The 57,671-nt window shown below is 52.3% G+C and carries 44 protein-coding genes, 2 tRNA genes, 1 other RNA gene and 3 pseudogenes (1 of these 50 cut by a window edge); 30 read left to right on the forward strand and 20 right to left on the reverse strand.

The annotated features are described in order from the left end of the window. Positions 1-245 precede the first annotated feature (245 nt). The gene (locus RDY34_RS00535) at positions 246-590 is read left to right on the forward strand and encodes an Ag473 family lipoprotein (protein WP_003714486.1); all 345 of its coding nucleotides are present in this window, start codon (positions 246-248) and stop codon (positions 588-590) included. Between the two features lie 208 nt (positions 591-798). Here the strand turns inward: RDY34_RS00535 and ppx are convergent, their stop codons facing one another. The 3 genes from ppx to RDY34_RS00550 all read right to left on the reverse strand — a co-directional run bounded on the left by ppx (position 799) and on the right by RDY34_RS00550 (position 5,479). After that, complete coding sequence (gene ppx / locus RDY34_RS00540) at positions 799-2,307, reverse strand: exopolyphosphatase (protein WP_308074193.1); 1,509 nt, start codon at positions 2,305-2,307, stop codon at positions 799-801. A gap of 644 nt (positions 2,308-2,951) precedes the next feature. Further along, positions 2,952-4,619, reverse strand: coding sequence for a surface lipoprotein assembly modifier (locus RDY34_RS00545; protein WP_308074194.1), 1,668 nt, complete (start codon positions 4,617-4,619; stop codon positions 2,952-2,954). Positions 4,620-4,732: 113 nt separating this feature from the next. Continuing rightward, entirely contained in the window at positions 4,733-5,479 is a 747-nt protein-coding gene (locus tag RDY34_RS00550; RefSeq protein WP_308074195.1) for a factor H binding protein domain-containing protein, read from the reverse strand. 271 nt (positions 5,480-5,750) lie between these two features. Between RDY34_RS00550 and RDY34_RS00555 the strand changes: the two genes are divergently transcribed. The 5 genes and pseudogenes from RDY34_RS00555 (at position 5,751) to RDY34_RS00575 (ending at position 10,167) form a co-directional block, all read left to right on the forward strand. After that, positions 5,751-6,119 carry a transcriptional regulator gene (locus RDY34_RS00555; RefSeq protein ID WP_025457002.1) on the forward strand — a complete coding sequence of 123 codons (369 nt, stop codon included), beginning with the start codon at positions 5,751-5,753 and terminating at the stop codon, positions 6,117-6,119. Between the two features lie 206 nt (positions 6,120-6,325). Next, positions 6,326-6,949, forward strand: a complete 624-nt coding sequence (locus RDY34_RS00560; protein ID WP_308075219.1) for a lytic transglycosylase domain-containing protein — start codon at positions 6,326-6,328, stop codon at positions 6,947-6,949. Between the two features lie 109 nt (positions 6,950-7,058). After that, positions 7,059-8,441: an MFS transporter gene (locus RDY34_RS00565; protein ID WP_308075230.1), complete on the forward strand. Its 1,383-nt coding sequence runs from the start codon at positions 7,059-7,061 to the stop codon at positions 8,439-8,441. Positions 8,442-8,444: 3 nt separating this feature from the next. Further along, positions 8,445-8,969, forward strand: a complete 525-nt coding sequence (locus RDY34_RS00570; RefSeq protein WP_115437522.1) for a single-stranded DNA-binding protein — start codon at positions 8,445-8,447, stop codon at positions 8,967-8,969. A gap of 524 nt (positions 8,970-9,493) precedes the next feature. Further along, positions 9,494-10,167 (forward strand): annotated as a pseudogene (locus RDY34_RS00575) (DMT family transporter). Between the two features lie 64 nt (positions 10,168-10,231). Here the strand turns inward: RDY34_RS00575 and fumC are convergent. Both fumC and tkt read right to left on the reverse strand, forming a co-directional pair. Continuing rightward, positions 10,232-11,620 (reverse strand): class II fumarate hydratase, encoded by a 1,389-nt coding sequence (fumC, locus tag RDY34_RS00580; RefSeq protein WP_308074197.1) that lies wholly within the window; start codon positions 11,618-11,620, stop codon positions 10,232-10,234. A gap of 148 nt (positions 11,621-11,768) precedes the next feature. Next, positions 11,769-13,748 carry a transketolase gene (gene tkt / locus RDY34_RS00585; protein ID WP_308074198.1) on the reverse strand — a complete coding sequence of 660 codons (1,980 nt, stop codon included), beginning with the start codon at positions 13,746-13,748 and terminating at the stop codon, positions 11,769-11,771. Between the two features lie 554 nt (positions 13,749-14,302). Here tkt and ccoG point away from each other — a divergent pair. Together ccoG and RDY34_RS00595 are read left to right on the forward strand one after the other, a co-directional pair. Continuing rightward, entirely contained in the window at positions 14,303-15,799 is a 1,497-nt protein-coding gene (gene ccoG, locus RDY34_RS00590; protein WP_308074199.1) for a cytochrome c oxidase accessory protein CcoG, read from the forward strand. Positions 15,800-15,801: 2 nt separating this feature from the next. Next, on the forward strand, positions 15,802-16,350 hold the full coding sequence (locus tag RDY34_RS00595) for a FixH family protein (protein ID WP_036469685.1): 549 nt from the start codon (positions 15,802-15,804) through the stop codon (positions 16,348-16,350). A gap of 472 nt (positions 16,351-16,822) precedes the next feature. On the opposite strand, the gene RDY34_RS00600 is transcribed toward RDY34_RS00595, so the two are convergent. Continuing rightward, complete coding sequence (locus RDY34_RS00600) at positions 16,823-17,998, reverse strand: NAD(P)H-dependent flavin oxidoreductase (RefSeq protein WP_308074200.1); 1,176 nt, start codon at positions 17,996-17,998, stop codon at positions 16,823-16,825. A 129-nt stretch (positions 17,999-18,127) separates the two neighbouring features. Here RDY34_RS00600 and RDY34_RS00605 point away from each other — a divergent pair. Together RDY34_RS00605 and RDY34_RS00610 are read left to right on the forward strand one after the other, a co-directional pair. Then, a pseudogene (locus tag RDY34_RS00605) lies at positions 18,128-18,274 on the forward strand (IS5/IS1182 family transposase); the annotation flags it as partial. A gap of 222 nt (positions 18,275-18,496) precedes the next feature. Then, positions 18,497-18,835: a hypothetical protein gene (locus RDY34_RS00610; RefSeq protein ID WP_238137437.1), complete on the forward strand. Its 339-nt coding sequence runs from the start codon at positions 18,497-18,499 to the stop codon at positions 18,833-18,835. 174 nt (positions 18,836-19,009) lie between these two features. Here RDY34_RS00610 and RDY34_RS00615 read toward each other — a convergent pair. Next, positions 19,010-19,084 (reverse strand) — tRNA-Glu (locus tag RDY34_RS00615). A gap of 17 nt (positions 19,085-19,101) precedes the next feature. Further along, a tRNA-Arg gene (locus tag RDY34_RS00620) sits at positions 19,102-19,178 on the reverse strand. A gap of 117 nt (positions 19,179-19,295) precedes the next feature. Here RDY34_RS00620 and RDY34_RS00625 point away from each other — a divergent pair. Further along, positions 19,296-20,681, forward strand: a complete 1,386-nt coding sequence (locus RDY34_RS00625) for a 3'-5' exonuclease (RefSeq protein ID WP_301002870.1) — start codon at positions 19,296-19,298, stop codon at positions 20,679-20,681. A 210-nt stretch (positions 20,682-20,891) separates the two neighbouring features. Here the strand turns inward: RDY34_RS00625 and RDY34_RS00630 are convergent, their stop codons facing one another. Both RDY34_RS00630 and RDY34_RS00635 read right to left on the reverse strand, forming a co-directional pair. Continuing rightward, a complete protein-coding gene (locus RDY34_RS00630; protein ID WP_308073153.1) occupies positions 20,892-21,671 on the reverse strand; it encodes a ferredoxin--NADP reductase in 780 nt (259 codons plus the stop codon). 172 nt (positions 21,672-21,843) lie between these two features. Further along, on the reverse strand, positions 21,844-22,260 hold the full coding sequence (locus RDY34_RS00635; protein WP_003751819.1) for a hypothetical protein: 417 nt from the start codon (positions 22,258-22,260) through the stop codon (positions 21,844-21,846). 312 nt (positions 22,261-22,572) lie between these two features. Here RDY34_RS00635 and dinB point away from each other — a divergent pair, with 312 nt between their 5' ends. Then, positions 22,573-23,631 (forward strand): DNA polymerase IV, encoded by a 1,059-nt coding sequence (dinB, locus tag RDY34_RS00640; RefSeq protein ID WP_003751813.1) that lies wholly within the window; start codon positions 22,573-22,575, stop codon positions 23,629-23,631. Positions 23,632-23,698: 67 nt separating this feature from the next. Here dinB and rep read toward each other — a convergent pair whose 3' ends face one another. Further along, a complete protein-coding gene (rep, locus tag RDY34_RS00645) occupies positions 23,699-25,714 on the reverse strand; it encodes a DNA helicase Rep (protein ID WP_308074201.1) in 2,016 nt (671 codons plus the stop codon). A gap of 19 nt (positions 25,715-25,733) precedes the next feature. Beyond that, positions 25,734-26,498 (reverse strand): type I 3-dehydroquinate dehydratase, encoded by a 765-nt coding sequence (gene aroD, locus RDY34_RS00650; RefSeq protein WP_308074202.1) that lies wholly within the window; start codon positions 26,496-26,498, stop codon positions 25,734-25,736. Positions 26,499-26,759: 261 nt separating this feature from the next. Here aroD and RDY34_RS00655 point away from each other — a divergent pair, with 261 nt between their 5' ends. The 3 genes from RDY34_RS00655 to recA are packed head-to-tail and all read left to right on the forward strand — an operon-like array spanning position 26,760 to position 29,883. Then, a complete protein-coding gene (locus RDY34_RS00655) occupies positions 26,760-28,670 on the forward strand; it encodes an alpha-amylase family protein (RefSeq protein ID WP_308074203.1) in 1,911 nt (636 codons plus the stop codon). A gap of 14 nt (positions 28,671-28,684) precedes the next feature. Continuing rightward, entirely contained in the window at positions 28,685-28,831 is a 147-nt protein-coding gene (locus RDY34_RS00660; protein WP_155811404.1) for a hypothetical protein, read from the forward strand. A 5-nt stretch (positions 28,832-28,836) separates the two neighbouring features. After that, a complete protein-coding gene (recA, locus tag RDY34_RS00665; RefSeq protein WP_002213013.1) occupies positions 28,837-29,883 on the forward strand; it encodes a recombinase RecA in 1,047 nt (348 codons plus the stop codon). A gap of 131 nt (positions 29,884-30,014) precedes the next feature. Here the strand turns inward: recA and yddG are convergent, their stop codons facing one another. From yddG to mutL, 4 genes are all read right to left on the reverse strand, one after another. Further along, positions 30,015-30,929 carry an aromatic amino acid DMT transporter YddG gene (gene yddG, locus RDY34_RS00670; RefSeq protein ID WP_003751780.1) on the reverse strand — a complete coding sequence of 305 codons (915 nt, stop codon included), beginning with the start codon at positions 30,927-30,929 and terminating at the stop codon, positions 30,015-30,017. A gap of 124 nt (positions 30,930-31,053) precedes the next feature. Next, a complete protein-coding gene (locus RDY34_RS00675; RefSeq protein WP_025456757.1) occupies positions 31,054-31,389 on the reverse strand; it encodes a YbaB/EbfC family nucleoid-associated protein in 336 nt (111 codons plus the stop codon). Positions 31,390-31,470: 81 nt separating this feature from the next. After that, complete coding sequence (dnaX, locus tag RDY34_RS00680; protein ID WP_308074204.1) at positions 31,471-33,654, reverse strand: DNA polymerase III subunit gamma/tau; 2,184 nt, start codon at positions 33,652-33,654, stop codon at positions 31,471-31,473. Between the two features lie 87 nt (positions 33,655-33,741). After that, positions 33,742-35,718 carry a DNA mismatch repair endonuclease MutL gene (mutL, locus tag RDY34_RS00685; RefSeq protein WP_308074206.1) on the reverse strand — a complete coding sequence of 659 codons (1,977 nt, stop codon included), beginning with the start codon at positions 35,716-35,718 and terminating at the stop codon, positions 33,742-33,744. 143 nt (positions 35,719-35,861) lie between these two features. Between mutL and RDY34_RS00690 the strand changes: the two genes are divergently transcribed. From RDY34_RS00690 to purE, 4 genes are read left to right on the forward strand one after another with little or no spacing between them, the layout of a single operon-like run. Then, a complete protein-coding gene (locus RDY34_RS00690; protein ID WP_002213027.1) occupies positions 35,862-36,047 on the forward strand; it encodes a DUF3460 family protein in 186 nt (61 codons plus the stop codon). A 10-nt stretch (positions 36,048-36,057) separates the two neighbouring features. Then, positions 36,058-36,726 (forward strand): class I SAM-dependent methyltransferase, encoded by a 669-nt coding sequence (locus RDY34_RS00695; protein ID WP_003751772.1) that lies wholly within the window; start codon positions 36,058-36,060, stop codon positions 36,724-36,726. Next, a complete protein-coding gene (locus tag RDY34_RS00700; RefSeq protein WP_003751770.1) occupies positions 36,726-37,439 on the forward strand; it encodes a tetratricopeptide repeat protein in 714 nt (237 codons plus the stop codon). Before RDY34_RS00695 ends, RDY34_RS00700 begins: the two co-directional genes overlap by 1 nt. A gap of 47 nt (positions 37,440-37,486) precedes the next feature. Further along, positions 37,487-37,972, forward strand: a complete 486-nt coding sequence (purE, locus tag RDY34_RS00705; protein WP_003751768.1) for a 5-(carboxyamino)imidazole ribonucleotide mutase — start codon at positions 37,487-37,489, stop codon at positions 37,970-37,972. Positions 37,973-38,043: 71 nt separating this feature from the next. Here purE and aroA read toward each other — a convergent pair whose 3' ends face one another. After that, positions 38,044-39,345 (reverse strand): 3-phosphoshikimate 1-carboxyvinyltransferase, encoded by a 1,302-nt coding sequence (gene aroA / locus RDY34_RS00710; RefSeq protein WP_025456756.1) that lies wholly within the window; start codon positions 39,343-39,345, stop codon positions 38,044-38,046. 391 nt (positions 39,346-39,736) lie between these two features. On the opposite strand from aroA, the gene greA reads away from it, so the two are divergent. The 3 genes from greA (at position 39,737) to RDY34_RS00725 (ending at position 40,842) form a co-directional block, all read left to right on the forward strand. After that, positions 39,737-40,213 carry a transcription elongation factor GreA gene (gene greA, locus RDY34_RS00715; RefSeq protein WP_002216944.1) on the forward strand — a complete coding sequence of 159 codons (477 nt, stop codon included), beginning with the start codon at positions 39,737-39,739 and terminating at the stop codon, positions 40,211-40,213. Positions 40,214-40,350: 137 nt separating this feature from the next. Then, positions 40,351-40,494, forward strand: a complete 144-nt coding sequence (locus tag RDY34_RS00720; protein WP_042742377.1) for a hypothetical protein — start codon at positions 40,351-40,353, stop codon at positions 40,492-40,494. A 171-nt stretch (positions 40,495-40,665) separates the two neighbouring features. Then, positions 40,666-40,842 (forward strand): hypothetical protein, encoded by a 177-nt coding sequence (locus RDY34_RS00725; protein ID WP_030002191.1) that lies wholly within the window; start codon positions 40,666-40,668, stop codon positions 40,840-40,842. A gap of 66 nt (positions 40,843-40,908) precedes the next feature. On the opposite strand, the gene RDY34_RS00730 is transcribed toward RDY34_RS00725, so the two are convergent. The 3 genes from RDY34_RS00730 to RDY34_RS00740 all read right to left on the reverse strand — a co-directional run bounded on the left by RDY34_RS00730 (position 40,909) and on the right by RDY34_RS00740 (position 46,366). Continuing rightward, on the reverse strand, positions 40,909-41,910 hold the full coding sequence (locus tag RDY34_RS00730) for a tRNA dihydrouridine synthase (protein ID WP_308184442.1): 1,002 nt from the start codon (positions 41,908-41,910) through the stop codon (positions 40,909-40,911). 99 nt (positions 41,911-42,009) lie between these two features. Beyond that, complete coding sequence (locus RDY34_RS00735) at positions 42,010-42,444, reverse strand: hypothetical protein (protein ID WP_308184443.1); 435 nt, start codon at positions 42,442-42,444, stop codon at positions 42,010-42,012. A gap of 88 nt (positions 42,445-42,532) precedes the next feature. Then, positions 42,533-46,366, reverse strand: coding sequence for a DUF3683 domain-containing protein (locus tag RDY34_RS00740; protein WP_308184445.1), 3,834 nt, complete (start codon positions 46,364-46,366; stop codon positions 42,533-42,535). 262 nt (positions 46,367-46,628) lie between these two features. Here RDY34_RS00740 and ffs point away from each other — a divergent pair. The 8 genes and pseudogenes from ffs to RDY34_RS00780 form a co-directional block, all read left to right on the forward strand. Beyond that, positions 46,629-46,725: signal recognition particle sRNA small type (gene ffs, locus RDY34_RS00745), an RNA gene on the forward strand. Positions 46,726-46,946: 221 nt separating this feature from the next. Then, positions 46,947-47,366 carry a hypothetical protein gene (locus RDY34_RS00750; RefSeq protein WP_003712333.1) on the forward strand — a complete coding sequence of 140 codons (420 nt, stop codon included), beginning with the start codon at positions 46,947-46,949 and terminating at the stop codon, positions 47,364-47,366. A gap of 96 nt (positions 47,367-47,462) precedes the next feature. Continuing rightward, entirely contained in the window at positions 47,463-49,154 is a 1,692-nt protein-coding gene (dld, locus tag RDY34_RS00755) for a D-lactate dehydrogenase (protein WP_308074288.1), read from the forward strand. Between the two features lie 190 nt (positions 49,155-49,344). Further along, positions 49,345-49,716: a DUF2628 domain-containing protein gene (locus RDY34_RS00760; RefSeq protein WP_308075217.1), complete on the forward strand. Its 372-nt coding sequence runs from the start codon at positions 49,345-49,347 to the stop codon at positions 49,714-49,716. A gap of 149 nt (positions 49,717-49,865) precedes the next feature. Beyond that, complete coding sequence (locus tag RDY34_RS00765; RefSeq protein WP_304671699.1) at positions 49,866-50,414, forward strand: carboxymuconolactone decarboxylase family protein; 549 nt, start codon at positions 49,866-49,868, stop codon at positions 50,412-50,414. Between the two features lie 134 nt (positions 50,415-50,548). Further along, on the forward strand, positions 50,549-51,640 hold the full coding sequence (locus tag RDY34_RS00770; protein ID WP_308021222.1) for an acyl-CoA dehydrogenase family protein: 1,092 nt from the start codon (positions 50,549-50,551) through the stop codon (positions 51,638-51,640). A 459-nt stretch (positions 51,641-52,099) separates the two neighbouring features. Next, positions 52,100-52,270, forward strand: coding sequence for a rubredoxin (locus RDY34_RS00775; protein WP_002217326.1), 171 nt, complete (start codon positions 52,100-52,102; stop codon positions 52,268-52,270). Positions 52,271-52,629: 359 nt separating this feature from the next. Next, positions 52,630-57,671: pseudogene (locus RDY34_RS00780) on the forward strand (ESPR-type extended signal peptide-containing protein); its annotated part runs 3,109 nt beyond the window's last position; the annotation flags it as partial.

Here is a 57,671-nt window from a genome sequence, read left to right on the forward strand (position 1 = left end):
CAAAAGGAGGGGGATATGTGTTACAATTTTCCGAACTGTTTTCATAAAATAGTTTTCGGACGTGTTTCAATATGGCATTGATGCCGCCTTATTGTTCGAGAAAAAAACCTTTATATTTAATATAATGGGTTTTAACTAAACGGGAAACCGTTTTCTCTCCGGCCGATGGGCAAAATCAGCCGATTGATGGAACACGGTCCGGTTTTTAAGCAAAACCTTAATCAACAACTCAAGAAGGATAAGACATGAAAAAATTATTGATTGCCGCAATGATGGCGGCTGCCTTGGCAGCTTGTTCGCAAGAGGCCAAACAGGAGACTAAAGAAGCGGCCCAAGCCGTTGAATCCGATGTTAAAGATGCTGCGGCTTCTGCCTCCGAATCTGCCGCTTCTGCCGTCGAAGAAGCGAAAGACCAAGTCAAAGATGCTGCGGCTGATGCAAAGGCAAGTGCCGGGGAAGCTGTAACTGAAGCCAAAGACGCGGCAGCCGAAACCAAAGAAGCGGTAAGCGAAGCGGCTAAAGACACTTTGAACAAAGCTGCCGATGCGACTCAGGAAGCGGCAGACAAAATGAAAGACGCCGCCAAATAATTTGTTGCTTTGGCAAAAATGACGAGATGCCGCCTGCCGGCAACCCAAATGAAACCGCCTGAAGATTTTCAGGCGGTTTTTGAGTTATATGCCCCTTGTTTTTTACGCCTGCATGACCGTGCAGGGAGGATGTGCCGCGCATATCGGGATGTTGCGGACAGGCAAATGCCGTCTGAACATCATTCAGACGGCATTTGCCCCGCAAGGTTCAGACGGCTTCAACTTTAAACGGCATATTGACTTTTTGCCATTGGACGCTTTCATATTCCAATGCGTCGGCAATCAGGGGGTGGCGTTCCAGCCATTCCCTGTCAATACGCAGGATGAAGCCGCAGCTTTCCGTATCCGTACGCAACTGCATATTTTTCGGGAAAGACAGGTCTTGGCGCGAACGGCAGAACAGGGCGGCAAGGCGCAGGGACAAAACGGCATACCACAACATTTCGTTGGTGCCGATAATGCCGCCCATTTTTTTCATATCGCCGCGATGACCGATGACCAGTTGGGCAAGTATGGTCTGTTCTTTGCGTGAAAAGCCCGGCATATCGGCGTTTTCGAGGATGTAGGCGGAATGCTTGTGATAGCCGGTGTGGGCGATGTCCAAACCGATTTCATGCAGCGCAGCGGCGCGTCCGAGATACTGTTGCCACAAGGCAAGTTCTTGAACCGTAACGTTTTTGGCGTGGCAGAGGCTGTCCATAAAGGTTTGCGCGGTTTCGGCGGTGCGTTTCGCCTGATTGAGGCTGACGTGGTAGCGGTGTTGGAACTCGGCAACCGTCTGCCCGCGCATATCTTCATTTAAACCGCGCCCGATCAAATCGTAAAACACGCCGTCGCGCAGGGCGGCTTCGGTTACGGTCATCCTGTCGAGTTTCATTTCCTCAAACGCCGCCATCATCACGGCAAGTCCGCCGGCAAAAACTTCGATGCGTTCCGGTTTCAGGTTTTCAAATTTGGCTTTTTTGACCGAACCGGCTTCGATGATGCGTTCGGCGAGGGCGCGCATTCCTTTGTAGGTAATGTCCGCCTCTTGGGGCATTTCGGCGGCAAGCACGTCGCGGATGGATTTTGCCGAACCCGATGTGCCGACGGCGAAATCCCAACCTTCGCGCCTCATATTTTTGCTGATGCGCTGGATTTCGTTGCGGGCGGCGGAAATGGCGGCTTGGAAGTCTTTGGCGGTAATTTTGTTTTGGAAGAAGCGCAGGCTGTAGGTTACGCAGCCCAAGGGCAGGCTTTCGGTAATGTCGGGATTCAGCGTCGAACCGATGACAAATTCTGTCGAACCGCCCCCGATGTCGATAACCAGCATTTTGCCGCCGCCGGGGGGGAGGGTGTGGATCACGCCGGTATAAATCAGTCGCGCCTCTTCGCGCCCGGCGATGATTTCGATGGGGAAACCCAATGCCGCTTCGGCCTTGGGAAGGAAATCTGCGATGTTTTTGGCGACGCGGAAGGTGTTGGTTGCCACGGCGCGCACCTGTTCGGGGCGGAAGCCGCGCAGGCGTTCGCCGAATTTTGCCAGACAGTCCAAAGCCTGTTCTTGGGAGGCGGCACTCAGGTTTTTCTGTTCGTCCAGTCCGGCGGCGAAGCGCACCATCTGTTTGAAGGAATCGATAACTTTTAATTGTCCGTTGTTGTTTTCGCAAATCTGGAGGCGGAAACTGTTAGAACCCAAATCGACGGAGGCAAGGACGTTTGCGGGATTGGTGGTCATGGCGGATACCGGTGGGGGAAAAACGCAATGTTACCCTGACGGCGCAGGCGTTGACAATATATGAGCGATTCAATTGAAAATGCACTTAAGCTTCTCAATGAACTTGAGAAATTAAAGAGAGGCTCAATATGGAAAATAACAAAGTCAGATCTGATGATAATTCAGTTTCTATTGAATTTATACAAGATTTTATAACTGCAAGTAAAGAATAATATTGGAAATATTGTATGAACAAAAAATTAAACTATATTTTTATGTTGGACTGTTTAGGGTTGGTGATATTGTTTACTTGTATAATAGCTACTTTTGAAAGAGATTATGGATTTAAAATTTTTACTAATTCTAAGAGGCCTGAATTTTATTATTGGATTGGAATGTTTTATTATGGAATTATTTCTTGCTGGTTTGATTATCAATTAATTTTAACAAAGGCCAATTCGTATAAAAGAAAAGTTAAACAATATAAAATATTTTCAGTAATATTTTCAGTTTTGATATTTATTTCTACTATAGTAAAACTTTAAATTTTGGAGCAAAAATTAATGATGCGGCTGTTTTTGATTCTGCTCACGGATGTTGCCGACGGTATGTTTCCGACAGCAAAAAATGCCGTCTGAAAAACGTTCAGACGGCATTTTTTGCACTTATTTGAAATCCTTTTCCACGCTCATGAAAATCTGCATGTTTTTGCGTGTGTAAAAACTTTTCATATTGCTGTCGATTTTCAGATAGCGGAAATTGAGTTGCGGCGTAAATCCCTTCCAAGAAATCTTGTCGTGCCACAACGACAGGTTTGCCTGATATTCGTGGTCTTTGCGCGGGAAGCGGTACACAATTGTTCCGGGTGCGTCAAACGTCCTGCGTGTATAGCGCAGGTTTGCCCGCAGACCCAGGCCGCCGTCGAACGTTTTGACCGCGCCGACACGCAAACCCTTGCGGATGGAAGCCTGTTCCGCCTCTTTCGTCAAGTCGTGCGACCAGTCCGCACCGCCGTAAAGCAGCCAGTCTTTCGGCGCGGAATACATCAGCGTCGCGCCCGCCAGCGGCATATGGCTGTCGTATCGGGCGGCGGTGCGGTCTTCCTGATAACGCTTCCACATATTGCCCGCGTTCAGCGTCAGCCGCCAGCGTTCGCCCAAGCGTTGGGAGAAATCGGCATTGAAGCCGCCGACGAAATTGTATCGGCTGCCGCCTAAGAGGTTTTGCTCGATAAACGGCACGATGCCGAACGAGCGCGTTACCGAACGGTTTTTATAGCCGAACGACAGGCGCAGGCTCTGTTCACTGAAATCTTTGTTATCCCAATAATGCACGCCGCCGCCGCTGATGCCGCCGTAGAGGAAATGATGCCCGCCCGCATTGATTTCGCGCGACACGCCCAAGCCGTAGCGCAAACCGTGTGCCTTTTGCGGCAGGCTGTCGGCGGTTTTCGTCCAGCTTTTTCCTGCAAATTCAATCGTTTTTTCGGACGAAGCGTTGTTCACATTGTCTGTCTGCTCGTATTGCAGCGACACATCGGGCTTCCAGCCTTGAGCCTTGTCTATGGCGGCAAGATAGCGGTCGGCAAGCTGCTGCATCGACGGCTGCAAATCGGGTTTCGCACGCTCCAATTCCGCCTTCGCCTCGCGGTACTGTTTGTTTTCAAACAGCATCACGCCCAAATCGAAACGCGGATACGCCAAATCGGGCTGTTGCGCCAAAATGCCGCGATACAAAGCCACCGCCTCGTCATGGCGCAACTGGCTGCGGCGCAAACCGCCCAGTGCGTAATCGTGTAGAATCGGATTGAAATCCGGCAGGGCGCGATAGCTTTCCAACAGCGTTTGCAGCGTGTCCCAATCTCGGGCGACGACGGCGCGGTTGATCTGCTCTTCCAAACCCGCAAGAGAGGCATTGCCGTCTGAAACGGCTTCGGCGGCTTCTCCGGCTGCAACGGTTTCAGACGGCACGGGCGCATCCGTACCGAAAGCCGCCTCGTTGGAAAATTTCTTATGCGTCGCCACAGGCTTGATTTCGGTCTCTTCTGCCTTGCCGACAGACGCAATAACAGGCGCGGCAGCCCGCTTCGGTGCGGCACGCTGCAACAGGCGGAAGGCATTGTCGATTTGTTCGTCAAAAGATGGGGCATAGGAAGCAAGCGGCAGAACCGGAATTTCCGTTTCGTCAGCCCTTTCAAGCCTTTCGACAGGCACTATCCTATCGTCGAATTTGCCGTCCACGAACACCTGTTTCGACACGGGTATAGGTAAGACGGGCGTTTCGGAAACGGCCGCCGTCGGCACGGACAAAAGAAGCAAAGCAAATTTTTTCATAAGTCAAACAGTTTCAGGGCAAGGGACCGGACGGGCAAACCGCGCAGTCAAATGGTCGAAATGCCGTCTGAAAGACCGTTTTCGGTTTCAGACGGCATTTGTATCAGGCGGGATTAATGCGGACGGGAGCCGGCAAAGCCGATGCTATTTGTACCCTCAGTAACCGCACCGACGATTTCTTCTGCGTTAGGACCGAAGAAGCCGAGTTTGTAATTAGAACCTTCGATGCCCTGTCCCTTAATTACTGTGTTATCGAATTCGTTGGTATGGCTGAATTCTTTGATAGGCGCTTCACTCAGAGTGATGCTGTTTTCGCCGATTCCGGTAATTTCGCCTTTGCCGTTTTTTTCCTTGAAATCAACTGTATAAGACAAAGCACCTTGTTTTTCGCCATTGGTTGCAATACCGGTATAGTTGAATTTGCCCGCAGCCGGCAGGATTTTGGTAGTAGAACCTTTCACAACGAAATCAACGCTGTCATCATCGACACCCAAGTTTCTCTCGATACCGGACGGGTCTTTTTCGATTCTTTCCCGTTCGGAAAGACCGGCAATCAAAGAATAATTTTGACGGTAGATATGTGCCCGACCTTTTGAAATCAGCTCGTAATTGTCCCCGCCGGCTTTAATACGTGCTGTGGTTACAGTATCCACTTTTTGAACCTTGTTTTGTGCCGGTACGACATCAAACAAATTGATATTGCTGCCCTTGGAGGAAACGCTGCCAACCTGCAGGGTAACTGATGCCAACTCAACCTCTGTAGGTTTGAACCCCTTTTGGGTTGCCCAACTGTTGACATCTTTCCTTACATCCTCTTTTACGCTGTAAAAAGAAGTAACAACCGCGCCTTGTGTTGCCACGCCCGGACCGGAAACTAAAGAGTTGTTGCCGTTGTTGGCAGTACCGTTGCTGCTGCAAGCCGCCAAACCCAAGGCAATTATGCTCAATGCGAAAACTTTGTTCAAAGTCATCATAAATCCCCAAAATTTCAGAAATTAAGTAAATAAGTTTATGGTTGTGTAAACCGCTTCCCATTATGCCCATATTCACTTTTGCTGGCAACTAAATTGTTAATACTATCAATTATTCTGTTTAAAGAAAGCAACAGTCGGCTATTCATAATCCGCCATTATGCATACCGAACAAGATAAAACCGATTTCAGCGAACGTTTGAAAACAGCAATACGCCTCGCGGGTTTGGATGAGCTGTCCAATGCCAGCCTCGCCAACCGCTTCAACCTGCGCCATCCCAATCAGCCTGTCAGTACGCAGGCGTTCCACCATTGGCTGGTCGGCAGGTCGATTCCGACTCCGGATAAAATCGAGACGCTGGCAAAATGGCTGGATACCAGCGCGGAATGGCTGCGCCACGGCAGGCTCTCCGGCACGGAAGGTGCGGTTTCGCCGCAGGAAGCACTGCTGTTGAAATATTTCCGCCTGCTGCCGCCCGAAAAGCGTGATGCGCTGATGGTGCTGCTGCACAATCCGGACGACAGATAGCCGGTGAAAACGGGAAATGCCTGGGCGGTGTTGTCTGTTCCTGTTTGGACAAGCGTTCTTGAGAGCGGTAAAATCGAGATTTGCCTGAAAAGGGCAGGGCGATATGCCGTGCTTGGATTTTGTGCGCGGTTTTTCGCGTTGAAAGCAATCATGTCTGTTTGAATATTTAATGCCGTCTGAAACGTCTGGACGCGCCCCCATTCCCTATGAAAAAACCGACCGATACTCTACCCGTCAATCTGCAACGCCGCCGCCTGTTGTGTGCTGCCGGCGCACTGTTGCTCAGCCCGCTGGCACAAGCCGGCGCGCAACGTGAAGAAACGCTTGCCGACGATGTGGCTTCCGTGATGAGGAGTTCCGTCGGCAGCATAAATCCGCCGAGGCTGGTGTTTGACGATCCGAAAGAGGGCGAGCGTTGGTTGTCAGCCATGTCGGCACGTTTGGCAAGGTTTGTCCCCGATGAGGAGGAGCGGCGCAGGCTGCTGGTCAATATCCAGTATGAAAGCAGCAGGGCCGGTTTGGATACGCAGATTGTGTTGGGGCTGATTGAGGTGGAAAGCGCGTTCCGCCAGTATGCAATCAGCGGTGTCGGTGCGCGCGGCCTGATGCAGGTTATGCCATTTTGGAAAAACTACATCGGCAAACCGGCGCACAACCTGTTCGACATCCGCACCAACCTGCGTTACGGCTGCACGATTCTGCGCCATTACCAGAACCTTGAAAAAGGCAACATCGTCCGTGCACTTGCCCGTTTTAACGGCAGCCTCGGCAGCAATAAGTATCCGAACGCCGTTTTGGGCGCGTGGCGCAACCGCTGGCAGTGGCACTGATTTTGAACCCGCGCCGCAACCGAAATACGGCGAATCCTGTATAATCCGAAAATCTGTTCACTGGAAGTTCAGACGGCATTGCAACTGTTGATGCCGTCTGAAAAATATGATGGCAAGAGATAACCGCATCCAAATGTTTCCGCACGAATGGCGCGCCAGTACGACGCTTTCCGGCGTGTACGCGCTGCGTATGCTGGGTATGTTCCTCGTGCTGCCCGTATTGTCGGTGTATGCCGCTTCGCTGCCCGGCGCGGAAGGCAACAAAACGCTGGTCGGGCTGGCAATGGGCATTTACGGGCTGACGCAGGCTCTGCTGCAACTGCCTTTGGGCATCGCTTCCGACAAGTTCGGACGCAAGAAAACCATTTATGTCGGGCTGATTGTGTTTGCAGCGGGCAGCTTTCTTGCCGCCGCCGCCGATACGCTGCCTATGCTGGTTGCCGCACGCGCTATACAGGGTGCGGGAGCGGTCAGTGCGGCGGTTACCGCGCTGCTGGCGGATTTGACGCGCGACGGTGTGCGTACCCGCGCAATGGCGATGATCGGTTTGAGTATCGGTTTGACTTTTTCGGTCAGCCTCGTCGTTGCCCCTGTGATTGCCGACGCGGTGGGCGTACGCGGCTTGTTTCTGCTGACCGGCATTCTGACCGTCATCAGTATCGGCGTGGTGGCGTTTATGACTCCCGACCCGGAGGTTTCCAAGCTGCACGAAGATACGCAGGCACAGCCTTCGCGCATAGGCGAAGTTTTGAAAAACCGTAGGCTGCTGACGCTCGATTTCGGCATTTTCGCCCTGCACGCCGCACAAATGGCATTGTTTACCGCGCTGCCTTTCGCGATGACCCAGCTCGGTTTGGAAAAAATCCAGCATTGGAAAGTCTATCTGCCCTCGACCATTACGGGCTTGGTGGTGATGGTTCCGCTGATTATCGTCGGCGAGACGCGCAACAAGCTCAAACAGGTTTTTGTTTTGGGTATCGTCTGTATTGCGGCGGCGCAGCTCGGTTTGCTGTCCGGTATGCGCTCGGTGGGTCTGATTACCGCTTATTTGGTTGTTTACTTTATCGGTTTTAATGTGTTGGAAGCCAGCCTGCCGTCTATGGTTTCCAAAATCGCACCGTCTGACCTGAAGGGTACGGCGATGGGCGTGTATAACACGATGCAGTCGCTCGGACTGTTTGCCGGAGGTGCGGCAGGCGGTTTGCTGTTTCAAAAATACGGCTTTTCTGGCGTGTTTGCCTTTTGCAGCATATTGATGCTGCTGTGGCTGGTAATTGCCGTTTTATCGCCTGCGCCCAAGCCCGTCAAAAACCTCAGTTACCCTGTCGGTGGTGTGTGGCAGGGCAATCGGGACGGATTGCAACGCGCCCTGTTGCAACTCGAAGGCGTGGAAGACATCGGTTTCAGTTTCGACGGGCAGACCGTCTATCTCAAAGTGTTGCAGAAGGGTTTCGATCAGGCTGCCGCTGAAAAAATCATCACAGGAGTTTAAAAAATGTCATTGAATAAAGTCATCCTCATCGGTCGCCTCGGACGCGATCCCGAAGTGCGCTATATGCCCAACGGCGAGGCGGTGTGTAATTTCAGCGTCGCCACCAGCGAAACTTGGAACGACCGCAACGGTCAGCGCGTGGAGCGCACCGAGTGGCACAACATCACGATGTACCGCAAACTGGCGGAAATTGCCGGCCAATACCTCAAAAAAGGCGGGCTGGTTTATTTGGAAGGCAAAATCCAAAGCCGCAAATACCAAGGCAAAGACGGCATCGAACGTACCGCTTACGATATTGTCGCCAACGAAATGAAAATGTTGGGCGGGCGCAATGAAAACAGCGGCGGTGCGCCTTACGAGGAAGGTTACGGTCAGAGTCAGGAGGCTTACCAACGCCCCGCGCAGCAAAGCCGGCAGCCCGCCCCCGACGCGCCGTCCCATCCCCAAGAAGCACCGGCCGCGCCGCGCCGCCAACCCGTGCCTGCCGCCGCCCCGGTTGAGGATATTGACGACGATATCCCGTTCTGAATTTTACGGTCGGACATCCTCGCGGAGGGAAATCATAAAGGACGGAGAAACCTTAAACCTTACGGGTCAGGGTTTCTCTTTTTTGCATTTGGGCCGGCTTGTTGCCGCCCCTTGCGTTGGGCGGAACGTTGCGATTGCGCCGTTCGGGCGTTTTGAGGCAGTGATGCCTGCCGCACGTCCCCGCTGTTTTCAGGCGGTATAGTGGATTAACAAAAATCAGGACAAGGCGACGAAGCCGCAGACAGTACAAATAGTACGGAACCGATTCACTTGGTGCTTCAGCACCTTAGAGAATCGCTCTCTTTGAGCTAAGGCGAGGCAACGCTGTACTGGTTTTTGTTAATCCACTATATTTTAAAATTCAGGTGGTGTTTCCAAATAGCGCGAAGCAATAGCCGGACTTCAGCCGGCGTGTTTGAAACCAAAGGTTTGGAATCAAACGCCAAACGCTTGAACCATTATTGCCCGATGCGGCAAACCGGCATCGTCCGGCAATACGGTTGTTTAAAAATAGGGAAATCAGGATGGAAAACCAAAGGCCGCTCTTGGGCTTCTCGCTGGCACTTTTGGCGGCGATGACGTGGGGAACGCTGCCGATTGCCGTGCGGCAGGTATTGAAGTTTGTCGATGCGCCGACGCTGGTGTGGGTGCGTTTTACCGTGGCGGCGGCGGTATTGTTTGTTTTGCTGGCATTGGGCGGGCGGCTGCCGAAGCGGCGGGATTTTTCTTGGCGGTCATTCAGACTGCTGCTGCTCGGTGTGGCGGGCATTTCGGCAAACTTTGTGCTGATTGCCCAAGGGCTGCATTATATTTCGCCGACCACGACGCAGGTTTTGTGGCAGATTTCGCCGTTTACGATGATTGTTGTCGGCGTGTTGGTGTTTAAAGACCGGATGACTGCCGCTCAGAAAATCGGCTTGGTTTTGCTGCTTGCCGGTTTGCTTATGTTTTTTAACGATAAATTCGGCGAGTTGTCGGGTTTGGGCGCGTATGCGCAAGGCGTGTTGCTGTGTGCGGCAGGCAGTATGGCCTGGGTGTGTTATGCCGTGGCGCAAAAGCTGCTGTGCTCGGGCATTATGTGATGCCTGATACTTTTGCCGCGCCGGATATGAACGGTTTGGGTTATGCCGGTGCACTGGTCGTGGTCGGGGGAGCGGTTACGGCGGCGGTGGGGGACAGGCTGTTCAAACGCCGCTAGTTTGCAGGCAACGGAAAATGCCGTCTGAAAGAGGTTTCAGACGGCATTTTATTTGAGGGAAAGATTAGCGCGGATGAACCATATCGGCAGGAACGACCAACTCATCAAACTCTTCGCCCGTCAACAAGCCCAATTCGATGGCGGTTTCGCGCAACGATTTGTCGTTTTTATAGGCGGTTTTGGCGACCTTGGCGGCGTTTTCGTAGCCGATTTTGCGGTTCAGCGCGGTAACGAGCATCAGGGAATGGTGCAGGAAATAGTCGATTTTTTCCGGTACGGGCTCGATGCCGACGGCGCAGTGTTCGTTGAAGCTGTTGCACGCGTCGCCCAAGAGGCGGATGGATTGCAAGAGGTTGTAAGCGATAACGGGCATATAGACGTTCAGCTCGAAATTGCCCGACGCGCCCGCCATACCGATGGTAACGTCGTTGCCGAACACTTGACAGCACACCATGGTCATCGCTTCGCATTGGGTCGGGTTGACTTTGCCCGGCATGATGGACGAACCCGGCTCGTTTTCGGGGATTTTGATTTCGCCCAAACCGCAGCGAGGGCCGCTTGCCAGCCAGCGGATGTCGTTGGCGATTTTGTTCAGGCTTGCCGCCAGTGTTTTCAATGCGCCCGAAGCGGAAACGGCGGCATCGCGTCCGCCCAAGGCTTCAAATTTATTCGGTGCGCTGACAAACGGCAGGCCGGACAATTCGGCGAGCTTGGCAGCGGCTTTTTCGGCGTATTCGGGATGGCTGTTCAAACCTGTGCCAACTGCTGTGCCGCCTAAGGCGAGTTCGTACAAACCTTTGAGCGCGTCGTTCAGACGGCCTAAGCCGTGGTCGAGCTGGGAAACGTAGCCGGAAAATTCTTGACCCAAAGTCAGCGGCGTCGCGTCCTGCAAGTGGGTGCGGCCGATTTTGACGATGGGGGCGAAGGCTTGGGCTTTTTTGTCTAACGTGTCGCGCAGGGCTTTTACCGCCGGAATAAGGTGGCGATTGATTTCAATCGCGGCGGCGACGTGGATGGCGGTCGGGAACGCATCATTGGTCGATTGTGCGTGGTTCACATGATCGTTGGGATGGACGGGCTGATACGCCGCCAAACCCGTACCGGCGATTTCGTTGGCGCGGTTCGCCAGCACTTCATTCATGTTCATATTGGACTGCGTGCCGGAGCCGGTCTGCCACACCACTAAAGGAAACTGCCCGTCGAGCTTGCCGTTCAGTACATCATCCGCCGCCTGCGTAATCAAATCCGCCTGTTCGGGCTTAATCCTGCCGAGGGAAACATTGGTGGCGGCTGCGGCTTTTTTTACCAGCGCCAAAGCATAAATCAGCGGCTGCGGCAGGGTTTCGCCGCCGATTTTGAAATTGTTGCGGCTGCGCTGGGTCTGCGCGCCCCAATAGGCTTCGGACGGGACTTCGACATTGCCCATGGTGTCGTGTTCGGTACGGGTGCTCATGCGTTTCTCCTTTTTAAATGTGAATAAGAGTGATTCGCAAATATTATAATGGAGATTGGTGGGATGAGAAAGCATCATGGCAGCGAGAATATAAAAATGCCGTCTGAAGCCCTAATTGGTTTCAGACGGCATTTGTTCAGGTGTGGGGTTACAGCACTGATTTCACAGTATCGACCACATTGTCCACGGTAAAGCCGAATTCTTTGAACAGCAGTTCGGCAGGGGCGGATTCGCCGAAGCGGTTGATGCCGACGACTGCGCCGTTCAGACCGACGTATTTGTACCAACCGTCGGCGTGTCCGGCTTCTACGGCGATGCGCGGCAGACCTTCGGGCAGGACGGCGGCTTGATAGGCGGCGTCTTGGCGGTCGAAGACGTTGGTGGACGGCATGGAAACGACGCGTACGGCGATGTTTTGCGCAGCGAGGGCTTTTTGCGCTTCCAAAGCCAGCTCGACTTCGGAACCGGTGGTAATGATGACGGCTTGGGCGTTGCCTTGGGCTTCGCTGATGACGTAGCCACCGCGTTTGATGTCGTTCAGTTGTTGCTCGCTGCGTGCTTGGAATTTCAGGTTTTGACGGCTGAAAATCAGGCAGGACGGGTGATCGGCGGCTTTGACGGCTTCTGCCCAAGCGACCAGAGATTCGGCGGTGTCGCACGGCCGCCATACGTCCATATTCGGAATCAGGCGCAGGGTAGCGGTTTGCTCGATAGGCTGATGGGTCGGACCGTCTTCGCCCAAACCGATGGAATCGTGGGTGAACACGAACACAGGGTTGATTTTCATCAGCGCCGCCATGCGCAAGGCGTTGCGCTCGTATTCGCTGAACATCAGGAAAGTTGCACCAAAGGGTTTGATGCCGCCGTGCAATACCAAACCGTTTATAATCGCGCCCATACCGAACTCGCGCACGCCGTAGTGGATGTAGTTGCCGCCTTTGTCGCGGGTAACGGAGACGCTGTTTGACCAGTCTGTCAGGTTGGACGGGGTCAGGTCGGCAGAACCGCCCACCAGTTCGGGCAGCTCTTTTGCCAAGATTTCGATGCTGTTTTGGCTGGCTTTGCGGGTAGCGATGGTTTCGGCTTTGGCGCACACTTCTTTCAATGCCGTCTGAACGTAGGTGTCGAAATTGTCCGGCAGTTTTTTATCCATGCGGCGCACGAATTCTGCGGCTTCGGCAGGATATTTGGCTTGGTATTGCGCGAACAGTTCGTTCCATTCGGCTTCCAGTTTCGCGCCTTTTTCTTTGGCATTCCACGCATCGTAAATTTCTTGCGGGATTTCAAACGCAGGATAAGCCCAACCCAAATGTTTGCGCGTGGCTTCGATTTCGTCCGCACCCAAAGGCGCGCCGTGGGTTTTGTGGCTGCCTTCTTTGTTGGCGCTGCCTTTGCCGATTAAGGTTTTGCAGCAGATGATGGACGGTTTGCCGGTTTCGGCGCGGGCGGCTTCGATGGCGGCTTGAATGGCGGCGGTGTCGTGGCCGTTTACATTGGGAACGACGTGCCAGCCGTAGCTTTCAAAGCGTTGCGGGATGTTTTCGGTAAACCAGCCGTCCACTTTGCCGTCGATGGAAATATTGTTGTCATCATACAAAACAATCAGTTTGCCCAAGCCTAATGTGCCGGCGAGCGAGCAGGCTTCGTGCGATACGCCTTCCATCAGGCAGCCGTCGCCCATAAAGACGTAGGTGTAATGATCGACGATGTTCAAACCATCTTTATTAAATTCGGCGGCAAGGATTTTTTCGGCTAATGCCATGCCCACTGCGTTGGCAATGCCTTGTCCCAGCGGGCCGGTCGTGGTTTCCACGCCGTCGGTGTAGCCGTATTCGGGATGGCCGGGGGTTTTGCTGTGCAGCTGGCGGAAGTTTTTCAGGTCTTCAATGCTCAGGTTGTAGCCGGTCAGGTGCAGCAGGCTGTACAACAGCATGGACGCGTGGCCGTTGGAGAGGATGAAGCGGTCGCGGTTGTAGAATTTGGGGTTGGCGGGATTGTGATGCAGGAATTTCGTCCACAATACTTCTGCTATTTCCGCCATGCCCATAGGCGCGCCGGGGTGGCCGGAATTTGCTTTTTGAACGGCATCTGCGGAGAGGAAGCGGATTGCGTTTGCCAGTTGAGACATTTTGTATTTTCCTTGCTGGTGTTTTGGATAAGTGGATGGTCAGACGGCATTGATTATCGCCCGATTCGTATATGCTTTCAAGAAAAGGAGGAGCGGGCGGTACGGCTGTGCCGGAAGGATATATGCTCCGGGTATCGGGATATCGGTTTCAGCTTGGATGTGAAAGGTGTTTCTATACTTTTGAAAACAAAGTGTTACAAATTATTTATTAAATAAATAGTGCTTGTTTATGATGGGGTATCGACGTTTTTTGCAGTCATTTGCCTATTTATTTCTTACCTGTTGTTTTTTAATTATATTCAAATAAGGAAGTTTTCAGCATATATGGCTTTGTCCGTGAAGGGGAGGTGCATTTGGGGCGGTATTGTTCGGATATTTATCTTTTTGCGTATCAATAAGTGCATAAAGTTGTACAATAGCAAGAGTGTATTTTGAGAAAAATATATTTTCTGAAAATATCAAAACGTAAAGACATCAAAAAAGCAAAATGCCGTCTGAAAAGAAAACAGTAGCCACGACGGACAAACCATTAATCAAAAATCAAGGAACGTAGCATGACCACGGAAAATCAAGCCGGTAATCCGGAACCCGAGCGCAGCCCGTCCGAAAAAACAAAAGCCGCACCGAAAGTGAAAAAAACGTTTGATCCGCGTGCCAGCGTGATTCAAATCCATCCCGAAGGCGAACGCATCCATCCGAAAAAAGCGGAAGGGCGGTTTGCCAAATTGCGTATCGCCGCAGTGTTGGCGACCCAGTTTGTGTTTTATGTGATTCCGTGGTTCAACTGGAGCGGCAGGCAGGCTGTCGTTTTCAATATCCCCGAACGGCATTTCTTCATTTTCGGATTGTCGTTGGGGATGGGCGATCTGATTTACCTTGCTCTGCTGCTGATGATTTGCGCCTTCGGGCTGTTTTGGTGGACGACGATTGCAGGGCGACTGTGGTGCGGCTATTCCTGCCCGCAAACGGTTTACACCGAAATTATGCTGTGGATTGACAACCTGGTCGAAGGCGATAGAAACAAACGGCTGAAACTGGAAAAATCGCCGTGGAATTTCACCAAAATCCGCATCAAAGCCACCAAATACCTGCTGATTTTCCTTGTCTGCGCGTGGACGGGCATCACGTTTGCAGGCTGGTTTGTCCCTATCCGCCAGTTCGTTCCCGATTTATTCACCGGAGCAGCAGGTGGCGGCGCGATGTTTGCCGCGGCATTTTACGGCTTTATGACCTTCTTCTTCGCCCACATTATGCGCGAAAAAGTGTGCCTGCATATGTGTCCCTACGCACGTTTCCAAAGCGCGATGTTCGACAAAGACACGCTGATTGTTTCTTATGACGCGGAACGCGGCGAACCGCGCGGCGCGCGCAAGAAAACGGTCAACAAGGAAGAGGCGGGGTTGGGCGACTGCATCAACTGTGCGATGTGCGTCCAAGTCTGCCCTGTCGGCATCGACATCCGCAACGGTCTGCAATACCAATGTATCGGCTGCGCCGCCTGTATCGACGCGTGCGATGAGATTATGGACAAAATGGGCTATCCGCGCGGATTAATCCGTTATACGACCGAAAGCGCGCTGGAGCACGAATATTCTGAAAAAGACATTAAAAAACGGCTGCTCAGACCGCGCGTGGCAGGTTACGGCGCGGTGTTGGCAGTGGTTATCGCCGCCTTTTTGGTCGGTTTGTCCACGCGCAAAATGGTCGAAGTCGATATTTTGAAAGACCGTGGCGTAATGGTGCGCGAAAACGCCAAAGGCTGGCTGGAAAACGCATACAGCCTGCGTATCATCAACAACAGCGAAAAAGAACAGTTGGTTAGCGCAAGTGTCAAAGGCTTTGACGAAATCGCTCTGACCGGGCTGCCCGAAGGCGGTATCAAGGTTGCCCCGCGCGAAACAGTAACCCTTCCCGTCCAAGTGTCCACCATTCCGGAATACGCGGACAAAGGCAGCCACCCTATCGAATTTACCTTCCAATACCGCGAAAGCGGCGCACCCGACGGCAAGCCGGTCGTCTTGGAAGAAGATGCAACCTTTATCGGAGAATAACCGTGTCTCAAAACACTCCAATCAAACCTTGGTACAAACACGTCTGGCCGTGGGTCTTGATGGCGGGACCGATTTTTGTCGTCATCGCCAGCGTCGCTATGTTTTTTGTCGCGCAACAGCACGCGACAGATTTGGTTACGGACGATTATTATAAAGACGGCAAGCATATCGACATCCAGCTTCATCGGGATGAAGAAGCCGTCAGACGGCATATCGGGGTGCAGGTCCTCATTTCCCCCGATATGAATGCGGCAAAAGTGTTTGTCGGCGGCGAGTTTGACGGCAAACAGCCTTTGAACCTGCTGCTGATGCACCCGACCCGCAAGGCGGACGATCAAACCGTCGCCCTCAAGCCCGTCGGCAGCGCGCAGAACGGCAGGGCGGAATATGAGGCGGTGTTCAAAACCCTTCCGCCGACCAACCACTGGTATGTGCGCGTGGAGGACGCGGCAGGCGTGTGGCGCGTCGAGAACAAATGGATTACCAGCCAGGGCAATGCGGTCGATCTGACCCCGATGGACAAACTTTTCAATAATGCCGGGGGCAAATAAAAAGCCGTGTTTTCATTGCATTGGTTTGTTATATGCAATGTCGGACAGGCATTGTTTGATTATTCGGCGTGATGGTCTGATTTGCCGGACGAAAATAAATGTATCTCATCCCGTTTATTTTTTAACACCATTCCGAAACGCAGCCTGAAAAATGCCGTCTGAAGGGCTTCAGACGGCATTTATGTTGTATGCCTGACACAATGCAGAAGGCGTTTTGTTCACGTAAAAACGTTTTTATTTCTCTCCGTTTTTTCGACACTATTCCGAAACGCAGCCTGAAAAATGCCGTCTGAAAGGCTTCAGACGGCATTTGTGTTGTATGCCCGACACAATGCGGAAGGCGTTTTGTTCACATCAAAACGTTTTTTATTTTTCTCCGTTTTTTCGACACTATTCCGGAACACAACCTGAAAAACGCCGTCCGAAAGCCCTTCAGACGGCATTTTGTTTGCAAATCAAATCCTACCTGATGTCAGCGTCCGAGCGTTGCAACAGGTTCGCTCCCCGTCAGCAGATATTGTATCGTCTCGCGGACGGTGCGGATGGCATTGCCGAAGGGAAGAGGGTCTTTACCTCTGAAGAACAGGCCTTTATCCACTTCTCCACGGAATGCGGCAGCAAGCTGGATATCAATACAGAATTGCCCTGCTTTGGAAAGCCCGTCGCGCAGGCCGCAGCTGGTCAGGCAGTTTAAACCTTGGGTACAGCGACGCGGGTCGGCTTTGGCGTTTGCCTGAAGTTTGCCTTCACGCTTGATGTAGCTGTCTAGGAATTTGGTGCGGACACCGCGCGCCGGCAGCCCCGCCACAGACATAAATTCGACGACTTTTTCCGTTTCTGCGCCGGCAAGCGTTTTTTTGAAGTTAAGGTGCGCGTCCCCTTCTTCGGTAACGGCAAAAGCCGTACCGATTTGAACGGCGGAGGCTCCCCAGTTCTTTAGGGCGGTTTTGACTTTTTCAAAATTTGCCATACCGCCTGCCAAAATAAGCGGGATTTTTTCGCTTTCCAGCCCCAAATTTTTAAACACTTCAAACGTTTCTTCGATGACGCGTTTGAAATCGAATTTGGCATCGTTTACGCCTTCAACGGTTGACGCGCCCAAATGTCCGGCCGCGTGGGCAGGATGTTCGACTACAATCGCATCGGGCAATATGCCTTTTTTCATCCAACGTTTCAAGACGATATTAATACCGCGCGATTCGGACAGAATCGGCAGCAGCGCAACATCTTTATGATAGCCCTCGGTCATTTCCGGCAGGTCCAAAGGCAGACCTGCGCCCATCACGACCGCATCCGCCCCTGATTCGCAAGCCTGGCGGACATACGCGGCGTGGTCTTTGACCGCCTTCATCACGTTGACCGCAATCAGCCCTTTCCCCTCTGAAGCACTTTTGGCTTTTTGGATTTCCCTGTCCAATGCGGTACAGTTCAAAGACGTATATTTCTCTTCACTCGGATTGATTTGGGATTCGGCGAGCAGGTCTTCGTGAAGGTGGCGCAAATCCACACTGGCAATCGTTCCGATGCCGTTTTCACGCGCCACTGCACTGGATAAACCCGATGCGGAAACACCGACCCCCATACCGCCTTGCACGATGGGGATAAGGGATTTTCCACGAATAATCAAAGGGTCAAAAATATTCTGCATCAGTTTCTCCGAGTATACGAATCAGTCAGGCTCATGAAAAATGGTTCTAACTGTTTTAGAACCATTGCTCAAATTTGGTATTATACTCTAAATATCGTAGCGGTAAACAAGAAAGCAGCCGGGGCTTCGGGCATATGCCGTTATGCCTGTTTCAATCGGGAAAGAAAATATTATAGTGGATTAAATTTAAATCAGGACAAGGCGACGAAGCCGCAGACAGTACAAATAGTACGGCAAGGCGAGGCAACGCCGTACTGGTTTAAAGTTAATCCACTATAAATTTGATGATGGCATAAAAAAGCCCTAGTCAGTTGCTGTCAAAGGGGATTGTTAAGAAAAGTAATGCCACGTTGATGGGGTGCAATGTATCAGGCGTTTCAATCGGGTAAAATGTTGGACGGACACCGCATCCGGTTATGGGATATCGGTTTGCACGGCAAAGGTTTGAATATGATTCGATTACGTCTGAGATTCTGATGAAGGGGGTAGGTAAAGATGATGATAAAATATACAAGTATAAAAGATATCGTTGAATATGGATTAGATGCTATTTCTGATAAGGAAAAAATAACAATGAACCTGAAAGACTTTCTATACATTAGACGAGTTTTAGAGGAATATATGCGTTATCTACATAATCCTGATCATTATCCCGATATAGAAGCAATTCAAAATTTTTTAGGTGATGCTTCTTCGGGAGGCGGATTTGAATGTTTAAGCACAGCTATTTATAACAAAGTATATAAAGTTGATTTGCCGGCGAAGATTGAGAAAATGATTGATGATGGTTTATTTGAACACCCTCTATATCCCAGTTACTATAAGAAAAATGAATAAGCAATAATTAGATAGTATTGAAATTGTAGAAAATATAAATTTATGTGGATACGTAAATTCGAAGTTGTAGGAAAGGATAAAAAGTGAAAATAGTGCTTGTTAAATTTTAACTATGGTAACGAGTTGCCGAGGCAATAAAAAATCCCCGAGGGATAATCTCGGGGATTTGGAATTTGGCACGCCCACGGGGAATCGAACCCCGGTTACCGCCGTGAAAGGGCGATGTCCTAACCGCTAGACGATGGGCGCATATTGTATTTTCTTACTGGCGCACCCGGAGCGATTCGAACGCCCGACCCTCTGGTTCGTAGCCAGATACTCTATCCAACTGAGCTACGGGTGCGCTGCAAGAAAGATTTGAATTTTAGGGTAATCGTCGGATTCTGTCAATTGTTTTGTTGGATGAAATGCCTTAAAAGTGTAAAATATCGGTTTGTTGTTTGAATTTAAAGAGAATAAAATGATTGTTGCTTCCCGCTGGCCCTTGCTGGAAAAGGTATTTTTACGGTTTGGAATGCCGGTTGCCGTGGTTGATTTGGAATCGACGGGCGGCAATCTGCATGAAGACAGGGTAACCGAAGTAGCTTTGGTCAAGTTTGAGCAGGGAAGGGTGGTGAGGCATGAATGGCTGGTCAATCCTCAAAAACCGATTCCGCAGTTTGTGGCGGAGCTGACGGGGATTTCAGACGGCATGGTTGCCGATGCGCCTGTTTTTGCAGAGATTGCCGGCGAGTTGTTTTCGGTATTGAAGGGTTGTGTGTTGATTGCACATAACAGCCGTTTCGACTATACGTTTTTAAAGCATGAGTTTCATCGTGCGGGTATCGGATTTTCATCGCCTGCTTTGTGTAGTGTGCAGCTGTCCCGGTGTCTGTATCCGCAATTTTACAAGCACAGCCTGGACAGTATCATCGAAAGGTTGGGGATTGTTGTGGAAGACAGGCATCGTGCGATGGCGGATGTATCGGCATTGTGTGATTATTTGGAATACAGCCTGTCGGAACATGGGGTTGAGGCATGGATCAGGCAGTGTTTCCGTTTGATGAATCCGAAACCGTTGCCTGCCGCGCTGCCCGAACGGTTGAGGCAACAGTTGTACGGTTTGCCTGACGGTATGGGGGTGCTGGCTTGTTTCGACGGCGGAGGGAAAGTAAATTACATCGGTACGTTTGAACGGGTATATAGCGAGGTTTCGGCTTTATTGGATGCCGGAAAAGCCCCGTTTGATTGGTGCAATACGGAGGAAGTCCGTTTTTTTCCCGCATTGGGCAGGCTGCATGCCCATAAGGTTAAAGCGGAATTGGTCAGGCATTATGGGGCGGATTGTTACGTATCTGCCAAAAATCTGCTGAAAACATTTACGACCGTCAGGTTTGAAAAAGGTTCAGACGGCATATTGAATGCGAAAACAGCGGCTTTGAAAAACGGTGTGACGGATAATCCGCCTACCGGATTATTTGCCAATAAAAAGGCGGCGAGGCGGGCTTTATCGTCGTGGGCGGAAACATATGGATTGTGTCCTGCCGCAGCCGGTATCCTGCCGGACGGTTATGCAGAGGATGAGCCTTGTCCCGTATATGTTTCGGGTAAATGCGATGAGGCGTGTGGCCGTTCTGACGAACAGGTTTTGGCGTTTGCACACAAGTTGCCTGTTTTGGATTGGGGAAAAATGCATGAGGTGGAAATTACCGAAACCGATCCTTTAACGGGGGAAAAAGTTGTTCTGCATGGAATGGGCGGCGCATTAGAAATGGATGACGGGCTTTGGTATTTCGATAAAGATTTACCGGATGCGTTTAAGGCGAAGTTTAAAACGGACAGGAAAAATATTAAGGAAATTGGTTAAATCGATATTGCTTGGCGAAAGCCGGCAAGTATGTAAACAGCCGTTCGTATTGATTTCCTAATCGGTTTGGGTTGGAATGTGTTGCCGTTTGCAGGTAATGTATCCGAAGATGCCGTCTGAATTTTTTCAGACGGCATTTTTGCCGACGCGGTTTTTGTGCCGTGTCGGTTTGCCCGTCCATCCGAAGGCATCGGACAAGCAGGGTGGTTTTTAGAAGCCGTTTTCCATCATGATTTGACCGGGAATGCGGTTACGGTGCATGGCGTAACCCATACCGAGCAGCGTTTGGAAAGTGTCTTTGACCATTTCCGGGTTGCCGCAAATCATAAACCGTGTGGATTCCGGGGTGAACTTGGTATGCAGCGCCTGTTCGATGCTGTTGTTTTTTAAGAGTTCCGGAATGCGTTTTCCGCCTAAGCCCGAGGGGTTGGCGGCACGGGTGGTAACAGGGACGAAACGGAACGAGTGTCCGTATTCGCCTACCAGGGGATGTTCGGACAATGCGGCGAGCCGGTCGTTGAAAATCAATTCTTCGGGAAAAGATACAGAATGTATCAGGTTGACGGTATCGAAACGCTGCCGGATTTCGGGTTGTTTGAGAATGGAAAGGAAGGGGGCGATGCCGGAGCCGGTGCAGAGCATCACCAAATCCTTGCCGTCGGGGAAGCGTTCGGGTAGGAGGAAGCCGGTGGCATTTTTATCGAGCAGGATGGTGTCGCCCTGTTGCATTTTGGCGAAACGGGCCGACATGGGGCCGTCTTGGATGAGTACGGCAAAATATTCGAGCGTGTCGGCATATTCTGCGGAAACGATGGAGTAGGCACGCCAAATAAAGCCTTCACCTTCGTAGAAACCGAGTCGGGAGAACTGTCCGGCTTTAAAACGGTAGGATTCGGGACGGCTGATGGCGAAAGTGATGAGTTTCGGCGTGTGGTGTTTGACCCACAAAATCTTTTCTTCAGTGAATTTTGCTTCGGGCGAGGCTGCCATGTTGTTGTCCTTGAGTGTGTTTTTCGGGATTATAGCCAATTTGGGTGTTTTTTTCTGCCTTGCTCTGCTGGATTTTATGAAAAAATTAGGCTTGACCGTTTTTATCATCATACTTTTTCAAATACTACTAAAAAATGCATTACCGACTAGGCAGTAATGACGACGGATAGTTTTACAAAAGTTTCGGTCTACAGTTTATAGGTTTATAATAATAAAAATATTCATCAGAAAAATGTGATTTTTCTTTTTTTAAAAGTTGCATCTTGCCATTCTTGTAATCACATTCGTAATATTCAATATTTTCCAAATCTGAATCAAATAGATATTGAGGTAAAACATTCCCTTCTCTGTCTAGTTCTATTAATTCCTCAAAAACTATCTTACCTTTATAATAAAAAACAATTTTTTGGAAATCTGAATTGATTATATACAGTTTTACATAATCCCAGTTAAAGTTCGTTATATCACTAATTAAGAATTCTTTTTTATTATAATCAAAACTTATTTTTCTTATTACATTCTTTTCAAATATAAAAAAAATAACAATAGCGATTAATAAAGAAAATATATAAAGTATATTTTTATTCATCTTTTATCTTCTCAATTGTCTGGCTGAAATTTGTGCTCTGATTTGTTTTCTACGCTGCTGAATTTTAAATCCGGCACCAGTATTATCTAAGTGAATCAATATATTGCTTGTATTTTGGTAATATTTTTTCAGATAATCTTTTTCTTACGATATCATAATTTCCATTATTGTTTCTTTCTGCTTGATAAAAACCATTATTTTTATAAGTTTCCAAAATTAATCCAGCCAACTTTTTTGTATTTAACCTGTTAGTATATTTGGAATTTGCCCGATGCCGGCAGTAGAATATCCCTTTTATCCTCAGAAGAGCCGATGTCTTCACGCAAAATTATCCACATCGACATGGACGCATTCTACGCATCGGTAGAGCTGCGCGAACAGCCGCATTTGAAAGGGCGGCCGGTGGTCGTCGCGTGGGAGGGCGCGCGTTCGGTGATTTGCGCCGCATCGTATGAGGCACGGCAGTTCGGGCTGCATTCCGCGATGTCGGTGGCAACGGCGAAAAGGCTGTGTCCGCAAGCGGTGTATGTGCCGCCGCATTTCGACTTGTACCGTCAGGTTTCCGCGCAGATTCACGCCGTATTCAGGCGTTATACCGATTTAATCGAACCCCTGTCGCTGGACGAAGCCTATCTTGACGTTACCCGTAATTTCAAAAACATCCCTTACGCCAGCGAAGTTGCTAAAGAAATCCGTGCCGCCATTTTTGCGGAAACGGGTTTGACCGCATCCGCAGGCATCGCGCCGAACAAATTTCTGGCGAAAATCGCGTCGGACTGGCGCAAGCCGAACGGGCAGTTTGTGTTGCCGCCGCAAAAAGTCATGGCATTTTTGGAAACCCTGCCTTTGGGCAAAATCCCCGGAGTGGGCAAGGTAACGCTGAAAAAAATGCAGTCGCTGGGTATGCAGACGGCGGGCGACTTGCGCCGTTTCGAGCGCGGCGAGCTCTTAAACCATTTCGGACGCTACGGCTACCGCCTCTATGATTTGGCGCGCGGTACGGACGAACGCCCCGTCAAAGCCGAACGCGAACGCCTCCAAATCTCCACAGAAATCACCCTGCCCGAAGACCTGCCGCTCGAGCAGGCTGCCGGACACCTGCCCCATCTTGCCGAAGACCTGTGGCGGCAAATCACGCGCAAAAACGTCGAAGCCCAAAGCGTAACGCTCAAGCTGAAGACCTACGATTTCCGCATCATCACGCGCACGCTGACTTATTCCTCCGTATTGCCCGACTGCGTAGCTCTGCTGCAGGCTGTGCAAATGTTGATGGCGCGCGTCCCGCCGCAGACGGAAGACGCGTTCCGCCTTATCGGTATCGGCGTGGGGCATCTTGTGCCGAAAAACCAGCAGCAGGATTTGTGGGCGTAAACCGCTTTACGCGCGCCGTCCAAAAAATATGCCGTCTGAAGCCTTCAGACGGCATTGCGGCTCCGGTTTAATCCGCCGCGCCGCTTTTTTTCATGCTGTCGAGCCTTCCGATTATATCGGCAAGGTTGCGTCTGCCTTCTTCTTTGCTGACAATCGGTTCGCCGCCTTTGCGCCCCAGGATTTTCAAATCTTCCTGCGGCATTTCGTCTATGAATCGGCTGGGTTCGGGGAACTGCCATATGCCTTGTTTTTTGCGTTTGACGCAGTGGGTCAGTGTGAGTTGGCGTTTGGCGCGGGTGATGCCGACGTACATCAGGCGGCGTTCTTCTTCGACGTTGCCTTCTTCGATGCTGTCGTTGTGCGGCAAAACACCTTCTTCGCAACCGACAAGGAAAACATACGGATACTCCAAACCTTTGGCGGCGTGTAGCGTGGATAGCGAGACGGCATCGGTTTCTTCTTCGTCTTTTCCTTCCAAAAGCGTCATCAAGGCGACGGTTTGGGCGAGTTCGATGATGTTTTTGCCGTCTTCTCCGCCTTTTCGCGCAAACCATGATACCAACTCGCCGACGTTGCGCCATTTGATTTCGCCGGCCTTGCCTTCTTCGTTTTGCATCAAATGGTTTTCATAGTCGATTTCTTCGAGCAGGCTGTTGATGAACTCGCCTGCTTCGCCTGTTTCGGCTTTGGCGCGGTAGCTGCCGAACATATCCATAAAGGCTTGCAGGTGTTGGCGGTTGGTATTGTTCAGCGTGGCAAGGGCTTCTTCGTTTTGCGCGGCTTCATACAGGCTGCATTCGTGTTCGTGCGCGTAAGTGTTGAGCTTGCCCAGTGTTACATCGCCGATGCCGCGTTTGGGCGTGGTAACGGCACGCAGAAAGGCGGGATCGTCGTTGGGGTTGGCAAGCAGCCGCACATAAGACAACACGTCTTTGATTTCGGCTTTGTCGAAAAAGCTTTGTCCGCCGGAGAGACGGTAGGGGATGCGCGCGCCGCGCAATGCTTCTTCGAAAATCCTCGCCTGATGCTTTCCGCGGTATAACACGGCGAAATCGGCATATTGGGTTTTGTCGCCGCCGATGAGTTTTTGTTTGACGATTTGGCTGACGACCCACTCGGCTTCGTGCTGCTCGTTTTGGCAGGCAACGACTTTGATGGGTTCGCCTTCGCCCAATTTCGACCAAAGTTTTTTGGTAAACAGCTTGGGGTTGTTTTCGATGACTTTGTTGGCGATTTTGAGAATCCGCGCGGTGGAGCGGTAGTTTTGCTCCAGTTTGATGACCTTCATCTGCGGATAGTTTTCCTGCATTTTGCGCAGGTTTTCCATGTTCGCACCGCGCCATGCGTAGATGGACTGGTCGTCGTCGCCGACGGCGGTAAACATACCTTCCGCGCCGGTCAGAAGTTTCATCAACGTAAATTGGCAGGTATTCGTATCTTGGCATTCGTCAACCAACAGATAACGCAGCCGCCGCTGCCATTTGTTGCGCACTTCGCTGTTTTGCTGCAACAGCACGGCAGGCAGGCGGATTAAGTCGTCGAAGTCCACTGCCTGATAGCTTTGTAAGGTTTCCTGATAGCTCGCATACACGCGTGCGGTTTGTTGTTCCCAAATGTTCGATGCCGTCTGAAGTACGTCTTCAGGCGTTTTTAAATCGTTTTTCCACAGGGAAATTTGATGTTGCGCCTTGAATACAGCTTCTTTGCCCGTACCACCTAAGAGTTCGCCGATGATTTTGGCGCTGTCGGTGGAATCGAGGATGGAGAAGTTTTTTTTGTAACCGATATGGTTCGCCTCTTCGCGCAGAATCTTCATGCCCAAAGAGTGGAACGTGCAAATCGTCAGTCCGCGCGTTTGCGACTTAGGCAGCATTTTGGCGACGCGCTCCTGCATTTCCGCAGCGGCTTTGTTGGTAAAGGTAATTGCGGCAACGGTATGTGGCAGATAGCCGACGTTGACAATCAAATGCTTGATTTTTTGCGTAATCACACCGGTTTTGCCGCTGCCTGCGCCGGCAAGGACGAGCAGGGGGCCGCCGAGGTAACGGACGGCTTCGAGCTGTTGGGGATTGAGTTTCATCATGTTTTGATGCCGTCTGAAATCAGTCTGCGCCGCTTTCGAGGCAGTCGAGTGCCGCACGGAGGGCGGATACGCCGATTTGCCCCGGCGCGGAGTTTTGCGTTCCCGAACCGAACGTGATGCTTGAGCCGAACGTTTGTCCGGCAAGGCGGCTGACCGCCCCCTTTTGCCCCATCGACATCGTAACAAGCGGTTTGGCGACAAGCTGTTTCGCTTTGAGCGTGGCAGAAAGCAAAGTCAGCACATCTTCCGCGCTTTGCGGCATCACCGCAATTTTGCAGATGTCCGCGCCGCAGTCCTCCATCTGTTTCAGACGGCATACGATTTCTTCTTGCGGCGGCGTGCGGTGAAACTCATGATTGCAGAGCAGGGCGGCGATGCCGTTTTTTTGAGCATTTGCCACGGCGCGCCGGACGGCGGTTTCACCGGAAAACAGCTCGATATCGATAATGTCGGGCAGGCGGCTTTCGATCAGCGCGTCGAGCAGTTCGAAATAATAATCGTCCGAACACGGGAACGAGCCGCCTTCGCCATGCCGTCTGAACGTAAACAGCAGCGGTTTGTCGGGCAGTGCGTCGCGGACGGTCTGCGTGTGGCGCAATACTTCGCCGATGCTGCCCGCGCATTCCAAAAAGTCGGCGCGGAACTCGATGATGTCGAAGGGCAGGTTTTTGATTTGGTCAAGTACGGCGGAAAGTTCGGCGGCATCGCGGGCGACAAGCGGCACGGCGATTTTGGTGCGTCCGCTTCCGATAACGGTATTTTTGACGGTAAGGCTGGTGTGCATGGCGGTTGTTGCGGCTGAAGGGAACGGTAAAGACGCAATTATAGCAAAGGCACAGGCAATGTTTCAGACGGCATTTCTGTGCGGCCGGCTTGATATGAATCAAGCAGCATCCGCATATCGGAATGCAGACTTGGCACAAGCCCTGTCTTTTCTAGTCAGTCCGCAGTTCTTGCAGTATGATTGCACGACACGCCCTACACGGCATTTGCAGGATACGGCGGCAGACCGCCGGTCGGAAACTTCAGAATCGGAGCAGGCATCATGTTGACCCCCACGCAGCAAGTCGGTTTGATTTTACAGCACCTCAAAACGCGCATCTTGGACATCTACACGCCTGAACAGCGCGCCGGCATCGAAAAATCGGAAGACTGGCAGCAGTTTTCGCGCCGCATGGATACGCATTTCCACAAATTGATGAACGAACTCGACAGCGTGTACGGCAACAACGAAGCCCTGCTGCCTATGCTGGAAATGCTGCTGGCGCAGGCATGGCAGAGCTATTCCCAACGCAGCGCGTCCCTGAAAAACATTGACATCGAACGCGAAAACAACCCCGATTGGATTTTGTCCAACAAACAAGTTGGCGGCGTGTGCTACGTTGATTTGTTTGCCGGCGATTTGAAGGGCTTGAAAGATAAAATTCCTTATTTTCAAGAGCTTGGTTTGACTTATCTGCACCTGATGCCGCTGTTTAAATGCCCTGAAGGCAAAAGCGACGGCGGCTATGCGGTCAGCAGCTACCGCGATGTCAATCCGGCACTGGGCACAATAGGCGACTTGCGCGAAGTCATTGCTGCGCTGCACGAAGCCGGCATTTCCGCCGTCGTCGATTTTATCTTCAACCACACCTCCAACGAACACGAATGGGCGCAACGCTGCGCCGCCGGCGACCCGCTTTTCGACAATTTCTACTATATTTTCCCCGACCGCCGGATGCCCGACCAATACGACCGCACCCTGCGCGAAATCTTCCCCGACCAGCACCCGGGCGGCTTCTCGCAACTGGAAGACGGACGCTGGGTGTGGACGACGTTCAATTCCTTCCAATGGGACTTGAATTACAGCAACCCGTGGGTATTCCGCGCAATGGCGGGCGAAATGCTGTTCCTTGCCAACTTGGGCGTTGACATCCTGCGTATGGATGCGGTTGCCTTTATTTGGAAACAAATGGGTACAAGCTGCGAAAACCTGCCGCAGGCGCACGCCCTCATCCGCGCGTTCAATGCCGTTATGCGTATTGCCGCGCCCGCCGTGTTCTTCAAATCCGAAGCCATCGTCCACCCCGACCAAGTCGTCCAATACATCGGGCAGGACGAATGCCAAATCGGCTACAACCCCCTGCAAATGGCATTGTTGTGGAACACCCTTGCCACGCGCGAAGTCAACCTGCTCCATCAGGCGCTGACCTACCGCCACAACCTGCCCGAGCATACCGCCTGGGTCAACTACGTCCGCAGCCACGACGACATCGGCTGGACGTTTGCCGATGAAGACGCGGCATATCTGGGCATAAGCGGCTACGATCACCGCCAATTCCTCAACCGCTTCTTCGTCAACCGTTTCGACGGCAGCTTCGCGCGCGGCGTACCCTTCCAATACAACCCCAACACGGGCGACTGCCGCGTCAGCGGTACGTCCGCCGCATTGGCAGGCTTGGCTCAAAATGACCCCCACGCCGTCAGCCGCATCAAACTTTTGTACAGCATCGCATTGAGTACCGGCGGGCTGCCACTGATTTACCTCGGCGACGAAGTGGGCACGCCCAACGACGACGGCTGGGCGCAAGACAGCAACAAAAGCGACGACAGCCGTTGGGCGCACCGTCCGCGCTACAACGAAGCCCTGTACGCGCAACGCAACGATCCGTCGACCGCAGCCGGGCAAATCTATCAGGGCTTGCGCCATATGATTGCCGTCCGCCAAAGCAATCCGCGCTTCGACGGCGGCAGGCTGGTTACATTCAACACCAACAACAAGCACATCATCGGCTACATCCGCAACAATGCGCTTTTGGCATTCGGTAACTTCAGCGAATATCCGCAAACCGTTACCGCGCATACCCTGCAAGCCATGCCCTTCAAGGCGCACGACCTCATCGGTGGCAAAACTGTCAGCCTGAATCAGGATTTGACGCTTCAGCCCTATCAGGTCATGTGGCTCGAAATCGCCTGACGCACGCTTCCCAAATGCCGTCTGAACCGTTTCAGACGGCATTTGCGCCGAAGCGGACGGTAGTCCCCAAAAGGGAAACATGCGATAATAGCCGCCCATCACATCCCGCGCCGCAGCCCGTGTTGCGCCGCATCCCACATACCGCATTTGTTCCGGAGTAACCCCAATGTCAGACGACAAAAGCAAAGCCCTTGCCGCCGCACTGGCGCAAATCGAAAAAAGTTTCGGCAAAGGCGCCATCATGAAAATGGACGGCAGCCAGCAGGAAGAAAACCTCGAAGTCATTTCCACCGGATCGCTCGGATTAGACCTCGCCCTCGGAGTCGGCGGCCTGCCGCGCGGGCGCATCGTCGAAATCTTCGGTCCCGAATCCTCCGGCAAAACCACCCTCTGCCTCGAAGCCGTCGCCCAATGCCAGAAAAACGGCGGCGTGTGCGCCTTTGTCGATGCCGAACACGCCTTTGATCCCGTTTACGCCCGCAAACTCGGCGTAAAAGTCGAAGAGCTTTACCTGTCCCAGCCCGATACCGGCGAACAGGCTTTGGAAATCTGCGACACACTCGTCCGTTCGGGCGGCATAGATATGGTAGTCGTCGATTCCGTCGCCGCACTCGTCCCCAAAGCCGAAATCGAAGGCGATATGGGGGACAGCCATGTCGGACTGCAGGCGCGCCTGATGAGCCAGGCTTTGCGCAAACTGACTGGGCACATCAAAAAAACCAACACGCTGGTTGTGTTCATCAACCAAATCCGGATGAAGATCGGCGTAATGTTCGGCAGCCCCGAAACCACCACCGGCGGCAACGCGCTGAAATTCTATTCTTCCGTCCGCCTCGACATCCGCCGCACCGGATCCATCAAAAAAGGCGAAGAAGTATTGGGCAACGAAACCCGCGTCAAAGTCATCAAAAACAAAGTCGCCCCCCCGTTCCGTCAGGCAGAGTTTGACATCCTCTACGGAGAAGGCATCAGTTGGGAGGGCGAATTGATCGACATCGGCGTGAAAAACGACATCATCAACAAATCCGGCGCGTGGTACAGCTACAACGGCGCAAAAATCGGTCAGGGCAAAGACAACGTCCGCGTCTGGCTGAAGGAAAATCCCGAAGTCGCCAATGAAATCGACGCAAAAATCCGCGCCCTCAACGGCGTAGAAATGCACATCACCGAAGGGACACAGGACGAAACCGACGGCGAACGTCCCGAAGAATAAGGTTTGAAATCAAGAAAAAACGGCACTTCCGCCAAAGAGTGCCGTTTTTCTTGATACGTCATGCCGTCTGAAACCGTTTTGTCGGGGTTCGGACGGCATTTTCCGTTTCGAGTATGGGTTCGGACAGCCGCCTAAGTTTTCTTACCGCTTCGTGTTGCCAGCCAGCAGACGGACGAGCCGAAGCAGACCATAACTGCGCCCTGCCAAAATTCGACGGGCAGTGGTGTATGTAGCAGCATGGATGAAATCATGGCGGAGAAAATCGGGATGAAATAGGATGCGCCTGCCAGGACGGTCATGTTGCCGCTCGAGATGCCGATGTTCCAAACGGCGTAACCCAAACCCAGACAGGATGCGGCGGAGACGGTATAGAGCAGGGAGGCAGTGTCGAAATTCAGGCTGTCGATGCCGTCTGAAAAATATTTTGCCCACAGGATGCAGGATACGAGCAGGAAGAAGAAGCCGACGGCATTGCCCTGTGCTTTGGCGCGTGCGGTCAGCGTACAGTATGCCGCCCAAAACAGCGCGTCCGAAAGCGCCATGATGTAGCTTGTCGGATTGGTGCGTATGTTGGCTATCATTCCGGAGACGGAAAATCCACCTTCTCCGCCCAATACGACGGCGATACCGGCGAAAGACAGGATAAAGCCTAAGGCAATCCACCATTTCGCCGGCTGCCTGTTGAACAGGACGGCGCCAATAATGGTAAAGGTCGGCCACAAATAATTGACCATGCCGACCTCGACGGTTTGGCGGGCGTTTTGGGCGAAACCGACGGACAGCGACAGGCACAGTTCGCACCCGACGAAGAAAAGGCTGGCCCAAAACAGGTAGCTCTTGCTGAAGCGGCTCAGATTCGGTTTGCCGAAAATCATCAAAATCAACACGGTTGCCAGACTGTACATTATCGCCGCGCCGCCGACCGCACCCATGTGCAGGCTGACGGTGCGGATGAGTCCGATGACCGAACTCCAAAAGGCGACGGCAAGCAGCCCGACGGCGGTCGCCTGTTTGGGTGTGAGGTTTTGTTGTAATCTGGAAAGCATGGTGCTTAAAGGAAAATTTTGTTTAATATACCGACAGTATCCGCACGCGTATTCTCTGTCAAACGGAAAATGCCGTCTGAACAAGGTTTCAGACGGCATTTATATTTTTGCAGCGTCAGTCGGATCAGCGGAAGAAGTCGCCCATGCCTGCAGGCAGCCCTTGGGTGAACGCACCCATGGTTTTGCCGGTGGTTTCTTCAGCTTTGTCGGAGGCGGCATTGAACGCGGCAAGGATAAGGTCTTCGAGCATTTCTTTGTCGTCTGCGGCTTCCTGAATCAGTTCGGGGCTGATGTCGATTTTGCGGACGACGTGGGAACAGGTCATCACGACTTTAACCAAGCCGTTGCCTGCTTCGCCTTCTACTTCGGTTTCGGCAAGTTTCGCTTGCGCTTTTTTCATGTTTTCCTGCATTTGCTGCGCCTGTTTCATCAGGCCGCCCAATCCGGCTTTTCCGAACATACTGAATACTCCTGTTTGTGTTTGAATGAATGAGGGAAACGGCAATGCCGTCTGAAAGTGTTCAGACGGCATTATATCTGTTTACGGTCGGTTTGCAGCCAATTCCAGAGATTCAGGTTCCCATACGGCTTCAAAAGCCTGCAAAATCCGACGTGCGGTTTCGTCGGCTTCGAGCAAATCCTGTGCCTGCCGCCTGCCTTCAAGTTGGATGCGCCGGCGGCGCATGTCCGGAGTTTCCCAGCCTGCGTCGTCGCGCCAGGGCTCGGTTTGCAACTTCAACGGCAGGCCGTAGGCTTCGGCAAGCGTGGTTCTGATTTTGTCGAGCCGCTCTTTGTTGGTCGTGGCGCGGGCTTCGTCGGTCAGCGAAAGCATCATCAGATGGCTGCCCGCATCGTATTGCGTCCATGCGGCGTGTTGCGCCAGCATTTGCGCTGCGCCGAGTTTGCGGGCGAAATGTCGGACGATTGCCGCCCAGTTTTCGGTGGAAAACTCAGGAGGCGGGGCGAATTGCGTACCGTCTTCGTCGTTGCTGCCTTCGTCGTCGTTGTTTTCTTCTTCCGCCTCTTCTTCCGCCTCTTCTTCTTCCGCATCGGCAGGGGCGGCGTATTCCCAATCCGGCGGTGGAGGCATTTCTGCGCCGTCTTCTACGGGGTAGCCATCATCCGGAAAGCCGTAATCGTAGAAAGGTTCTGCTGGGGCTTCGTGCGCAAATGCTTCCGTTTCAACGGCTTCATCATTCGGTGTTGTCTGAATGGAGTTTTCAGACAGCACTTCGGACAAGGAAGCTCCGGTTTCGTTGTCGGCTGCTTCGTTCTTGGAAACTTGATTTTCAGCCGATGTTTCTGCTTTGTTTGCGGAAGGGCGGTTTGCCTCTGTTGTTTCAGAGTTTGTTTGAATGCTTTCCGCTAACTCTTGCACGGGCACGTCCGATACGGTTTCTGCATCGTTCGGCGCATTTTCCCAAGGCGGAATATCGTTGTTTTCCTGAGCGGAAGCCGATTCGGCAACCTTGTTTTCAGACGGCATTGCAGGCGCGGATGCAGTCTGAACGGATGTTTGGGCGGTTTCTGCCTTAGAGGGAAGCGGCTTTTTTGCGGCCGTCTCCTTTTCGGCGGCTTGTGCCGACGGGGATTTTAATTCTGTATTTTCAATCACGGCATTTGCATCACATGAAGCTGCCGCTAACGGTGTAAACGCCAGCATACGCAGCAGGGTCATGACGAAGCCCGCGTATTCGTCGGGTGCAAGGCTCAAATCCTGTTTGCCGCGGATGGCGCATTGATAATAAAGCTGGATTTGTTCGCCGCTGAGTGTCTGGCTCAGCGGCAACAGCACACCACGGTCAGGGTCGTCATGTGCCAAAGCGGAGGGCACCGCCTGTATCAAGGCGAGGTGTTGCAGCAGCATGGCCAGTTCGCCCAAGGCATTGTCAAAGCCGACGGCACACGCAGCCATTTCCTGCGCTTTTGCCAGCAGGGCTTCGCCGTCTTGGTTGATGATGCCTGTCAGCAGTTCGTAAAGGTATTGTTTATCGACCGCACCGATCATTTGGCGGACGTCTTGTTCGGCAACGCTGCCCGAACCCATGGCGATGGCTTGGTCGAGCAGGCTCAGGGCGTCGCGCATCGAGCCTGCGGCGGCGCGTCCCAAAAGTTGCAGGGCGGGGGGTTCGTAGGCGATTTTTTCGCTGTCGAGGACGTAGGCAAGGTGGTCGGCAACCTGTTGTGAAGTCATGTTGCGCAAGACGAATTGCAGGCAGCGGCTCAAGACGGTAACGGGGACTTTATGCGGATCGGTCGTGGCAAGGATGAATTTGACGTGTTCGGGCGGCTCTTCCAGCGTTTTGAGCATGGCGTTGAACGCGCTTTTGGAAAGCATATGCACTTCGTCGATGATATAGACTTTGTATTTGCCAGCGGTCGGTGCATATTGGGCGTTTTCCAATACTTCGCGGATGTTGTCGATGCCTGTGTTGGAGGCGGCGTCGATTTCCAGCAGGTCGACGTAGCGCCCGGCATCGATCTGCGTACAGCTTTCGCATACGCCGCAAGGTTCGCCGTGTTGCGCGTTTTCGCAGTTGAGGCTTTTGGCAAGGATGCGGGCGATGGTGGTTTTGCCCACGCCGCGCGTACCGGTCAGCAGGTAGGCGTGGTGCAGCCTGCCTTCGTCCAGCGCGTTGCGCAAGGCTTTGACGACGTGTTCCTGACCGACTAAGTCGGCAAAGGTTTTCGGACGCCATTTTCGTGCAAGAACTTGATAAGCCATATTTTTCTCTTTGATTAAGCGTTTTGTCCGTTCGGGACGTATCCGGGCGCGTATTCTAGCATTTTTCGAACCGGCTCACGAAGGGGTTCACTGTCCGCGTAAAAACAAGGCATCCAATTCTTTTAAAGTCAGTTTGACCCAAGTCGGACGACCGTGGTTGCATTGGTTGCTGCGCGGCGTGTTTTCCATATCGCGCAGGAGCGCATTCATTTCGGGCAAAGTCAGCTGTCGGCCGGCGCGGACTGAGCCGTGGCAAGACATGGTGGCAAGGATGTGGTTTTCGTGTTCTTCGATGGTTTGGCTGCTGCCGACTTGGGCGAGTTCGCCCAATACATCTTTGGCCAGTGAAACGACGTCGGCTTTGCCGAGCATAGCGGGAACTGCGTGGACGGCAAGGGTATTGCCGCCCATGTCGGACAATTCCAAGCCGAAGCCTGCCAGTGCATCGGCATGGTCGGAGAGGGCGGCGCATTCTTCGTGGGATGCGGCAAAGGTTAAGGGAATAAGCAGGCGTTGGCTTTGCAGCTTGCCGTTTTCCTGACGTTGGCGTTTCATTTTCTCGTAGTTAACGCGTTCGGCGGCGGCGTGCATGTCGATGAGCAGCAGGCTGTCTTCGGCTTGGGCGAGGATGTAGATGCCTAATAGTTGGGCGATGGCGAAGCCGAGCGGCGGCAGTTCGGATTGGGATGGGATGCCGTCTGAAAGCGGCGTATCTGTTTGGGGAATAGGCATTTCAGACGGCATATTGCCGAAACGTACCTGCTCGAATTGGCTCAATTCAAGGTCGATGTCGTCGGTTTTTTTGTAAAGCTCGGCGTAAGTATTCATGGCCGCGCGGCTTTCGCGCAGGGACAGGCTGTGTTGTTGCGGCGCACGCGCGGCTTGGTAAGGCATGGGCGCGGTTTTGCCTGATGAGCCAAAGGCATTGCGTGTATCGGGTTTGTTGCCTGTCGGGTAGTTGGATGCGTTATCAAACAGATTTTCGTTGTCGTTTTCAGACGGCATTGGTGCAGGCGTAACGCCGGTAATGTCATGCAACACTTCGCCTGCGTTGCTGACGCTTTCGGTCAGGTCGGCGCGTGTGTCGGCAAGGGCTTTGTTGAGCGTGTGGAACACGAGTTGGTGTACCTGCTGGCTGTCGCGGAAGCGGATTTCTGTTTTGGTCGGGTGGACGTTGACATCTACGGCTTCGGGCGGCAGGTCGAGAAAGAGGACGAAAGCAGGCGTCAGTGCGTTATGCAATACGTCTCGGTATGCCTGTTTGACAGCATGGAGCATGACTTTGTCGCGCACGAAGCGGTGGTTGACGAAGCAATATTGTTTGTCGGTTTTGCCTTTGGCGAAAGTCGGCTTGGCAATCGCGCCGTAGAGCCGTAGCGCGCCGTTGCCGCTGTCTATTTCTAAGGATGCCGTCTGAAAGTCTTCGCCGACAATGGCGGTTATGCGTTCGTGCAGGCTTTGGGCAGGAAGTTTGAATACTTGTTTGCCGTCGCGTTTGAGTGAGAAGGCAATGTGCGGATGCGCCAGAGCAAGTCGTTCGAGCATGGTGGCGCAGTGGGCATATTCGGTGTTTTCGGATTTGAGGAACTTGCGCCGCGCGGGGGTGTTGAAGAAGAGTTCGGCGGCTTCGATGGTGGTGCCGATGGGGTGGGCGGCTGCAGTGGGGCTGCTGAGTTTGCCGTCTTCTGCTTTGACTTGGGTCGCGTGCGAACTGTCTTCTTGACGGCTGGTCAGGGTCAGGCGGCTGACGGAGGCGATGCTTGCCAAGCCTTCGCCGCGAAAGCCCATGCTGGCGACGTGTTCCAAATCGTTTAAGGTTTTGATTTTGCTGGTGGCGTGGCGGTGGAGCGCAAGCTCGATGTCGTCCGGATGGATACCGCTGCCGTTGTCGCTGACGCGAATCAGGCGGATGCCGCCACCTGCCAGCTCGACATCAATCGCCGTCGCGCCTGCATCAATACTGTTTTCAACGATTTCTTTCAGAGCGTTGGCAGGGCGTTCGACCACTTCGCCGGCGGCGATTTGGTTGACAAGATGGTCGGGCAGGGCGGCGATTCGGGACATAAGGCGGGCTTCCGTTGCAAAAAACGTCTTATTCTATAATAAAACCCCTTATCTTTCTGCCCGTATTCTTGATAAAAGCCGTTTATCCCGTTTGGAAAATACCAGTATAATCACGCCATATTCCGTAAAATTGGAGCACAAAGATGTATCACTACCAATCCGATGCCACACAATTCCTCAACCGCCTGATTGAAGAAAAACCTGAGTTGGAACAGCAGCGTTTGGAAAACAGGGGGCTTTTGTGGGATGTCGAACTCAATCCCGAAGAACAGGAAAACTTCGAGGCGGCAAAAGTAGCGAAAAAACCTTATACCTATTACCAAGACTGAACCCGCCGAAATGACGACCAATCTGTCCAATGTCGCACCGGACCTGCAAAACTATCTGAACAGCATCGGCGAACCCGAACATCCCGTTTTGACGCGGCTGCGTGAGAAGACCGAGCATCACCGTATGGGCAAAATGGCGATTGCGCGCGAACAGGCGGCGGTTTTGGTTTGGCTGGCAAAGCTGATTCGCGCGGAAAAATATCTGGAAGTCGGCGTGTTTACCGGATACAGCAGCACCGCGCTTGCATTGGCGTTGCCAGAACACGGGCGGATTACCGCCTGCGACATCAATGTAACCTTTACCGATACGGCGCGTCAGGTTTGGAACGAGGCCGGTGTGGCACATAAAATCAGCCTGCACCTGCAACCCGCATTGCTGACATTGGATGATTTGATTGCACAGGGTAAAGCCGGAAGCTACGATTTGGCACTGATAGACGCAGACAAACCGCCCACGCCGCAATATTTCGAGCGTTGCCTCAACCTCGTCCGTCAAGGCGGCATCATCGCCATCGACAATATTTTGCTGAACGGAAGGGTGATGCGCGAAGCGGCTTCCGACGCGCCGCCCAGTGTCGGCATCCTCAAAGATTTTAATCAAAACCTGCCGAACGACCCGCGCATCATCCCCCTCACCCTGCCCGTCGGCGACGGCTTGACCCTGCTTCTGAAAAAATAATGAAGACCAAATTACCGCTTTTTATCATTTGGCTGTCTGTGTCTGCCGCCTGTGCTTCCGTTTCACCCGTTCCGGCAGGCAGCCAAACCGAAATGTCGACACGGGAAAATGCTTCAGACGGCATTCCCTATCCCGTTCCCACTCTACAAGACCGTTTGGATTATCTGGAAAACAGGATTATCCGCCTGTCGAACGAAGTGGAAACCTTAAACGGCAAAGTCAAAGCACTGGAGCATGCGAAAACACACCCTTCCGGCAGGACATACGTCCAAAAACTCGACGACCGCAAATTGAAAGAGCATTACCTCAATACCGAAGGCGGCAGCGCATCCGCACATACCGTCGAAACCGCACAAAACCTCTACAATCAGGCACTCAAACACTATAAAAGCGGCAGGTTCGCTGCCGCAGCCGCCCTGTTGAAAGGCGCGGACGGCGGAGATGGCGGTAGCATCGCGCAACGCAGTATGTACCTGTTGCTGCAAAGCAGGGCGCGTATGGGCAACTGCGAATCCGTCATCGAAATCGGAGGGCGTTACGCCAACCGTTTCAAAGACAGCCCAACCGCGCCCGAAGCCATGTTCAAAATCGGCGAATGCCAATACAGGTTGCAGCAGAAAGACATTGCAAGGGCGACTTGGCTCAGCCTGATACAGACCTATCCCAGCAGCCCGGCGGCAAAACGTGCCGCCTCAGCCATACGCAAACGATAGTTTTTCCATTTTTCCGCTTTTTACCCCATCCGCATCAAGGAGGATTTATGATACAAATCGGCATCATCATGGGCAGCAACAGCGATTGGCCCGTTATGCGGCAGGCAGCGCAGTTTCTTGAAGAGTTCGGCGTAGAATATGAGGCGCGCGTCGTTTCCGCACACCGCACTCCGGATTTAATGTTCCAATACGCCGAAACCGCACGGGCGCGCGGCATCAAAGCCATCATCGCGGGTGCGGGCGGCGCGGCGCATTTACCCGGTATGGTTGCTGCCAAGACCACCGTCCCCGTTTTGGGCGTACCCGTCCCCAGCAAGTACCTGCGCGGCGAAGATTCGCTTTTATCGATTGTACAAATGCCCAAAGGCGTACCTGTCGCCACATTCGCCATCGGCGAGGCAGGCGCGGCCAATGCCGCATTGTTCGCCATCTCCATGCTGGCCAACGAAAACCCCGAACTGGCGCAAAAACTGGCAGACTTCCGAGCCAAACAGGAACAGGCTGTTTTGAATATGGAATTGGAACAGATTTAAAACCCGCCGTCCGCGAATACACAAATGCCGTCTGAAGCCCTGTTTCGGGTTTCAGACGGCATTTTTCCATCTTATTCCGCTGTTTCGGTCAGCGATGAGAACACGTCGAAATAAGTCGGGAAGGTTTTATGGGTGCATTTCGGGTCGTTGATGACGACGGGTACGCCCAACAGGGAAACCAGCGAGAAACACATTGCCATGCGGTGGTCGTCGTAAGTGTCGATGACAGCGTCGGGTGTCAGCGTTTCGGGCGGGGTGATGTGAATTGCTTCGGCTTCTTCGGCGACTTTTGCACCGAGTTTGCGCAACTCGTTCGCCATTGCGGCAATGCGGTCGGTTTCCTTGACGCGCCACGAACCGATATTGCGCAGCGTGCAGGTTTGCCCTGTGGCAAGCGCGACGATGGCGAGGGTCATGGCGGCATCGGGGATATGGTTCGCATCCAAATCAAAGGCTTGGACGGCACGTTCTTTCGGGCGCGAGACTTCGACGAAGTTTTCGCCCCAAACCACGTTTGCACCGATTTTTTCCAGTTCGCAGGCAAAGGCGACATCGCCCTGTATGCTGTTTGCGCCGATACCGGTAACGCGGATAGGCGTGGCGGCAATCAAACCGGCTGCGAGGAAGTAGGACGCGCCGGAGGCATCGCCTTCGACGTGCAAGTGTTCGGGCGCGTGGTAGTGCGCATCGGCGGGAATTTTGAAGACGCGGTAGTTTTCATTGGCAACCTGTACGCCGAATTGCGCCATCAGTTTTAGAGTAATGTCGATATAGGGCTTGGAAATCAATTCGCCGACCATACGGATTTCAAACGCCTGCCCGGTCAGCGGCAACGCCATCAAAAGGGCGGTCAGAAACTGGCTGGATACATTGCCTTTAATCGGAATCACGCGTTCGCCGTTGTCTTGGCGTTCGCCGATATGAAGCGGCGGATAGTGTTCCTTGCCGAGATATTCGACATCGGCACCGGCAATCCGCAGCGCATCGACCAAATCGCCGATGGGGCGTTCGTGCATACGAGGCACGCCGTGCAGATGATAATCGTCGCCCAAAACGGCAAGCACGGCGGTCAGCGGACGGAACGCCGTGCCCGCGTTGCCCAAAAACAAATCGGCAGTGCGGTTGGGGAAACGCCCGCCTGTGCCGTGTACTTTCAGACGGCCTTCGGCAAGATATTCGATTTCAACGCCGAGTTTATCGAGTGCTTCGAGCATACGGCCGGTATCGTCGGATTTGAGCAGGGAATGGATTTCGCAAGCATTGTCGGACAGGGCGGCGAGCAGCAGGGTGCGGTTGCTGATGCTTTTGGAGCCGGGCAGGGCGACGGTGGAAGGTTTGAGACGGGCGGCGGGGAGGCGGACGGATTCGGTCATGGCCAAACGTAAATATAAAGATAAAAACAGCCTGCATTATACTGGTGCAAATGCCGTCTGAAAAATCTCAGGTTTGGCATTCTCGGTTTTAAAGTCCGTGAATTTAGTTTTTTGTGCCGAAAATTGATTATTTTTAAATTTTTTGTTTCTAAAATTTTTTTGCCGGCATATTTTCGGCTTTTGTTGCGGGCAGATGGCGTTTGCGGATGGTACGGCACGATTGCCAATTTCATAGAATTTGGTAGAATAGCCGCTGTTCAACGATAGACAAGCCGCCGATTTTCCGGGCGGCTTGTGTTTTTATTTTAATATCCGAACACACAAAGCAAGACGGTACGCGGGATGCTTCCTGCCGCAAACCGGTGTGCCGGAACATGGAGAATACGATCTTATGCAAAAAATCCCCCTGACCGTACGCGGTGCGGAATTGCTGAAACAGGAATTGCAGCAGCTTAAAAGCGTGGCACGCCCCGAAGTGATCGAAGCGATTGCCGAAGCCAGATCGCACGGCGATTTGTCCGAAAACGCCGAATACGAAGCCGCCAAAGAACGCCAAGGTTTTATCGAGGGCCGCATTTCCGAGTTGGAACACAAACTTTCCGTTGCCCACATTATCAATCCGACCGAAATCCATGCCGAAGGCAAAATCGTGTTCGGTACGACGGTTACGCTGGAAGATTTGGAAACGGAAGAACACGTTACCTACCAAATTGTCGGCGAAGACGAAGCGGATATCAAACAGGGCAAAATCTATGTCGGCTCTCCGATTGCACGCGCCCTAATCGGCAAGGAAGAAGGAGATACGGCGGAAGTTCAGGCTCCGGGCGGCGTACGCGAATACGACATTATCGAAGTCCGGTATATTTGATTTGGCGGTAAAATGCCGTCTGAAGGCCGACCTTCGGTTTCAGACGGCATTTTCTATGCTGCTCCCCCCCCTTTCATGCTTAGGTTAAACATGCTATATTTCCGAGTCTTTTAAACTGTTTTCCATGAGGTGGCGAAATGAGCGAAACTGCTAAAATCAAAGTCAACGACTTGCCTGAAGATGCAGAAAAACCAAATGAAGAAGTCGAATTGCCCGTTGCCAGCGACGATAAAAAAGGCGGACACAGCGAGGGCGGCTGCTGCGGTGCGTGCGGCGGCTGATTCGAATCCGTCAAATCGGGGCATCTGAAAAGTTTTGCAAAATTTTCAGGTGTCCTTTTTTATTTCCAAAGTAAATGAATGAAATAATGCGGCTAGAAGATTTATTTGATCATGGGCTTGTGGTAGATTCGGTACCGTATTTGATATGATTTTAACAAATCGGGAGGGGCAATGTTTTGGTATGTAGTCGGCTTTTTCGCCTTTATCGTTTCGCTGCTGTCGCTGTGGGTCAATGCCAGCGCATTCGGCATGCAGGAAGACGATACCCCCCAATCGGATTATGAAAGACGTTTGGGCTTGGGTGCGAAGCTGAAAAACAAAAATACGCCGGATACGGAAGAAAAGTAGCAATAAAGATATGAAATGCCGTCTGAAAGATTTTCAGACGGCATTTGCTTTGAAGCGCGGGAGACATCAAACATTCATCTCATGCTCAAAAGCGTTTAGGATTCGGCGGACTTCATCCGCATCCTTAACCGTTCGGACGCGGTCAAACAGCGTTTGCGCCGGGTCGAACGTTTTTTTCATCATCCCCAGCCATTGCTTAAGACGGGCGATCGGGTATTTATTGTTTGCCTCTTTTGCCAGGCATAAATCGAAAAAGAGCCGTATCCATTTGGAAATTTCGGCAAAATCGGTATCCGTAACGGGCAGGCCGCTTTCATACTGCTTGATTTGGCGCGCCAAATCGGGGCAGATGACCGCGCCGCGACCGAGCATCACGCTGTTGCAGCCGCTGATTGTTTTGATGCCGATATAGTCTTGCAGGCTGAAGACATCGCCGTTGGCAGTAACGGGAATATTGACGGTATCGCGGATTTTGCGTATCCATTCCCAATGCGCCGGTGGTTCGTACCCCTCGGCTTTGGTACGCGCGTGTACGGTCAGTCCGCACGCGCCCCCTTCGGCAATCGCACAGGCGCATTCCAAAGCAGGGCTTTTGTCTTCATAGCCGAGCCGCATTTTCCCCGTCAGCGGAATATGTGCGGGCAAACGTTCGCGCATCGTTTTGACGATATGGAATATCAGTTGCGGCTCTTTTAAAAGTATTGCGCCGCCTTTGTGCCTGTTGACGGTGGGTGCGGGGCAGCCGAAGTTCAAATCGATTTTGTCCGCACCGAAGCGGACGGCTTCCAGCGCATTCGCCGCCATATTGTCCGCATCGCTGCCCAAAAGCTGGACGGTGCAGGGCGTACCGGAAAACGTTTTGTTTCCGTTGGCGATTTCGGGGACATATTTTAACCATGTGGCGCGGGAATGCACGGTATGGGTAATGCGTACAAATTCGCTGACGCATTCGTCGTAGCCGCCTATCCGTGTCAGCAGGTCGCGCATCACATCGTCTATCAGACCTTGCATAGGGGCAAGGATGATTCGGGTTTTTTGTTTGGGTTCGTTTGTTTGTCCGTCAATCATGATTCGGGTAGGTATGCAGAAAATTTTTTGCATTGTTTAGTATCACCACTACCAATCATTGTTATTCTCCTTGAGTTTAAGTCAAACAAAAAATGAAATTCAAATACTCTCTCTTAACTTATTGAGATCAATCATCAATATAAATAAAAAATATAAACTACCAGAATAACCAAAGCCACGAAAAATTTTTTCCAATATTTCATTATTTAAACAAAAAGCACCGCATACCCACGTTGATGATTCCGAAATAAAACACATCCATATTTCCATTACCGCCAACCATGACACTACTATCCTAATCAAAAATACTTTTTTATCTGCCCAAGCACTTTTTATATTTAACAATATAATATGATTTTGTAATTTAAAATCTAAGCTTTGCATTTTTCTAACCAGTGCAAACAAACAACCAAGCGCAATAAAAAAAGATTGGTAGGACTGGTAAAAAGGTAGAAATAGAATATTTAAGACCAATGGATAGATCCACATATACCTATTTGTTAAATTATTAATAAATTCTTTTTTGTTATCCATAAAATTTCCATAAAATATTGCGATGATTTGGTTCAAACGATGCCGTCTGAAGGCTTTCGGCGTTCAGACGGCATTTCCGTGTCCGTTGTTACAGCAACACTTTCTCCACGCCACCGTTGTTGGCTTTTTTCACAAACTCGTCTAGCCAGTTTTCGCCGAGAATGTGTTTCGCCATTTCGATGACGATGTAGTCGGCAGGCATATTGTTGTCGTCGGCGTAGCGGCTCAGGCCTTGCAGGCAGGCTGGGCAGGAGGTAAGCATTTTGACAGGTTCGCCCTGCGGCAGCTCTTTGAGGTTTTTCTCGATTTCTTCCTGTTTGCGGAATTTGACTTGGGTGGCGATGTCGGGGCGTTTGACGGCAAACATGCCGGATTCGCCGCAGCAGCGGTCGCTTAAGACGACTTTCTGCCCCATGAGGCTGCTTGCCATTTGGGTGGCGTTCATGGTTTTGATGGGGGTATGGCAGGGGTCGTGGTAGAGGTATTGCTGACCTTTCACGCCGTTTAGTTTCACGCCTTTTTCAAGCAGGTATTCGTGGATGTCGATGATGCGGCAGCCGGGGAAGATTTCTTCGAAGCGGTATTTTTCGAGCTGGTCGTAGCAGGTACCGCAACTGACGACGACGGTTTTAATGTCGAGGTAGTTGAGGGTGTTTGCCATACGGTGGAAAGCCACGCGGTTGTTGGTGCTCATTTGTTCGGCTTTTGCCTTATTGCCGCCCGCGTCCTGCGGATAGCCGCAACACATATAGCCGGGCGGCAGGACGGTTTGCACGCCGACGTGCCAGAGCATGGCTTGGACGGCGAGTCCGATTTGGCTGAACAGGCGTTCCGAACCGCAGCCGGGGAAGTAGAACACGGCTTCGGCATCTTCGGGCGCGGCAGGATTGCGGATGATAGGGATGCTTTTGTCGTCTTCGATGCCCAATAAGGAGCGCGGTGTTTTGGCGGGTACGTTTTTGGGCAGCGGGCGGTTGATGAAGTGGATAATTTGTTCTTTAATCGGGGTTTTGCCGACGGTTGCCTTGGGTTCGGCTTTTTGCTTTTTCGTGCCGACGGGCAACAGTTTGCTGATTTTGTAGGCAAAGTTCTGCGCGGGGAAGCCGGTCTGTATCATCGCGGCGCGCAGGGCTTTGATGGTTTTCGGTCCGGTCGCGTTTAGGAATGCCATACCCATTGAAGCTGCCGGTGCAAAGCGTTTGTGGCCGGAATCGGCAAGGTAGTTGCGGATGGCTACGGTTACGTCGCCGAAGTCGATATTGACGGGGCAGGGTTTGACGCAGCGGTGGCACACGGTGCAGTGGTCGCCGATGTCTGCCAGTTCTTCAAAATGTTTGACGGAAACGCCGCGCCGGGTTTGTTCTTCGTATAAGAAGGCTTCGGTCAGCAAGCCTACGCCGAGGATTTTGTTGCGCGGGCTGTACAGCAAGTTGGCGCGCGGGACGTGGGTGGAGCAGACGGGTTTGCATTTACCGCAGCGCAGGCAGTCTTTGACGGAATTGGCAATCGTGCCGAGGTCTGATTTTTCCATAATCAGCGATTCCGCGCCCAACAGCTCGAAAGACGGCGTGTAGGCGTTGCGTAAGTCCGAGCCTTTCATCAGTTTGTGGCGGTTGAAGGTATGTTTCGGATCGACTTGGTTTTTGTAGTCCCAAAACGGCTGCAAGTCTTCATCGGTCAGGAATTCGAGCTTGGTAATGCCGATGCCGTGTTCGCCGGAAATCACGCCGCCGAGAGAGCGGGCGATTTTCATGATGCGTTCGACCGAACGATAGGCCGTCTGAAGCATTTCGGCATCGTCTGAGTTAACCGGAATATTGGTGTGAACGTTACCGTCGCCGGCGTGCATATGCAGGGCGACGAAGACACGGCTGCGTACGGTTTTAGCGTGGATTTTGCCCAAGCCTTGGATAATTTTGGTATCGGTTTTGCCGCTGAAGATTTCAGAAAGCGGCTTCATTACGTCCGCTTTGACAGACACGCGCAGGCGGAAATCGCGGAAGGCAATAAAGCAGCTTTCATTGTCTTTGACTTCGGGCGCGGCGTGGACGGCTGCGCCGTAGCGGGCTTTGTAGTCGGCAAGCGGCGTATCGAGATTGGCGAGCAACCATTCCCAACGCGCTTTGACAGCGGAAACGTGGGCAAGGGCGTGTTTGCCGCGTTCGCCCAAAAGCTCGGCGGTCGGCAGGTCAGTGCCCATTTTGTCGATGGGGAGTTTGCCCGACAGATATTGCTCCAAGGCAGCACAGAGTTTGAGTTTGTTTTGGATGGAAAGTTCAATGTTGATGCGCTCGATGCCGTCTGAATACTCGCCGAGCCGCTCCAGCGGAATCACCACGTCTTCGTTGATTTTAAAGGCGTTGGTGTGTTTGGCGATGGCGGCGGTGCGGCTGCGGTCGAGCCAGAAGGTTTTGCGTGCCTCAGGCGACACGGCGATAAAGCCTTCGCCGTCGCGAGCGCGGGCGAGTTCGCAGATGTGTTCGGCGGCTGCCTGTACGGCGGCTTCATCGTCGGAAACCACGTCTGCCAGCAAGACCATTTTAGGTCGGCCTTTGCCTGCCGCTTTGGTGGCATAGCCGACGGCGCGGACATAACGCCAGTCTAAATGTTCCAAACCAGCCAACCGTACGCTTTCATGGGCGAGCAGGAAGTTGCGGATTTCGACAATGGACGGCGTAGCGGTGGCGACCGTGCCGAAAAACTCCATACACACGGTGCGCGTGTATTTCGGCATTTTATGCAACACGAAGGCAACGCTGGTGATGATGCCGTCCGTGCCTTCTTTCTGCACGCCGGGCAGGCCGCTCAAGAATTTGTCGGTAACGTCTTTGCCCAAACCGACTTTGCGGAATTTGTGGCCGGGGATTTCCAAGCGTTCGGTTTTAACGACATTGATGCCGTCTGAATCCAGCGTATGTACGTCGAACACGGCGGTTTCTTCATCGTGGATTTTGCCGAAATTATGGCGCACGCGCTCGATGCGCAGCCATTCGCCTTGAGGGTTGACCATCTGCCAGTAGGCAAGGTTGTCCAACGCCGTCCCCCACAGTACGGCTTTTTTGCCGCCCGCGTTCATTGCCACATTGCCGCCCACGCAGGACGCATCGGCGGAAGTCGGATCAACGGCGAATACCAAACCTGCATGATGCGCAGTTTCTTCCACCCGCCGCGTAACCACGCCCGCGCCGCACCGGATAATCGGATGCTTGCCGTCCAAGCCTGCCAGTTCGACAAATTCCACGCCATTATGTTTATCCAGCTTTTCCGTATTGATGACCGCGCTCATCGCGTCCAAAGGAATCGCGCCGCCGGTATAACCCGTGCCGCCGCCGCGCGGAATAATGACCAAGTCCAATTCGATTAAGGCGCGCACCAAAGGCGCGACTTCCGCCTCCGTGTCGGGATTGACGACCACAAACGGATATTCCACGCGCCAGTCGGTCGCATCGGTAACGTGCGTTACGCGCGCCAGCCCGTCGAACATAATATTGTGCGGCTTGGTAATTTTGCTTAAGCGTTCCAAAATCTGCCGCCGCTTTTGGCTGGTTTCATCAAAACTGCTATCAAAACGCTCGACCGCCTTTTCCGCCGCCGCCACCAACACATCGACTTGCGGATTATCGTCGCGGCGTTTGCGGATTTCGTTCAACCGGTGGCGCATTTCCCGCACCAGCGCGGCGCGGCGTTTCGGATGCTCCAACAAGTCATCGACCAGATACGGATTACGCACGACCACCCAAATATCGCCCAACACTTCAAACAACATCCGTGCCGAACGCCCCGTCCTGCGGTGTCCGCGCAAGTCCTGCAGAATCTGCCACGCTTCGTCGCCCAATAATCGGATGACGATTTCGCGGTCGGTATAAGAAGTATAGTTGTAGGGGATTTCCCGAATACGCTGAGGGGCGGTAGTCGTGGTCATGGTGTGTCCGTGTTTGGCAGTTTTTATTTGAATGCCGTCTGAAAAGTCGGTTTCAGGCGGGTTTGAAAAGGCGATAATGTAGTTCAATTTTTGATATTTTTCAATGCCGAAACAGGAAATACCCTTATAGAAACAAAATAACGCTTTGAGAAATTGTTGACAATATTATCGGATGATAAGTTTCAGATGCCGTTTCCGGCGTATGACCGCATCAAAACGGTTGAGTTTTTCCCAAAAACCGCTATAATGTTCGGCTTCTTGAGGCGGGTCTCCCCGCATGGCAAATCGGAACACCGGGTCAGGGGCGGAAGCCAGCAGCCCACTCCGATGCGCCAGTGCCGGGGGTTTGGCCCGCCGCCCTATTTGAAACGCCGGAGCTTCGATGTTCCGGCGTTCCCGTATCGCACCGATGCCGTCTGAAAGCCGTTCAGACGGCATTTCCTTTACTTTGCCATAACGCATCATTACAATGTATCCATACAGGTCAATAAAGAACCGGCCCTATAAAAATGGGAGTATGGTTCAATTTCAAGTTTATGACGAATAGGGCAGTTTGATTAAAGACTAAAGGAGTAGGCAAATGAAAAAACTTCTAATGATAACCCTCACCGGTATGCTTGCAGCTTGCGCAACAGGTGTCAATGTCGGTCGGCTGATGGTTGAAATGCCGCAGGGAGAACGTTCTGTCGTTGTGCAGGTTCCCGCGACAAATAACCCACTTTCCGATGCAATGGCTGTCGGAATGATTAAAACATCCGGATCGCCTTCGGCATCAAATATGATTGAAATGCTCGGCGCGGACAATATCAACGTCGGCGTGGCGGGAAGCAGCCAAATGCTTAATAAGGCGACCGCACTTTATTCCTTAAACCATGCAAAGAAAGTCGGAAATAATGTCAGTGTTTATATGATGGGCGACAGCGAAAGCGACAAGGCCGATTTGGAAAACGCGGCAAATGCCAAAAATATCAAATTGCATTATTTCTTTAACCAAAAATAATTTGCAGCGTGCAACTTGCCGCACCAAAATATCCAAATTGAACATACGGCGGCGTACCGGGATTTGCGCCGCCGCTTATCCCGATAGGAGAGTATCGTGAACGCCTCGCAATTAATCAGCAGCCTGACCCAAACCGTCAGCGAAAAATACATCATCACCGATCCCGCGAAAACCGAACAATACCGCCAAGGCTACCGCTTCGGCGAGGGTAAGGCGTTGGCGGTGGTTCGACCCGGAAGCATTCTGGAAATGTGGAAAATTTTGCAGGCGTGCGTCGAAGCGGACGTGATTGTGATTACGCAGGCGGCGAATACCGGTTTGACGGGCGGCTCGACCCCCGACGGCAATGATTACGACCGCGACATCGTAATTGTGAACACCATGCGGATGAACATCATCCAAACCATCAACAACAACGAACAAGTCGTCTGCCTGCCCGGCTCTACCCTGAACCAGCTTGAATTGCTGCTGAAACCTTTGGGGCGCGAACCGCATTCGGTCATCGGCTCTTCCTGTATCGGCGCGTCCGTCTTGGGCGGTGTGTGCAACAACTCCGGCGGCGCGTTGGTGCAGCGCGGCCCAGCCTACACCGAAATGGCGTTGTTTGCCCAAATCAACGAAGAGGGCAAACTGGAACTGGTCAACCACTTGGGCATAGACTTGGGCGACACGCCCGAAGAAATCCTGACCAACCTGCAAGGTCATCATTATCAGAAAAAAGACATCAAACAAGACGCGGGCAAAGGACACGACCACGCCTATTGCGAACACGTCCGCCAAGTGGACGAACCGACCGCCGCGCGTTTTAATGCTGACCCCGCCCGCCATTACGAAGCCTCGGGCTGCGCGGGCAAACTGATGGTTTTTGCCGTCCGCTTGGACACCTTCCCGCAAGAAAAGCAGACCGCCGTGTTCTACATCGGCACGAACGACATCAACGAGCTGACCGACATCCGCCGCGCCGCCTTGGGCGAATTTGAAAGCCTGCCCGTTTCCGGCGAATACATCCACCGCCACGCTTTCGACATTGCCGACGTGTACGGCAAAGACACGTTTTACGTCATCAAAAAATTCGGTACGCACCAACTGCCGAAATTATTTGACTTGAAGGCACGCGTGGACAGGTTCGGCAAAAAAGTCAGCTTCCTACCCAAACATTTTTCCGACAAGGCAATGCAGTTCGTCAGCAGATTCCTGCCCGACCACCTGCCCAAATCCATGCGCGATTACCGCGACAAATACGAACACCATCTGATTCTGAAAATGGGCGGGAAAGGCGTGGATGAAGCGCGCGCGTTCTTAAAAGAATATTTTTCACACCACGGCGGCGCGTTTTTCGAGTGCAACGCCGAAGAAACCCAAGCCGCCATGCTGCACCGTTTCGCCGTCGCCTCCGCCGCCATCCGCTACCGTTCCGTACACGACGACGAAGTGGAGGACTTGGTCGCGCTCGACATCGCCCTGCGCCGCGACGACCGCGACTGGTTTGAAAAACTGCCGCCGGAAATCGACAATAAAATCATCCACAAACTCTACTACGGACATTTCATGTGCCACGTTTTCCATCAGGATTACATCATCAAAAAAGGCAACGACTGCATGGCATTGGAACACGAAATGCTGCATCTTTTAGACCGGCGCGGCGCGCAATATCCCGCCGAACACAACGTCGGTCATTTGTATGAAGCCAAACCCGCGCTCAAACAGTTTTACCGCAAACTCGACCCGACCAACAGCTTCAACCCGGGTATCGGTAAAACCAGCAAAAAGAAAAACTGGGCGGAATAAGCGCGTCCGCTTTGAAGGCAGGCAATGCCGTCTGAAGGCAAAACACCGTTCAGACGGCATTGTCGGGTTTGAAGTTCCCCGTCGGGTAATCGCTTTCAAGCCGTATGCCGGCACGCGGGCGCGCGTCTCACAAATAAAGTCTGATCCTACCGCCCCCAAAGGGCAGGGTTTCAACCGAAAAGGAAACACGATGAAACCATACAAAATCTACACCCATCCCGCCCTGCCGCCCCAAGCCGTCAAACAAGGCTGGTCGTGGCCGGGTCTTTTGTTCGGCACGCTGTGGGCGTGTTTCAAGAGAATGTGGGGTTTGGGGCTGGGGCTGACGGGCGCGATGTTTGTGCTGGCGGTGTTTGCCCAACTGGTTTACGGCGACACGCCCGCCACAGATTCGGCGTTTAACGTATTGGGTCTGGCGGTTTCTATCTGGTTCGGCGCAAAGGGCAACAGCCTTTATGCGCGCCACCTTTTATCGCGCGGCTATACCGAATTGCCCGAAACAGTCCAAGCCGCCAACCCCCAAGCCGCATTGGCGCAATATTTCGGGCGCGGGCGCGGCTAGGCGCGTTTCCCAGCAATGCCGTCTGAAAGGCTTCAGACGGCATTTCTTATAACTTTTCGTTTGCAGCACATAACCAAACAATCTTTCCTATTCCGTTCCGAAATGCGTACTATGCGCCCGTCCCCAATATTTGCGAATAAGGAAAGAAAATGGCACGTTTAACCGTACACACCCTCGAAACCGCCCCCGAAGCCGCCAAAGCACGCGTCGAGGCGGTACTCAAAAACAACGGCTTTATCCCCAACCTCATCGGCGTATTGGCAAACGCCCCCGAAGCCTTGGCGTTTTACCAAGAAGTCGGCAAGCTCAACGCCGCCAACAGCCTGACCGCCGGCGAAGTCGAAGTCATCCAGATCATCGCCGCCCGCACCAACCAATGCGGCTTCTGCGTGGCAGGGCACACCAAACTCGCAACCCTGAAAAAACTCCTTTCCGAACAATCCCTCAAAGCCGCCCGCGCTTTGGCGGCAGGCGAATTTGACGATGCCAAACTCGGCGCGCTCGCCGCCTTCACCCAAGCCGTAATGGCGAAAAAAGGCGCGGTATCCGACGACGAACTCAAAGCATTTTTCGATGCGGGCTACAACCAGCAGCAGGCAGTCGAAGTCGTAATGGGCGTAGCCTTGGCAACCCTGTGCAACTACGTCAACAATCTCGGACAAACCGAAATCAATCCCGAATTGCAGGCTTACGCCTGATACGGCAAACCGCCCGAATATCGGGCGGTTTTTCAAAAACACCCCCTCAAACAAAAACAAGCCGCCCAAGTGGCAGGGAAGCAGCCGCGCATCAGGCGCGCCCCCGATTCCCCCGCAAACCTTAAGGAACAAAGATGAACGCCCAAACCCTGATTGCCAACGTTGCCGAACTCGTCAAAACCAAGCTCAAACCCATAGTGGACGACATCGACCGCAAAGGATACTACCCCGAAGCATTTATGCGCGAACTCGGCGCAATCGGCGGATTCGGCGCAGTCGGTACAGAAGCCGAAGGCGGCAACGGCTTAGGTTTGGCAACGCAAATCGCCGTATTGCGCGAAATCGGCAAAGAATGCGGCGCAACCTCCTTCAGCGCGTGGTGTCAGGCGGCTTGCGCGTGGTATCTGCACCAAACACCCAACCAAGCCGTCAAAGACAAATACCTCGCCGACATCCTGCAAGGCAAAGTATTGGCGGGCACCGGAATGTCCAATACCGTCAAACACCTTGCCGGCATCGAAAAACACAACCTCCAAGCCGAACGCGTGGAGGGCGGCTACACAGTCAACGGCGCGCTGCCGTGGGTATCCAACATCGGCGAAGACCACATCTGGGCAAATACCGCCCAAATCGGCGACGGTTACGTTATGTTTATCACCGGCGGGCAAAGGGAAGGCGTAAGCCTGCAAAACTGCCCCGAATTTTGCGCCCTTGAAGGCACGCGCACCTTCAGCCTGAATTTCAAAGACGTATTTATCCCCGATGAAGACATCATCGCCGCGCCCGAACAGTTTGCCGATTATATCCAAAGCATCAAAGCAGGTTTCATCCTCTTGCAAATCGGCATCGGCGCGGGCGTGATTGACGGCAGCCTCGGCATCATCCGCCTCGCCAACGTCGTCAACGCCGAAGTCAACAGCTACCTCGACGACGGCTACGACAGCCTCAAAGCAAGGCTGGACGGCGCGTGGGCAGAAACCGAACGGCTTGCCGGATTGGCGTGGGACAACACGCCCGACAACCTCGCCACCCTCAAGCTGCGCGAAGCCGCCGCCGTACTGGCACTTGCCGCCGCCCAATCCGCCGCCCTGCATTCCGGCGCAAAAGGCTACCTGATACGCAGTCCCGCCCAAAGGCGCGTCCGCGAAGCAATGTTTGTCGCCATCGTAACCCCCGCGATCAAACACCTCCGCAAAGAGATAGCGGCAATCGAAGCCGCAAAATAAACAGGCGGAAAAAACCGAAACCCCCACCGCGTCATTCCCGCGAAAGCGGGAATCCAGCCCCCAACGCAACAGGAATCCATCGGAAAAAACAGAAACCCCCAAACCGTCATTCCCGCGAAAGCGGGAATCCAGCCCCCCCCCTAACGCAACAGGAATCCATCGAAAAAACCGAAACCTCCAAACCGTCATTCCCACGGAAGTGGGAATCCAGTAATCGAAAAACCACAGGAATCTATCGAAAAAAAAACAACCCCAAAAAAACCGGGCGGATACCGCACCATCCTCCCAAACCCTGATTTATAGCGGATGAACAAAAATCAGGGCAAGGCGGCGAAGTCGCAGACAGTACAAATAGTACGGGTGCTTCAGTACTTTAGAGAATCGTTCTCTTTGAGCTAAGGCGAGGCAACGCCGTACCGGTTTTTGTTAACCCACTATACAAAAAACAAGGAAACACAAATGGCGCAATATATGTGCGGCCCCTGCGGCTGGATTTACGATGAAGAACACGGCGATCCCGAACACGGCATCGCCCCCGGAACAAAGTTTGAAGACATCCCCGACGACTGGAAATGCCCCGAATGCGGCGTGGGCAAAGAAGATTTTTACCTGTTGGATTTCGTGATATAGCGGCAGCCGCACCCTTAGGGAAAACACCGTCATCGGCGTTCCGCCTGCGGCGGCAGGGAACGCCGTTTTATCCGTTTCCGCCCGCCAAGCCGTGTTGCACAGATGCGACACGGCTTTTTCCTTTTTGCCGTCCGAATGTAAATTTTCGGCAAAAAAACGTCAAAAATCCCCCCCCCCCGCATTTGCGTAAGAAAGTGTAATCCCTTTAATTATAAGGGAATGTTGACAATTAGAGCGATTCCCCTAGGCTGACTTCCACAATACAATGAGACTGTCAATAAGTGTGTGTATGGCCGTTTGCCGTCCGGCGGCCGGAAGCATCAAGAGCGTGGGCGGCGTATTGAAAACAGAGAGAATCAATGAACAAAATTTTCCGTGTCATTTATAGTCAGGCAACCCAATCTTGGGTGGCAGTGTCGGAATTGACAAAAGCACATAAAAAACAAAGTTCATCAAATGCACAAAAAAATGCAGTGAACATTTCGGGAAGCGTTTTCAAATCCTCCGTTATCGCCTTAGGGTTGTTATCAGGCGCAAATACGGCTTATGCCGTCAATACGGCGGGGCAAGGACAGGGAACGGCAGTGGCTTGGGGTTCTAACTCAAGTGCGGATTCGGCAACATCTGTGGCTATTGGTAATAATTCGAGAGCCAATAATCCGGATGGTATAGCCATTGGTGCAGGTGCATATAATGACCGCGTGGGTGCTGATGGCGCGATTGCTATAGGTAAGAGTGCACACAATAGCCAAAAAGAATCTATTGCCATTGGTGTGTCTGCTAATAATGTGGGCAATAATTCAATTGCCATCGGTAATACGGCCCAAACACAAAATGGCTCAGAAGCGATTGCTATCGGTAGCAATACGGTGGCTAAACAACAATCTGTTGTTTTAGGGAATAATGCTACTGCAGTCAGTAAAGCCATAGCTATAGGTTATACGGCAAGTGTGTCGTCTGAAGGTGGTATCGCGCAAGGATATGGTGCGTCTAGTACTAACACCGATGCAATAGCACTGGGAACTGGTGCTAAATCTGGAGGCGGTGGATCAGTTGCCCTAGGTCAAAAAGCGGATGCTATGGGAAATCACTCTCTTGCAATAGGTCCTTTAGCAAAGGCAAGTGCAGCCTTGGGTGACGCTATAGCAATTGGTTTTAATAGTGAGGCTAAGGCATACCGGTCAGTGGCGATTGCTAATGAATCTGTTGCCGAAGGGGAAAACGCTGTTTCTATTGGTTGGTATGCAAAAGCTATTGGAACAGAAAGTGCAGCCTTGGGGGATCATGCACAGGCCAAGGCAGAACACTCAATGGCTATAGGCTCTAACTCAAATGCGCGGGAAGAGAATGCCATTGCCTTGGGTACGCAGGCAGATGCGGCAAAACGAAACGCGCTGTCTTTGGGTACTTCTTCTCATGCAGGTCAGGACGCGGTAGCAGCCGGATATAAAGCGGAGGCGGCAGACAGGTCGGTAGCGATTGGTTCTGAATCAGCATCGCTGAATGAAGCAGATATTGCGATAGGTAAAGGGGCGAGAGCGATTGGTTTGCAAGGGGCAATCGCGGCCGGTCTCGGTACAAGGGCAGTCGGGCATTCCTCTATTATGATTGGCGGTTCGGATATTTCGGAGGCGGCAAGCCAAACTGTCAAGTATGACGAAGAAGACCATACAAAAGTGACAGACGTTATCGTGGATGAACTCATTAATGGTGCAAAGGTGAAGCGTCATTACAAAGTTATCGGTACGGATACAAAAAGCGGCACGCTTGCCGCCGCTTATCATGAGTTGACTGGAAAAACAATGGACACGACTACCTTGGATTACTCCAAGGTAACAAACGGTCATTCCTCCATTTCCCTCGGTATCCACGCCCTGTCTGAAGGGAATTTGGGTACGGCAATCGGCACGGGTGCGCGTGCCAAAAGCCTCGGCTCAATCGCGCTCGGCGCGGGTGCGGTGGCAGACCGTCAAAATGCCGTGGCAATCGGCACCGGTTCGACAACCGAATTGCAAGGCTCGCGCCAAACCGACGTTTCCTACAACGCCGCCGGAGCGATTGTCTCTTCTGATTCGCCCGATGTCGCCTATACCTTCAAATGGGCGGGCGGTATCAACACTTCCGCCGGCGACGTGGTGTCTTTCGGTAGCGCGGGCGCGGAACGCCAGTTGAAAAATGTGGCGGCGGGTCGTGTGGCAGAAGATTCAACAGATGCCATCAACGGCTCGCAGTTAAACTCCGTGGCGCGCAAAGTGGCATCCGGCTGGCAGGTTGCCGGCGATGACAAAACCAAAGTCTCCGGCATAGGATCGGACGATCAGGTCAACTTTATCAACGGCAGCGGCACGACGGTAACGGTAACGGATCAGCCAGCGGTAAAAGAAACCGTTACCGAAAACGGCAAACAGGTTGAAAAAATCAAAACCCCGAAAGGCGCGAACGTCAAATTTGATGTCGATACCGATAATAAAACAATCACTGTCGGCACAGACGGCAAAGTGAAGGCGGTTACAGGCTCGATAGAAGAGGTGACAGATACCAATAAAACCGGAACGGAAAAAGCCGGCCAGGTGCGTGTTGCAGATACGGAAAAAGGCAAGCTGGCGACAGTCGATGCAGTGGCAAATGCCGTCAACAGCGCGCATTGGAAGGCCGCAGCCGCAGGCAACGGTGTAACAAACGATACTGCCGACAAAGTCAAAGCCGGCGACACGGTTACCTTCAAAGCAGGCAAAAACCTGACGGTCAGCCATACCGCCAACAGCTTTGAATTTGCCACCACCGATACGCCTGAATTTACCAGCGTCCAATTCGGCAACAACGGCCCGAAAATCACCAACGATGGTGATAACTTAAAAGTCACTAAAGCGGATGGCACAAGCCCGACCAAAATCACCAACGTAGCTAACGGTAGCGATGACAACGATGCTGTAAACGTAAACCAATTAAAAGCAAGCGGTTGGAAAGTTGCAGGAAATAACAAAACTGAAGTTGACACCATCAATCCAAGCGAGCAAGTGAATTTCTTGGATGGTAGTGGCACAACCGTAACTGTTGAAAAAGATAAAGGTGCAGACGGCAAAGAAAACGGCAACGTCAACGTGAAATACGATGTGAACGTTGGCAATGGTTTACAGACGGCAAACAATACTATTTTTGTAAAACCAGCGGATAGCACAATTACCGTTGGTACAGATGGCGTGAAAGTAAACACGGGCGATATTGCAACGGAATCAACGGGTAAGGCAACAACTGCACTAGATAAAGCGATTGCAGAGGCGACCAAGGAATTGGATGAAGCGACCAAGGCTGGAGATGCTACTGCACAGCAAAAAGCACAAGAGAAACTTGATGCTGCAAATAAAGCAAAAGCTGATGCGGGCAAACAGATTGCGACGGTAGAAAATGTTACTGAAGCCATCAACAAGGCGGGTTGGAATGCCATTGCTGCTAAAACTGGAAATGGAGAGGTGTCAGGCGAAGCAACGCAACTTGTGAAACCGGGCGAAACCGTTACATTTGAAGCAGATAAAAACATCAAGATTGCTCAAGATGGAAGTAAATTCACATTCTCGACAAAAGATAATGTTGAATTTAAATCTGTCAAAGTCGGCGAAGAAAAAGACGGTAAAAAACCGGTCAGCTTAACAACCCAAGCGGCAACAACTGCCGATAATAATCAGACAGCCCCGACGACCGCGTTGAATATCAGCAGCGGCACGGGCGCAGATGCGAAACCGACGCAAATTACAGGTGTAGGTTCGGTGTTGAATATGGTGACAAATGCCGACCAACAACCGAAATTGGTTAATTTAGGAACAGCTCACGGTCAAACAGCATTAGACAATAACATACTAAACTCTGCCGCCACTGTGCGCGATTTGGCGAATATGGGCTGGAAAGTTTCGTCAGATAAAACGACGGGTGCGGAAGATAAGTCATACAGTGATGTGGTGAGAAATGCGGACGAAGTGAAATTCGTCGGCAAAAACGCCGCCAAAGTATCGGGTAAAACCGAGAACGGCGTGCGCACCATTACCGTTGATGTGGAAGTGCCTGATGTAAAAACTGCCAAGCTGGTTTCAAGTACCGACGGTTCTGTGATTGCGCCGTCAACTGATTCCAAACTTCAAGACGCATTAAAAACTGCAAAAGACGAGTTGGCCGCATTGCATAACACTGCAACTGAAGCGGAAAAAGAAGCGGCTGAGAATAAAGTCAAAGATGCCGAAACCGCATTAAATAACGCTGTAGATAATAGAGGCGTTGCTACGGCTAAAAATGTTGCGGATATGATTAACAATTCCGGCTTTACGCTGAAAACTTCCGCCGCTGCCGATGGTAAGAAAGATGACAAATCGACAGGCAGCGAAGTCATCAAGTCGGGCAAAGCCGTTGAAATGGTCGCGGGTAAAAACTTAACCGTGAAACAAGAAGCTAACGGTAAAGTAACTTACAGCCTGAATCCGGAATTAATTAACCTGACCAGCGCAGAGTTTAAAGGCACAGGCAAAAATGCGCCGACCACCAAACTTACCAATGCAGGCATAACCATTACTTCGGCAACTGCAGGCAAGCAACCCGTTTCATTGACCGAAAACGGCTTAAACAACGGCGGCAATGCGATTTCTAATGTAGCCGGCAACCTTGACGGCGCGAAAACCGGTACAACCGCGCCGACAGATTCGGCAACAAAACCGACCGCACTTACCGAAACCAATGCGGCAACCGTAGGCGATGTATTGAATGCAGGTTGGAACTTGCAAGAAAAAGGCGCGGCAAAAGATTTTGTCAAAGCCTACGACACCGTAAACTTCGTACAAGGCGACGGCACGGACGTGTCTGTCAGCGTGTCTGCCGACAAGCAGACCTCGACCGTGAAATATAGCGTCAAAGCCGACGGCAACTCTTTGGAAGTCGGCGCAAACGGCGTGAAGGTCAAGGTTTCAGACGGCATCAAGACCACGACGGACGGTATTGCCGTGAAAGCCGCCGATAAAACGCTTACCGTCGGCAAAGACGGCGTAAAAGTCAATACAGGCGCGATTGCCGCAGCAAATGGCGGCGATGACCAAACCATCAATCGCGGCAAGGTAACCGTTACCCCAAAAACCAAGGCAGACGGCACGACGGAAACACAGGCGGAGGCGGAAACCCGCGCCGCTTCCGAAATTGCCACAGTGAAAAACGTTGCGGATGCAATCAACAGCGCGGCGTGGATTGCCAAAGTGGAAAATACGGACGACAGCGTGGACACGCCGACCGAAAACGATAAAGGCACGGCAGTCAAGGCGGGCGACACGTTGAACCTGAAAGCGGGCAAAAACCTGCGTGTCAAACGCGACGACGGCAACATTACCTTTGCTTTGGCGAAGGACATTACGGTTGAAACCGCCAATGT

It is taken from the genome of Neisseria polysaccharea (genome assembly GCF_963392925.1).
GTDB lineage: Bacteria > Pseudomonadota > Gammaproteobacteria > Burkholderiales > Neisseriaceae > Neisseria > Neisseria polysaccharea.

What these genes read in the sequence shown, in the direction of transcription:
- RDY34_RS00535 (WP_003714486.1), top strand. Translation starts at nt 246, where the DNA reads ATGAAAAAATTATTGATTGCCGCAATGATGGCGGCTGCCTTGGCAGCT.
- ppx (WP_308074193.1), bottom strand. Translation starts at nt 2,307, where the DNA reads ATGACCACCAATCCCGCAAACGTCCTTGCCTCCGTCGATTTGGGTTCT.
- RDY34_RS00545 (WP_308074194.1), bottom strand. Translation starts at nt 4,619, where the DNA reads ATGAAAAAATTTGCTTTGCTTCTTTTGTCCGTGCCGACGGCGGCCGTT.
- RDY34_RS00555 (WP_025457002.1), top strand. Translation starts at nt 5,751, where the DNA reads ATGCATACCGAACAAGATAAAACCGATTTCAGCGAACGTTTGAAAACA.
- RDY34_RS00560 (WP_308075219.1), top strand. Translation starts at nt 6,326, where the DNA reads ATGAAAAAACCGACCGATACTCTACCCGTCAATCTGCAACGCCGCCGC.
- RDY34_RS00565 (WP_308075230.1), top strand. Translation starts at nt 7,059, where the DNA reads ATGGCAAGAGATAACCGCATCCAAATGTTTCCGCACGAATGGCGCGCC.
- RDY34_RS00570 (WP_115437522.1), top strand. Translation starts at nt 8,445, where the DNA reads ATGTCATTGAATAAAGTCATCCTCATCGGTCGCCTCGGACGCGATCCC.
- fumC (WP_308074197.1), bottom strand. Translation starts at nt 11,620, where the DNA reads ATGAGCACCCGTACCGAACACGACACCATGGGCAATGTCGAAGTCCCG.
- tkt (WP_308074198.1), bottom strand. Translation starts at nt 13,748, where the DNA reads ATGTCTCAACTGGCAAACGCAATCCGCTTCCTCTCCGCAGATGCCGTT.
- ccoG (WP_308074199.1), top strand. Translation starts at nt 14,303, where the DNA reads ATGACCACGGAAAATCAAGCCGGTAATCCGGAACCCGAGCGCAGCCCG.
- RDY34_RS00600 (WP_308074200.1), bottom strand. Translation starts at nt 17,998, where the DNA reads ATGCAGAATATTTTTGACCCTTTGATTATTCGTGGAAAATCCCTTATC.
- RDY34_RS00610 (WP_238137437.1), top strand. Translation starts at nt 18,497, where the DNA reads ATGATAAAATATACAAGTATAAAAGATATCGTTGAATATGGATTAGAT.
- RDY34_RS00625 (WP_301002870.1), top strand. Translation starts at nt 19,296, where the DNA reads ATGATTGTTGCTTCCCGCTGGCCCTTGCTGGAAAAGGTATTTTTACGG.
- RDY34_RS00630 (WP_308073153.1), bottom strand. Translation starts at nt 21,671, where the DNA reads ATGGCAGCCTCGCCCGAAGCAAAATTCACTGAAGAAAAGATTTTGTGG.
- RDY34_RS00635 (WP_003751819.1), bottom strand. Translation starts at nt 22,260, where the DNA reads ATGAATAAAAATATACTTTATATATTTTCTTTATTAATCGCTATTGTT.
- dinB (WP_003751813.1), top strand. Translation starts at nt 22,573, where the DNA reads ATGTCTTCACGCAAAATTATCCACATCGACATGGACGCATTCTACGCA.
- rep (WP_308074201.1), bottom strand. Translation starts at nt 25,714, where the DNA reads ATGATGAAACTCAATCCCCAACAGCTCGAAGCCGTCCGTTACCTCGGC.
- aroD (WP_308074202.1), bottom strand. Translation starts at nt 26,498, where the DNA reads ATGCACACCAGCCTTACCGTCAAAAATACCGTTATCGGAAGCGGACGC.
- RDY34_RS00655 (WP_308074203.1), top strand. Translation starts at nt 26,760, where the DNA reads ATGTTGACCCCCACGCAGCAAGTCGGTTTGATTTTACAGCACCTCAAA.
- RDY34_RS00660 (WP_155811404.1), top strand. Translation starts at nt 28,685, where the DNA reads ATGCCGTCTGAACCGTTTCAGACGGCATTTGCGCCGAAGCGGACGGTA.
- recA (WP_002213013.1), top strand. Translation starts at nt 28,837, where the DNA reads ATGTCAGACGACAAAAGCAAAGCCCTTGCCGCCGCACTGGCGCAAATC.
- yddG (WP_003751780.1), bottom strand. Translation starts at nt 30,929, where the DNA reads ATGCTTTCCAGATTACAACAAAACCTCACACCCAAACAGGCGACCGCC.
- RDY34_RS00675 (WP_025456757.1), bottom strand. Translation starts at nt 31,389, where the DNA reads ATGTTCGGAAAAGCCGGATTGGGCGGCCTGATGAAACAGGCGCAGCAA.
- dnaX (WP_308074204.1), bottom strand. Translation starts at nt 33,654, where the DNA reads ATGGCTTATCAAGTTCTTGCACGAAAATGGCGTCCGAAAACCTTTGCC.
- mutL (WP_308074206.1), bottom strand. Translation starts at nt 35,718, where the DNA reads ATGTCCCGAATCGCCGCCCTGCCCGACCATCTTGTCAACCAAATCGCC.
- RDY34_RS00690 (WP_002213027.1), top strand. Translation starts at nt 35,862, where the DNA reads ATGTATCACTACCAATCCGATGCCACACAATTCCTCAACCGCCTGATT.
- RDY34_RS00695 (WP_003751772.1), top strand. Translation starts at nt 36,058, where the DNA reads ATGACGACCAATCTGTCCAATGTCGCACCGGACCTGCAAAACTATCTG.
- RDY34_RS00700 (WP_003751770.1), top strand. Translation starts at nt 36,726, where the DNA reads ATGAAGACCAAATTACCGCTTTTTATCATTTGGCTGTCTGTGTCTGCC.
- purE (WP_003751768.1), top strand. Translation starts at nt 37,487, where the DNA reads ATGATACAAATCGGCATCATCATGGGCAGCAACAGCGATTGGCCCGTT.
- aroA (WP_025456756.1), bottom strand. Translation starts at nt 39,345, where the DNA reads ATGACCGAATCCGTCCGCCTCCCCGCCGCCCGTCTCAAACCTTCCACC.
- greA (WP_002216944.1), top strand. Translation starts at nt 39,737, where the DNA reads ATGCAAAAAATCCCCCTGACCGTACGCGGTGCGGAATTGCTGAAACAG.
- RDY34_RS00720 (WP_042742377.1), top strand. Translation starts at nt 40,351, where the DNA reads ATGAGCGAAACTGCTAAAATCAAAGTCAACGACTTGCCTGAAGATGCA.
- RDY34_RS00725 (WP_030002191.1), top strand. Translation starts at nt 40,666, where the DNA reads ATGTTTTGGTATGTAGTCGGCTTTTTCGCCTTTATCGTTTCGCTGCTG.
- RDY34_RS00730 (WP_308184442.1), bottom strand. Translation starts at nt 41,910, where the DNA reads ATGATTGACGGACAAACAAACGAACCCAAACAAAAAACCCGAATCATC.
- RDY34_RS00735 (WP_308184443.1), bottom strand. Translation starts at nt 42,444, where the DNA reads ATGGATAACAAAAAAGAATTTATTAATAATTTAACAAATAGGTATATG.
- RDY34_RS00740 (WP_308184445.1), bottom strand. Translation starts at nt 46,366, where the DNA reads ATGACCACGACTACCGCCCCTCAGCGTATTCGGGAAATCCCCTACAAC.
- RDY34_RS00750 (WP_003712333.1), top strand. Translation starts at nt 46,947, where the DNA reads ATGAAAAAACTTCTAATGATAACCCTCACCGGTATGCTTGCAGCTTGC.
- RDY34_RS00760 (WP_308075217.1), top strand. Translation starts at nt 49,345, where the DNA reads ATGAAACCATACAAAATCTACACCCATCCCGCCCTGCCGCCCCAAGCC.
- RDY34_RS00765 (WP_304671699.1), top strand. Translation starts at nt 49,866, where the DNA reads ATGGCACGTTTAACCGTACACACCCTCGAAACCGCCCCCGAAGCCGCC.
- RDY34_RS00770 (WP_308021222.1), top strand. Translation starts at nt 50,549, where the DNA reads ATGAACGCCCAAACCCTGATTGCCAACGTTGCCGAACTCGTCAAAACC.
- RDY34_RS00775 (WP_002217326.1), top strand. Translation starts at nt 52,100, where the DNA reads ATGGCGCAATATATGTGCGGCCCCTGCGGCTGGATTTACGATGAAGAA.